Here is a 57,671-nt window from a genome sequence, read left to right as displayed (position 1 = left end):
TTATACAAACTGGAATTTGTCGACCGAACGTGCAGTGAACGTGGTAAAGACACTGATTGCGCAGGGATTCCCGCCGGACAGGCTCTTTGCGGCGGGCTTTGGTGAACACATGCCCAAGTACCCGAACGACAGCGAAGAACACCGTCGTCTAAACCGTCGCGTAGAAATCGGCGTAACCCCCCTGCAGAAGATGGAGAATAAGTAATTCGGAAGTCAGAATAATCTTGACGATGCTGCCTGATAAGAAACTCTGAAAGCTGAATTCCGAACTCAGTATTAAATTATGCAAGAACGCCTAGAAAACATTCGCCAAAGTATCGATGCTATCCGCAAGAGCGGCAAGCTGCCGCATTGGCGTATGGTCTATGCAGATAATCTTTTTAACCGCGCCGGAGAATATTTGGCTGTCGATAGATTGCCGGAAGCCTCGATGGTGGCCGATAAGCTAGAACGCTGGATCAAGTCGCATACTCCCCGCGTGGATGCGACGGACCGTTTTGCCGAAAATCCGATGGTCATCTGGAACAGCGACATGCTACTTGCCATGTCGGCGAAACTCAAGCAGACGCTTTCGCGAAAGATGTTGCTTGTTCCGGCGACCGAAAGGGAATCGACTCTTCGCAGGCTGAGTGTAGTCGAGGCGTGGATTCGCGAAGGTCAGCTCCTGCAGGCTCATGATGAACTTTTGTCGCTCCGTACCGCGCTGATTGCCCGATTGAGGCGTAGCCTGCGTGCCCGTCTCGTGGCTACGGATCTTTATCGTGGAACCGCCTCCGTTCCGGCTGGGAGCCTGGTGGGCCCCTACAATGCCCTGCACACCTTGGAAGAAACCTTCCACGTGGTTGGGGAACGCGATCCGATCTGGATAGAGGACTTCCTCGAAATCTATAACGACCTGTTCCGTATCGTGGAACGTCTCGTCCCTCAAGACAAGAAATGACACGTAGTGTCAGCGGCCCCTGGAGCGCAGCGATAGGGGACGTCGATGGATCTCTAGATAAATTTGATAGTCAAAAAAGAGCTCCCGGAGGAGCTCTTTAAACTTTGTGAAGGTGCAAGTTAGAATCCGATACTCAGCTGGCCCATGTAGATGCGTTCTTCGTCCTGGCCGGTGTAGTAACCGAGTTCTTCTGCCCAGGTGGCGAATTCGACTGAAACGAAACGCAAAACTTCGAGACTGAAACCGGCTGCGGGATAGCCGCCCTTGAAACCGCCGGAAAGGCGCAGGGCGAGGAATCGAATGGCGTTGTTGTATCCAGGCCACGCAAGCAGCGTCTGTTCCACTTCCATACCGAAGTTGATGTGCGAGAGGAATTTGTAGTTGTTCTGCCCGTTGATCGCGTCGGCATAGTCGAAGGCGATGTTGAACTTACGGCCAAAACCCGTATTCTTGTTGAAGAATCGCGGGCTATAGTTGATACCGGCGGTGATGTTCGGTGTAATCTTGTCTCCGGCGAGTTCCTTGAAATAGATGTCGCGGACGGAAAGACCGAGGCGGACTTCGCGGGCGACCTGGTAAAGCATGCCGAGATCGATTGCAAAGGACATTGAGCTGAATTCGAACAGTTCGTCGGCGACGTCGTGATAGCGGTCTTCCAGGGTGTCCTGGATGTTGTCGTAGTTGGCCATGGTCACCTGGACACTTTCGACCTTGTGGCGCTTGGCGAACTTGATGCCGATACCGGCAGAGAATTCATCGGTAAAACCGTAAGCGGTACCGACCTGAGCCACACCATCTACATAGAATGTGTCAACGACAATCTGGGGGACGATCAGGCCCGCATCCATGTAAGGGGCTACGTTTCCGTCGACCCAGATGGCGCCACCAAAATTATGGAAAGCCATTTCGGCATCCATCTTGATTTTCATGGACAGGTACTTGTGGTCGTATTCATTCATCTTCTGGATGAGTTCGGGGTGCGCTGAAAGGGAATCTAAAAGGACGTTAGATTCTTTCAATCCATTCTCCTTGGCAACCTCGCTGGCGCGGCTATAGATTTTCTGGACATCCTTTGCCACGTTGTAGGTGGAGAAATAAGTTTCGAAGGGACCTGCACCGCCGAGGTTCAAGCGCATGTCGCCGAGGTTGCGCGGGTAGTAGCCCTGTTCGGGGCGTTCCTCGTAATTGCCCAGGCGATTAATCTGGTTCAGGCCGGCGTAGTTGAAGTAGATGGCTTCCTTGTCGTCGACCAAGGCAACGTGGGCGTTACCCATGGCTTCCGCGCGTAGGGATCTATGCGTCGGGGCCTTGATTGCAAAGGAGGTTACCGTCAAAACAAGAATCAAAAATACAAGGAGCTTTTTCATTATTTAGTCCTCCCATCAAACCATTTCTTGAATGAGTCTTCATCGTAGTTGACCCAGCAACCGCCGACCATCGTCTTGCGGTCTTCGAGGCTGTAGGTGGGATTGTCTTTGTTGGTATCGTTTGCGATGAGCTGTTTTCTTGCTTTCAGGCCTTCGATGCCCCCTTCCATGTTCCAGGGAAGGTCCTTAGAGAAAACGAGGCGGTGGTCGTTGTGTGCGACGCGGTCCTTATAGTTCTCGTAGATAAATGCCCATTCGCGGTCCAGTTCGTCGGAGTCGTCCGCTACGGTTTTTCCGTTCATGTCGATGTCGACGTTCCTGTATTTTTCGTTGGGACCGGCGGACTTGATGACGCGTAGATCCTTGACAGACATCTTCTTTTGAGCGATATTCTTCATGATCGTTGCATCGTCATAACGGATTTCATTGGTCTTGTCGCTGATGTCTTCGTCGATTTCTCCGTCTCCGTCGTTGTCTTCACCGTCGTAGAGTTCCTCGTCAATGCAGCCGTCGCCGTCGTCATCGATGATATCGCTATAGCCAAGCTGGCCGATAATGATGTTCAGAGTCTTGGATTGTTGATGAACGTCGTCTTCGGCTGATTCCGTTTCCTGGGCAAGTGCGGAACACATCCCCTTAACAGCATCGTTCTTGGCTTCTTTGGTCAGGTAACCCGCTTCGTTGCCAAAACCCTGGAGGTAGTCTTCGAAGAGCGAGGTCATACTTTCGGGGTTAGCTTCGCAGGTGTTGAAAACTTCGTGGAATGTTTCCACGGTTTCGTTGGGATCGTTCTTGAAGTCGTTAAGAATGGTCTGCATGCTGCAGCTGCTATTGCTGAGTTCGGCTCTTGTGCTCTTGTTGGCGCATTCCAGGGGCATCTTGGTCTTTAGCACGAGCATGGTCTTTAACATCTGGATAACCATGTAACCATCGGCGATATACTTGTAAGTGACTTTGCCGTCGGTCTTGCCATTCTTGTCGCGTTCAATAAATTGAGTGGCGATAGAGTTGACCGTATCGATAGCGGTTCTAAGGGTGTTGGCGACGGAATCGGGAAGGTCGGCGAACGGTACGGTCTTGTCGCCGGCGTCTCGGTTCGTGTTGACATATTTGAGCAGGGAAAATACGTTCGTTTCGGCCGTCGTGTTCAGCTTGCGGTTCAGGATGGATTTCATGAGGCCGAGCCACGCCTCGGAGTGTGCGGAGTCTGCGGCGATGGCCTTGTTGAAGTACGTTTCGGCTTCGCTATATTCTTTGTTACGGAATTTGATATAACCTTCGTATGTGAGAGCTTTGGCGTCCTTGTTTTTGATGTTTACACTTTCGGTAGGGTTGAAAATGTTGCATCCTACGACGGTTAAACAGGCTGCAAGGGCTGCTGTCCATAAAAATTTGGATTTAAGTATGTTTTTCATTACATTATTCCCATTTATCTAAAAAGATAACTTTATTCTTACGAAAATGAAATTTCATTCTTTTTTTTTTGAGAGAAATTGTGATAATTCTCGTTTTTTGAGGCTTTTTTGCCGTTTATTTCGCTTGATATCAAAAATATCTATCTTTATAGCATGACTGCGTATCGCGAGTATTTTCCCACCAAGGCGTTTCGGATTGCTGAAATGCGCTTGTCTTCGCTTCTGGGGTGCGAACGTGACCGTTTGGATGCTCTAGCGGCAGACTTGGGTAGGGAATATGCGATAGGCCCAGACAACCTGGCGGAACAGCTTCCGCTTATTCGCGATTTTACAAGGGAATACCATCGTCTTTTTTCAGAGTATCTTGATGCCGTTTTGCCACAGCAGCCGCGACCGATCCAATGTAGGCCCGCTTGCGGAAATTGCTGCCATCATTACCCCATGTCGGTGGAGCCTTTTGAACTTCTGACTCTATATGGCGACCTCCGGGGGCGGAATGACCTGCTCGATATTATGGAGGCCTGCCAGGGGCGTTCGTCTCTCTTTAGCAGGATGTTTGAATCGCGTAGAACGGAAGCCGAGAATGGTAAAATCGAGGGTGGCGAAAGTCGGACGGCCCAAATGGATTTGGACGATTACGCCGAAGACAAGGCCTTGCACGATTATTTTGCGGCATGGAACCCGTGCCCGTTCTCGGACAAGAATGGCGATTGTACGGTGTATCCGTTGCGTCCGGTGTCTTGCCGCATGTATTTTAGCGAGACGGACCCAAAGTTCTGCACGCCGGAACATTTGCAGACTCCGGAAAACGATAGCTACATTGTTTACTTGCCCGACAGTATCGAGGATGCTGTTTATGGAATCTCGGAACATTATTCGTTGCTGGATTTGCCCGAAAGCTACTTTGGCGGACTCTTGGCCGTAAACCGTTTTGAAGGCCTGATGGGCGAAAAATGAATTTGTTTGGAATGCAACTTGATCTGTTCGGGGACAATAACGATGCTCCCAAGGAACCGGCGAAGCCGAAAGTGCCGGCTTCGGTTTCGCAGAATGGTTTGGTGCATTTCAAGTACAATACGCAACTCAAGAAGAGCATCCGCTGCAAGGGGGGAGTGCTGTTTGGCCACCCCGAGGTTATTTTGCCCGCCTACATGAAAGATCCTGAGTTTGCGCCAGCGCGAGAATTGGCCGCGGTGTGGGCAGAACACGCCGTCAAACGCAAGACGGCGAAGAACAAGGCGATAATCAAGGACTTGGTGAGCCGTTTTTGGACGCTGGTAGAACAGATTTTGGCTGACCGCGGCGATGAATCCTTGTCGAGTAAGGGCAGACTCCCGCCGATTAAGCCGCAAGGCAAGTACCATAACTTGAACGATGTGCTTGCCGCAATCAACAGCACTTATTTTGAGGACAAATTAACTTGTCGTATCACGTGGAGCAATCGCGTGGGCGGGCTCAGTTTCCATTCGGTTCGTCAGGACCCTGTAACCGGTGAAGAATTCCACCTGATTAGCATCAGCAAGGGCTACGATGCCGCCAACTGCCCGGAGTATGCCGTGGCCGGTGTGGTGTACCATGAATGCTTGCATATCGCGATTCCTGTTGAAATCAAGAATGGCCGCCGCATTGTTCATGGGCGTAACTTTAGACGTCGCGAACGCCAGTACATCTATTACGATGAATGGATTCACTGGCATAATCATGTGCTTCCGCTGAATATCCGCAAGATGCGCCGCCACGGGGATTTGTAGAACTTAGTTGGTAGAGCTTAGAACTTAGGAAAACAGGAGTTTCCTAAATTCTAAGTTCTAAGTTCTAAGTTCTTTTTTTTCTACATTTACCGCCGTAAAATTAACAAGGACCAAATTATGGCAATGCAAGATATGAATGACCAGGTTCAGGCACGCCTCGCGAAGCTTGAAAAGTTCAAGGAAATGGGTGTGGAGGCTTATCCGCACAAGTTCAACCGCACACATGATTCCAAGGTTTTGAAAGAAAATAAGGACGCTTTGATGGCTTCTGGCGAAAGTATTGCTTTCGCTGGCCGTGTGGTTCGCTTCAACCGTAAGGGCAAAATGTGTTTTATGCACCTCAAGGACCGTTATGGCCGCTTGCAGGTGGTGGTCGCTCGTGACGAAGTGGGCGAAGAAAACTATGAAATCGTGAAGATGATCGACCTCGGTGACTTTATCGGCGTGAACGGTACCATGTTCGAAACCCAGACGGGCGAATACTCCGTGCACGTGAAGAAGGTGACCATGCTTTCGAAGGCAGTGCGTCCGCTTCCGGTGGCTAAGGAAAAGGTGGACGAAAACGGCAACAAGATCGTGTTCAACGAATTTGCCGACGTGGATACCCGCTACCGCCAGCGTTATATCGATATGGCCTTGAACGACGACGTGAAGGATGTCTTCATCAAGCGTTCCAAGATTATGCAGGCTATCCGCGAATACCTGATTGAAAAGGGATTTATCGAAGTCGAAACTCCGACGCTCCAGCCGATTTACGGTGGCGCGAACGCCCGGCCGTTCACCACGCACCACAACGCCTGCGACATGACGCTCTACCTGCGCGTGGCTCCGGAACTTTACCTGAAGCGCTGCATCGTGGGTGGCATGGAAAAGGTTTTCGAATTCTCCAAGAATTTCCGTAACGAAGGCATGGACCGCACACATAGCCCGGAATTCACCGGCCTTGAATTTTACGAAGCCTACGCCGACTACAACGACATGATGGTGCACTTCGAGAACATCTACGAACGCGCCTGCATTGCTGCGAACGGCACCACCAAGATTGACTACCAGGGGAAGGTTATCGACTTCAAGGCTCCGTGGCCCCGCTACAGCATGATCGAAGCCATTGAGAAGTTCGGCGGCCTGAAGGTGGGCGAAATGAGCGACGACGAGATCAAGGCCAAGATGGAAGAACTCGGCGGACACCTGGACGGTGAATTCAGCCGCGGCCGCGGTATCCTCGAACTGTTCGAGCTCACCGTGGAAGACAAGCTCATCCAGCCGACGTTCATCAAGGACATGCCCACCGAAAGTACGCCGCTCTGCAAGAAGCACCGCACCATCGAAGGGCTCATCGAACAGTTCGAACCCTACGCTAACGGATGGGAGCTGGGCAACGCCTATACCGAACTTAACGACCCCATCCGTCAGCGTGAGCTCCTGGAAGACCAGGTGCGCCGCGGCCGCGGTGGCGAAGGCGAAACTCACCCCATGGACGAAAATTTTATGCACGCCATCGAAAGTGGCCTGCCTCCTACGGGCGGCGTTGGCTTCGGCATTGACCGCATGGTCATGCTCCTTACCAACCAGCAGACCATTAGAGATGTGCAGCTCTTCCCGCTGATGAAGCCGGAGGTTTAGACGAGAGGACGGACCTGCGGTCCTACAGACGAAAGACGAGAGAACTTAAAGTATAAATGACTTCTTTTGCATATAGAAAATTAAGTGTTTATCAAAAAGCCCTGCAATGGGTGATAGATGTTTATGGATTGTACAAAAAATTTCCTGATTATGAAAAGTTTTCTCTGGCAAGTCAGGTCCGTCGTGCAGCCGTTTCTGTAACGTCGAATATAGCTGAGGGAATGAGTCGTACATCAAATAAAGAAATTGCACATTTTCTTGAAATAAGTTATGGTTCGTTGATGGAAACTCAAAGTCAGTTAGAAATAGCTCAATTGTTAAACTACATTACAAAGGAAACTTTGGACGAAATAGACCCAAAGACAGAAGAAATTGCAAGGATGTTGTCTGGTTTAAAGTCATCGAAGATGCGATAATCTCTCGTCTCTCGTCTCTCGTCTCTCGTCTAAGAATGAACAAACTCGAACTTCTAATCGCCTGGCGTTACTTAGGGGCTCAGCGTAAGAGTCTCTTTGTCTCGCTGATTGGCATTTTCAGTATGCTCGGCGTTTCTATCGGCGTGTTTGCGCTGGTGGTGGCGCTTGCTGCGGTAAATGGCTTTGAAGAAGAAGTCACGGCGCAGATGATCGGTAAAGATGCTCACTTCGAAGTGATGGCGTACAATGGAGAAATGATTGCTCCGTATGACAGCCTCATGAAAGAAGTTCGCGACCGTGATTCTCGCGTGCTCGCTTCGTCTCCCTTCATTATTTACAAAGTGGGCGTGAGCTCCAAGAAGGTAAACGACGGCATTGTCATTTACGGTATCGATGCTGAAACCGCCAAAGGCGTGACCGACATCCATAAGTACATCAAGTGGGGCAACTACTCGGTCGATAGCCTCGAAGACTTGAGCGGCGCTCTCCGCCCGGGAATTATTCTCGGTTCGGGACTTGCCAATAGGCTTCGTGTGGTAGTTGGCGACAAGCTTGTGCTCCAGACATTCCAGAGCCCAGACGCGATGGTAACGAGTGGTGGCCCGAAGATGATGATGTGCGTGGTGAGCGGCATCTTTGAAACGGGTACCTACGAATACGACGGTAACCTTGCTTACGTGGGCATCCCGGAATTGCAGAAGTTGCTTGGCCTGGGTGATGTAGTGACGGGTATCCAGTTCCGCCTGAACAATCACTGGCTTGCCGGCGAGGCGGTGGACAGCCTTGCGTCATGGTTAGGTTATCCGTATTACGCCATGGACTGGAAGACGAAAAACATCACGCTTCTCAAGTGGATGAATTATGAAAAGTTCATCGTGGCGGCGGTGATTTGCCTTATCATCTTGGTGGCTGCATTCAATATCATCAGTAGCCTTATCATGGTTGTCATCGACAAGACAAAAGAAATAGGCATTCTCCGCAGCATGGGCTTCAGCAAGGCGGGCATTATGCGTGTGTTTATGCTCATGGGAAGCTTTATCGGTGTGGGCGGTACGATTGTCGGTGGAACGATTGGCCTGGTGCTTTGCAAGCTGCAAGAGGCCTACCACTTTATCAAGCTCCCCGGCGATGTCTATGTGATTCCGTATTTCCCGATTTCAGTGCACTTTATTGACGTAATCTTGATTTTTGTCATCGGCATTGCACTCTGCGTGGCTGCTACCTTGCTCCCTGCATGGAAGGCTAGCCGCTTGGATCCTGTAGGAGCGATTAGACATGAGTAGAAGTAAACCGTGGTTAGTGATTAGTAAACAGGATGGATTGTTTCAGATATTTCCTAACCACCAACCACTAACCACTAATGTATGCCAATGAGTTTATTACAAACCGTCGATCTCCGCAGGGTCTTCTCCGAGACGGGCGAGGACCTTGAAATTCTCAAGGGCGTGAATTTTGAGATGGAAACGGGTGAGCTGGTGGCTCTCACGGGTTCTTCGGGGTCGGGTAAGTCGACTTTTTTGAATTTGGTGGGGATGCTCGATACACCGACTTCTGGCGAAATCCTTTTTAAGGGGAAGGCGCTTTCCAAGTTCAACGACGCCGAGCGTGACCGCTACCATCGTGTGCAGGTGGGCTTCGTGTTCCAGTTCCATCACTTGTTGAGCGAATTTACGGCGATTGAAAACGTGTGCGTGCCGGGTCGCGTTCTCGGGACTTCTGAAAAGGAATGCAAGGAACGTGCCGCGATGCTTTTGGAAACGGTGGGCCTCAAGGATCGCCTCAAGCATTTGCCGCGTGAATTGAGTGGAGGCGAACGCCAGCGCGTGGCTATTGCCCGTGCGCTCATGAACCATCCGGACTTGGTGCTGGCCGACGAACCGAGCGGCAACCTGGATGAGGCGAATTCTGCGATGCTGAACGAATTGATTGGTGAACTCAACGAAAAGTTTAATCAGGCTTTCTTGATTGTGACGCACGACGAAAAATTGGCTAGTTTTGCAAAAAGGCGTGTCGTGATGCACGGCGGCGTCATTCAGTAGCTTAAGGAGAAATATGTCAGATATCAACGGTATTTTTTCGAAAAAGGCAAAAGCGGTGTTGCAGGCTGCCCGCATTGCGGCCCGCAACTTAGGTAGCGACAGTGTAACGACCGAACATTTGCTGCTCGGCCTAGTGCGAGAAGATTCCGGCTTTGCCGCCGAGACTTTGATGGCGCTTAAGGTCAACCTGAACGAACTCGGTGAAACGGTGCAACGTTCGCTTTCGAGCAACGGCGGCATTATGACCATCGGCGTGTCGCATGGGGCGATTCTCAATTTTACGGCGCGTTGCAAGGCGGCTCTTTTTAATGCGGCAAAGATTGCGAAGGAAGAAGGGGACCAGTACATCGGCCCGGAACATCTGATGCTCGCCATTTTGCAGCAGAGCGAATCTCCGGCGGCGGGGACACTTTCGACTTTTGGCATTACCTATGAGAATTTTGACGCGGCATTGCAGCAGGTGAAGAACGAGGCCATGAATGGTCAGGCTCCTGCAGATGGTGCCGACGACAGTGCTGACGGACGCATTATCAATCAGGGGCGTGGCGATACGCGTCAGCAGGTTCGTAGCCAGTCCCGCTCCAAGACTCCGATTTTGGATCATTTCGGTCGCGACTTGACGGCGCTTGCCAAGCTGGGTAAACTCGACCCGATTATCGGCCGTAGCCGCGAAATCGAACGCTTGATTCAGATTCTTTGCCGCCGCAAGAAGAACAACCCGGCGCTTATCGGTGAACCGGGTGTCGGCAAGACGGCGATTATCGAAGGGCTCGCCCAGAAGATTGCCCAGAAGAAAATTCCCGAACTCCTGATGAACAAGCGCGTGGTAACGCTCGATGTGGCGGCCATGGTGGCCGGTACCAAGTACCGCGGTCAGTTCGAGGAACGCGTGAAGGGCCTGATTACGGAGTTGCAGCGTGTTGACAGTTCGGTCATCCTGTTCATCGACGAACTCCATACGATTGTGGGAGCGGGCGGTTCCGAAGGCAGTCTCGATGCCAGCAACATTTTTAAGCCGGCCCTTGCTCGTGGCGAACTCCAGTGCATCGGTGCGACGACCATCGACGAATACCGCAAGTACATCGAGAAGGATGCTGCGTTGGAACGCCGTTTCCAGACGATTGTCGTGAATCCGCCCAATTCCGAAGATTCTATCCAGATTCTGGATGGGCTGCGCCCGAAGTACGAGCAGCACCACAAGGTGCATTACACGCCCGAAGCGATTCGTGCCGCGGTGGTGCTCGCCGAACGCTATATCAGCGACCGTTTCTTGCCGGACAAGGCGATTGACGTACTTGACGAGGCCGGTGCTCGTGTACGCTTGAATTCGATTCGTACGCCGCAGGACCTTAAGGAAATGGAAGACGAACTTGCAGCGACCATGCAAAAGAAGGAAGAGGCTATTGCAGACCAGCAGTACGAAACGGCTGCAACCCTCCGCGACAAGATTGAGGAACTGACGGGGCGTATCGCGGAACGCCGCGAAGCTTTGAACAAGGAAGATTCGGCGGACTTGCCCGTTGTGGACGAAAATGAAATCCGTGACTGCATCAGCAAGATGACGGGGATTCCTATCAGCCGCCTTGCGGGCGAAGAAACCCAGAAACTTTTGAAGCTGGGTGACGAAATCAAGGAACGCATTATTGGCCAGGATGCTGCGGTCGATGCCGTGGTCAAGGCGATTCGCCGTACCCGCGCCGGTATCCGCAACACGAAACGCCCCATGGGCAGTTTCCTGTTCCTGGGCCCCACGGGTGTGGGTAAGACGGAGCTGGCGAAGGTGCTTAGCCAGAGCTTATTCGGCAGCGAAGATTCCATGATCCGCATCGATATGAGCGAGTACATGGAAAAGCATAGTATCAGCCGCCTGATTGGTGCGCCTCCGGGATACGTAGGCTTCGAGGACGGTGGTGGACAGCTGAGCGAAAAGGTGCGCAAGCGCCCGTACTGCGTGGTGCTTCTTGACGAAATCGAGAAGGCTCACCCCGACATCTACAATCTACTTTTGCAGATTTTGGATGATGGTATCCTTACGGATAGTTATGGCCGCAAGATCAACTTCAAGAACACGATCATCATCATGACGAGTAACGCAGGTGCACGCGAGGTGCGCCACAGTTCCGGCATGGGTTTCACCAAGATGGGCGAGACCGACGACTACGAACGTATGGAAACCGCCATTCGCGAAGAAGTCAAGCGGGTGTTCTCGCCGGAATTCCTGAACCGAATCGACGAACAGATTGTGTTCCGTCCGCTTTCGAAGAAGGACCTTGTTTCTGTCGTGGATATCCAGTTGACGTTCCTTCAGAAGAATTTGTCCGAAAGGGGAATTCTCCTTGAAGTTTCTGAGGCTGCGAAGGAACATATCGTATCTCACAATTACGATTCTGCCTTGGGCGCGCGTCCGATTCGCCGCTCGATCCAGAATCTGGTGGAAGACGAAATTGCGGAAGGCTTGCTGCTTGGCATCTACAAGGATTTCTCGACGATTTCTATTGATGTCGAAAATGGCAAGCTCAAGTTCACCTCGGAAGCTCTGCCGAGCTAGAAATTTTTAGATAAACCGATTTGTATTTTTATGTTTAAAATTGGCGTGATGGCTTCCGGTGGCGGGAGCAACTTTAAGGCGATTATTGACCGCATTGGCGAGGGTGACCTCGAAGCTCAATGCAAGTTCCTGATTACCAATAACGGGGGTTGCGGGGCAGTATCTCACGCAGAATCTTACGGGATTCCTGTTTACCATATTTCGGGAAAAACGCACCCCGATACGGCCGCTTACGAAGCTGCGCTACTCGATGTCATAGACCGTTACGATATTGATTTGTTGATTCTGGCGGGCTACATGAAGGCCTTGCCGGTGAGCATCATCAAGCGCCTTCCGGATCGCATTCTGAATATCCATCCGTCGCTGTTGCCTAAGTATGGCGGCAAGGGCTTCTGGGGAATTCATGTGCACGAGGCCGTGATTGCCGCACACGATACGGAATCGGGCCCTACCGTTCACCTGGTGAGCGAAGAAATCGACAAGGGCCGAATTCTTGCGCAGACCCGCGTTCCTGTAGAAGATGGCGATACGTCGGAAACGCTCGCTGCCCGCGTGCTGGTGCAGGAACACGCTTTGTACTGGAAGACAATCCGCGACTACGCAAAGAGCATCCTGTGAAGCATAAGTTGCCCGCATTTCTCGAAGGAATTGAAGCCCCTGTCGATGGCGAAATAGCCACGCGCAAGTTTGCAGTCTCCCGGATGGGGGAAAATGCGGTTGTTGTCGGTATTGACGAAGTGGGCCGCGGCCCCTTGGCTGGCCCTGTGGTGGCGTGTGCGGCTGTGCTCAAGTCGCCCGATGCGCTCCTGACGCTGAATGATTCCAAGAAACTTACTCGCCCCAAACGCGAAGCTATGTACCAGGCGGTGCAGGACGCCTGCGAATGCTTTGCCGTTGCAAGCGCCTCGGTCGAAGAAATTGACCGCATGAACATCCTGGAAGCGGACTTTTTGGCCATGCGTCGTGCCCTGCAGGCTCTCGGTATGCCAGGCATAAAGGAATCTGCCCCTCAAATTCCGATATTCCAGAAAGGCTCTTTTGCCAAGGTTCTCGGCTCGCCGCTCAAGGCTCAAGGCTCGCTCCTCATTGCAGTCGATGGCAACCTCAAGATTCATGGAATTCCCGAAGAAATTCAGATTCCCGTGGTCAAGGGTGATGGCCGTATCGCAAGTATCTCGGCGGCCTCCATTTTGGCAAAAGTTTTCCGTGATCGCTACATGGATGAACTTGAAAAGAAATTCCCCGGCTACGGTTTTGACAAGCACGCCGGTTACGGTACCAAGGCGCATCTGGAGGCCATCCGTCGTCAGGGCATGACTCCGGAACACCGCAAGAGTTTTCATCCCAAGAGCTTACAGACCGAGCTGGATTTGTAAACGTAAGTATATCGGCTTACGAATATATTACATTTTTTCTTTTGATTTTTGTCTTTCGCCTCGCGTGATTTTCTATATTGTTGCCAAACAACAAGATACGAGTCTTTTTCCGGCTTACGGGAGGTGATTTTGAACAATTCGGTTCCTTTACTCCAGATGCTTACGCAGTCCGATGTCGCGACGCTTGTGATTTTGGGCATTTTGGCGGTTATGTCGCTCGGTTCCTGGGGAATCATCATTGTCAAGTATATCGTGAACACGAAAAATCAGCGTGCGAATGTCATTTTCTTCCGCAAGTTTGTGGACGTGCGCCAGTTCGTGGAATTGCAGGGGCTTTGCGAGACTGCCGACGACAGCGCGCTTAAGAGCCTTACGGCGGAAGTGCTCAAGGAAGCTTCCAAGTTCAGTAACTTCGTGAGCTACGACTCCATCCAGCACCGCGCTTCGCTCCTGGAAGATACTATCCAACGTTCGATTGAAGGCTTGCGCCTGACCGAAGACCGCTACCTCGGCTTCTTGGCCACGTGCTCTAACCTTGCCCCGTTTTTCGGACTTCTGGGTACGGTGTGGGGGATCATGGTCGCGTTCTTCCAGATCGGTCAGCACGGCTCGGCGGACCTTACCGTGGTCGCTCCGGGTATCGCCATGGCGCTTATCACGACAGTTGCTGGCCTCGTGGTCGCTATTCCTGCTTCTGCCGGTTACAACTACTTTACCTCCCGCAACGGTCAGAACGAAATCTCGTACTTCAACTTCGGCTCCCAGGTGCTCAGTCTCTTTAAGCGCGGTGACTTGCTCGCCCTCGAAGAAGTGGCTGGCTAGGAGGCATAGTGAAGCGCAGTCGCGGAAAAGAACTTAAGCAGGAGATGAACCTCACGAACATGATCGACATCGTGTTCGCGATTCTGATTGTGTTCATTATTTCTGCGCCTCTCATGAGCCAGGGCGTCAAGGTGGACTTGCCCAAGGCGGAAGCTCCGACCATGGAGCAGGAAAAACTTTTGAAGGTTTCCATCACGAAAAACGAGGAACTCTATATCGCCGATATGATGGTCGATTTCGGAAGTTTCAACAATGTGTTCAAGTCGCTCTGGAATGGCGAGATGGCGGTGGTCATCAATGCCGACGAGTCGGTGAACTACGGTCTTGTGATGAAGGTGGTGACCCAGGTGCAGAAGCTCGGTGTCACGAAACTCGGATTCCTGACGATGAATCCCAAGGAAAAACCGGGAAAGAACTAGGTGAGCGCAGATAGAAACATCCAGTATTTTTCGTCTGACGATGACGGAATGATGGTGAAGATCATCGCTTGTGCGGTGGTGTTCCACTTGCTGATTGCGGGTATTTGCGTTGCGTTCCATTTTGTGAATTTCAAGCACGAGCCGGAACCGATTCCCGTGTTTGAGATGGTGCAGGTGAACCAGGTAAAGCCGCGTCCGCAGCCGCCGAGGCCTAAGCCGGTTGAACCGAAGCCCGAACAGCCCAAGCCGATAGAGCCTAAGCCCAAGGTGGAACCGAAACCCAAGGTAGACAAGCAGCTGCCGCCCGAACCGAAGGTTGAAGAAAAACCGCCTGAACCGGAACCGGTAGAGGAGCCGCAGCCGGAACCAGAACCGGAGCCGGAACCTCAGGATGACTTTGAAGTGGACGATCTGGACTTGCCGACGGCTGTCGAGGCCCCGAGCCTGAATCCGGTGGGTTCCGTGGATATGGATCCGCTGATGCAAGTTTATTTGGAACGCTTAAAACAAATTATTATGAGCAATTTCAATCCGCCGTCAAATTTGAATGTGCGCCGTGACGTGAAGACGACTGTGCAGTTCACGGTGGACCGTTTCGGCGGCATTACGGCGATTACGCTTAAGCGCAGTTCCGGAAACAAGACCTGGGACCACTTGTCGGTGCGCGCCGTGCAGATTTCCAAGGTTCCTGAACTTCCGCCGAACTTTAGGGCCCCTTCGCTCGTTTTGCACTTTAATTTTACACCAAATTAACATAAAAAAGTGGGTTATAAGAAGGAAATATTGTATTATTGAAGAAAGGGCCGTTGCGAAAATCCGTAAGGTGATTGAGCAATCTTTTGTGAATGTTGAAGATGATTTTTTTGAAGAAAAAAATGAATTTGATGAACTCTATGATGGTGCGCATGGCAACGGTCGCTTTTGCCGTTGCCTTGTTGCCAGTGATATCGCATTCGTCGATTGATACGATTGCTGTCGATGTGGGTATATCGGTGTTCAAGACGATGCCTATCGGTGTTGTTCCCTTTGCCGAAAGTAAGCCAATTGACTGGATCGAGGAAAAACCGCACCAGATCGTGACCCGCGATGCGAATCTTTCGGGACGTTTCGATGTGGTCGCTTCGGACAAGTTCAATCTGCCGCTATTCAGCAAGGCGCACGCCAAGCATTATGTGACGGGCAAGGTGACTCCGGTGGGTGGCAAGCTCAAATTGGAATGTTACCTGTATGTGGCTCAGACCAAGGACTTGCTTCTCGGTGAAACCTATACTGTGGAGCAGAAGGACCTTCGCCGCGCCATGCATCTCTTCTTTGACGAGGTTATCTACCGTCTGTGGGGTGAACGAGGTGTGGCTTCTACCAAGCTTGCTTACGTATCCAAGATTGATGGAATCAAGCAGGTGGTGGTGTCGGACTACGACGGTTTCCATCGCAGCCAGATTACGCGCGATACGACGATCAGTATGATGCCCGTGTGGATGAAGGACAACGCGGGGCTCTATTATGTGAATTTCAAGACGCACCGTCCGAAGCTTTATTCCAAGATGTTCGGTGGCTCCGAAAAGTCGGTGTTCCCGCAGCTGGACCAGACCTATAGCCCTGCAGTGAATCCGAAGACGGGGGATCTTCTTTTTTCGAGTACAGTAGACGGCAAGACGGATCTGTATATCGGAAATCCGGTGACGGGCAAGGCGAAAAAGTTTGCCTATCTCAAGTCGAACCAGACGAGCCCGGCTTGGAGTCCGTATGCATCTGAGGTGATGTTTACCAGTGACCGTGGCGGTGGACCGCAGATTTTCGTGATGGGCAAGGACGGCTCCGATTTGCGTCGCGTGACCTTTATGGGACGCTACAATGAACGTGCAGCCTGGTCGCCCGAAGGGGACCGTATTGCCTACACCTCGATGGATAACGGTCACATGAACATTTATACCTGCGCCCTCGACGGCTCCGATATCGTGCAGCTGACGAACAACGCGGGCAACAACGAACACCCCACTTGGTCGCCCGACGGCAAGCTGATTGCTTTCTCGAGCAACCGTAGCGGGTCATACCAGATTTACATTATGAGAAAGGACGGGTCGAACGTAACGCGTATTACCAATTCCGGAGAGAATACTTCGCCGACGTGGTCTTTTTTCTATGATGATATTAAACAACAAAAAAAGGAAGGTGAAAAATGAAAAACCTCGTGAAACTTGCCGTGGTGGCCTCTGCCGCTGCTATCTGCCTTGTCGCTTGCGCGAAGAAGGATCCGCCGAAAACCGAACCGACGGTTGAAAATGCTCCCGCCGAAGCGGCTCCTGCCGTAGAACAGGCTGCCCCGAATGCGGATTCTCTTGCTGCAGAACAGGCACGCCTCGAAGCAGAACGCCTGGCTGCTGAACGCGCCCGTCTGGAAGCGGAACGCGCTCGCCTTGAAGCACTCATCAATCAGATCATGAGCGAAGATGTGTACTTTGACTTTGACCGCTCCGAACTCACCGAAAAGGCCAAGGAACTGTTGGCTCAGGTGGGCGAGCTCCTGATCAAGGAAGAACGCTTCACGATTACCATCGAAGGTCATACGGATGCTCGTGGTACCGAAGATTACAACTTCACTCTCGGTGCAAAGCGTGCCATGAAGGTGAAGGAATTCCTCGCTGCCTACGGTATCGACGGCAAGCGTATGGAATCGGTGAGCTACGGTAAGGAAGCTCCGAAGGTCGAAGGTACAAACGAAGAAGCCTATTCCCAGAACCGTCGCGCCAACTTCCGCGTGAACATCAAGGAATAATTAGAACTTAGAGATTTGGTTCGGCAAGCTCACTAAACTTATTAAGGTCCCTGAGCTTGTCGAAGGGCCAACTTGTTTCAACAATCTAATCTCTACTAACTGCGGCGTAGCTGCAAAATCATGAATATGAAACGAATTCTATTGACAGCGGGTTTGGCTTCACTCTTGTTTACGGGTTGCGCCCAAATGACGGTGCTCCGTACCAAGGAAATGAAGGCGGTCGGTGCGGAAGTCCAGACGAGCCTGGATTCCGCGGTGCAGAGTCTGTCTGCACAGAACGATTCGCTGCGTGCCGAACTTGATTCGACCAAGGCTTTGCTCGATGCGTCGGCGCTTGCACAGAAACGTATGCAGGCTGAAATCACGATGCTTTCGCGCCGTGTCTCCGACGAGTCCGAACGCAACGATTCTAGGCAGGAAGAGATCATCTACCGTCTCGATATGCTTCTTGGCAAGTCTGACAAGATTCTGGCGAAGAAGGTCGTGGTGAGTGGTGCTCCGGCTCCGGTTTCGATGGATAGTCTGGAACGTGAGGCTGAAAAGCTCGTGGAAGCCGAGGCCATGTTCAATACGGCGCGTTCCGATTATCATCGTGGCGAATTCAAGCTTGCCTATAACGGTTTCAAGCAGGTCTATGAACAGATGAAAGAGGGCGAACTCGCCGAGAATTCGCTTTATTGGATGGCTCTCTGCCTGATCGATGTGAACCAGGTGGACAAGGCGAAAAAGGTCTTTGCTCGCATGTCGGATGCCTTCCCCGACGGCCAGAAGACTTGCCCTGCCTTGTTCAAGCTTTCGAGCCTTTATGGTGAAGAATGCGACATTGACATGCAGAAGCAGTACCTGCAGAAGATTCTTTCGACCAAGTCCTGCGAAAAGTCGGCTGAGTTCGAACAGGCTGCCGAAATGTTGCAAGAAATCTTGGAAAAAGAAGACAAGAAGTCTGCCGGTGAACCGGTGGATGCCTGCGTGCCCGTGGTTCGCGAACCGGTCAAGCCGACCTCCCGCAAGTCGACGACCGATGGCACTTCTGAACCGACAGCAAGCGCAACGACCGAATTTACGGAAGCTGCTCTGTAATAGTACGAACGATTATTTTAAAATTGAAAACTCCGACGATTGCTTCGCCGGAGTTTATTCTTTAGTCTCTCGTCTGTAGCCGCGTAGCGGTGATCTCTCGTCTAGTCTACGGTTCGTCGGCGTCGATGACGACTCGCTCGACTTTGGCGCCGAGCTTTGCCATTTTCGCTTCGAAATCTTCGTAGCCGCGGTCGAGGTGGTAGATGCGGCTAATCTTGGTTTCTCCTTCGGCGATTAAGGCGGCGAGGACGAGCGCGGCGGAGGCGCGCAGGTCGGAGCCCATGACGTCGGCACCTTCGAGCGGGAGGCCACCCTTGATGGTGGCGGTGTTTCCGCTGAGCGTAATGCTTGCACCGAGGCGTTCCATTTCGGCTACATGCTTGAAACGGTCGTTATAGACGGTGTCCTGGATGACACTGTTGCCCGGCACCGAGAGGAGCGTTGCCATGAGCGGTGCCTGCATATCGGTGGGGTAGCCCGGGAAGGGGAGCGTCTGGATGGTAATCGGCTTGAGTTCCATGTCACGGGCGTCGACTTCGGCCCAGTCGGGGCCGAAATTCACCTTGCAGTTCATGTCGCGGAAGGCATCGAGGGTCGAGGCGATGTGTTCGGGAATGATCTTGTTCACTCGAACGCGGCCGCGGGTAATGGCGGCACCGCAGAGGAAGGTGCCCGCCTCGATGCGGTCGGGGATGGTGACGCCATTGCCGGGGCGTAGGGATTCTACGCCCGTTACCGTCAGGGTACGCGTGCCGCGGCCCTGAATTTTCGCACCCATGCCGATGAGGTAATCGACGAGGTTATCAATTTCAGGTTCAAGTGCGGCGTTTTGGAGCACGCTGGTGCCCTTGGCGAGCGTCGCCGCCATCAGCACGTTCACCGTGGCGCCAACGCTCGAAATCGGGAAGTGGAAGGTCCCGCCGGGGAGGCGACCGTCGCAGGTGGCTTCGACATAGCCATGCGTTACTGTAATTTTTGCACCGAGCGCCTCGAGCCCTTTTAGGTGCAAATCGACGGGACGCGGGCCCCAGGCGCAACCGCCGGGGAGCGAAACGCGGCAACGTCCGAACCTTGCGACGAGCGGGCCCAACACATAGAAGCTCGCACGCATCGTCTTCACGAGTTCGTAAGGCGCTTCCAAGTGATCGGCTCCGCGAGTATCGATTTTAAGGCAGTGAGCTTCGCCGCTGATATGGCAACCGATAACGCGCAACACGTCGGACATCGTCTTCATGTCCTTGAGGTGCGGCACGTTCGTGATTTCGGATACGCCGTCGGCAAGAAGTGCTGCGGCCATCACGGCGAGCACTGCATTCTTAGCCCCGGAAATTTCAATTTCGCCGTCGAGCGGTTTCTTGACTTGGGGAACAATAAACTGGTACATAGTTAATTCAGATTTCTGTATTCAGAATCCAGAAAATGTTTAGTTTGTTTTAAATCCTTAGCGTTCCAGGCGGAAATAGACCGCCGCAAGCGGCGGAAGCTTGATGTTCAGGCTGCATTCGCGGTTCTGCCACGGAATGTCCTGCGTCCAGACTTCGCCAAAGTTACCCACGTTAGAACCTCCGAACATAGCGGCATCGGTGTTGAAGATTTCCTTCCACTTGCCGCGGGTCGGAGCGCCCAGGCGGTAGTCGTTGCGGACCACCGGCGTGAAGTTGAACACGCACAGAATCTGGTTCCCGTGGTCGTCCTTTCGCACGAAACTCACGATGGAATTGTCTGCATCGTCGCACCAGATCCATTCGAAACCGGTGTAGTAGTGGTCGATTTCCCAGAACGGGGCGTTTTCCTTGTACAGGTGGTTCAGCACCTTCATCATTTTGAGGAGCTTGCCGTGGCTATCCCAGCTGATCAGGTGCCAGTCGAGCGAGCGCTTTTCGTTCCATTCGCGGAATTGGCCGAAATCGTTGCCCATGAAGTTGAGCTTCTTGCCCGGGTGTGCGTACTGGAAGGCGTAGGTGAGGCGGAGGTTTGCAAACTTCTGCCAGTTGTCACCCGGCATCTTGCCTAGCATAGAACCCTTGCCATGTACCACTTCGTCGTGGCTGAACACCTGGATGAAGTTTTCGCTGTAGGCGTACACCATGCTGAAGGTCAGCTGGTTGTGGTGGTACTTGCGGTGAATCGGTTCGTGCTGAATGTAGCTGAGGAAATCGTTCATCCAGCCCATGTTCCACTTGTAGTGGAAGCCGAGGCCGCCCTGTTCAGGCGGGCGCGTAATGCTCGGGAAGCTGGTAGATTCTTCGGCAATCAAAATCGCATGCGGCGTGAGGCGGCCCATGATGCTGTTCAGGTGCTTCAGGAATTCGAGCGTGTCGTAGTTGATGTTGCCGCCATCCTTGTTCGGCACCCACTGGCCGGGGCCCTTACCATAGTCGAGGTAAAGCATCGAGGCCACGGCGTCAACGCGCAGGCCGTCGCAGTGGAATTCCTTGAGCCAGTACATGGCGTTTGCGATAAGGAAGTTCTTGACTTCGTTACGTCCCAGGTTAAAGATATAGGTGCCCCAGTGCGGATGTTCACCCTGGCGCGGGTCGGCATGTTCGTAACAGGCGGTGCCGTCAAAACGTCCGAGTGCGTGGGCATCTTTGGGGAAGTGGGCCGGAACCCAGTCCACAATCACGCCGATTTCGTTCTGGTGGCAAAGGTCCACGAAGTGTCTAAACTGGTCCGGTGTGCCGTAACGGCTTGTGGGGGAGTAGTAACCGGTCACCTGGTAGCCCCAGGATTCGTCGAGCGGGTGTTCGGCGAGCGGCAAGAATTCCACATGGGTGTAGCCCATTTCCTTGAGGTACGGAATCAATGTTTCTGCAAGTTCGTCCCAGTTCAAGAAACGGTCCGGATTCGCGGGGTCGCGGCGCCAGGAACCGGCGTGGACTTCGTAAATGTTCATGGGCGAACCGAAGACCTTGGTTGCCCAATGTGTGGACATGTAAAGGTCGTCGGCCCATTCGTAGCCGTCGAGGTGCGTGGTGATAGAGGCGGTTGCCGGGCGGACTTCGCTGAGTTTTGCAAGCGGGTCCACTTTAACGTGCAGGTTGCCGTCGGCACCGTGAATTTCGAAACGGTAGAGTTCGTTCTCGCCGATGTTCGGAATGAAGATTTCCCAGATGCCGGAACTGCCCAGCATGCGCATCTGGTTGCGGCGGCCGTCCCAGCTGTTAAAGCTACCGACGACAGAGACTGCGTGGGCGTTCGGAGCCCAGACGGCAAAGTGCACGCCCTTAAAGCCCTGGTGTTCAACAAGGTTTGCACCGAGTTTGCGGTACAGTTCGTAATGTGTACCGCTCGAAATCAGGTGGCGGTCAAAGTCGCTAAGTACGGGGAGGAATGCGTAGGGGTCGGTGAGCGTGTATTCGTTGCCGTCGTCCTGCTTGATAATCAGGTTGTAAAAGAACGGTTCGTATTCTTTGTCGAGAATCGCTTCGAAGAATCCCGTGTTACCGATTTTCATGAAATCAAATTCGTATTCACCGTCGCAAGATTCTCCGCGAAGGAAACTGGCCTGCGGTTGATAGGCGCGAATCACCGTCTTGACACCACGATCTGTATTCAGCGGGTGAATTCCCAAAATGGAAAACGGATCTTTCGTACTAAAATCCCAAATGGCGCGCATATCTTCCGATGTGAGGCTCGTAAAATCGTTCCATTCCATACAATACTCCTTTAAACACCTAGTTTAACGATGTAAATATAACTTAAACGTATTCGTTTCGGACAAAGAATAAATAAAAAACGACCCACATCATTAGTGGGTCGCTTCATTGAGTGCGAGAAACCTCTTTCTACTAGAAATGGATTACGCGGACCTTGATGACCTTCTCGAGCTTGGAGAGCTTTTCGATGATGGAGTCGTCCACCTTGCATTCCACGTCAACGAGGTTGTAGCCAATCTTGCCGTTGCTCTTGTTAGAGAAGCTGGCAATGTTGATGCCGACCGCGCCGAACACCTTCGTGATTTCGGAAATCATGTTCGGAACATCCTGGTTGATGACCACGACGCGGCTCTTGACGCCGGCATGCGGGTGATCGACGAGGGCCGGGAAGTTCACGGAATTGCGAACGCAACCGAATTCGATGTAGTCCTTCAGTTCCTCGACGGCCATCACGGCGCAGTTTTCTTCGGCTTCTTCGGTAGAAGCGCCGAGGTGCGGGAAGCAGGTCACCTTGTCGTTCTTGATAAGGTCTGCATCCGGGAAGTCGCAGAGGTAGCCCTGGAGGGAACCGGATGCGAGCATTTCGTTGACCGGGGCCATCTCGACGATGCCACCGCGAGCGAAGTTCATGATGTAGCTGCCCTTGAAGCCGGCGAGGTTCTTGCGGTTGAGCAAGTTCTCGGTAACGCCCTTGATGAACGGAACGTGCACGGTGAGGAAGTCGGACTTCGCAATCACGGTGTCGAGGTCGGCGATTTCCACCTTGTTGGAAAGTTCGTGCATGTTGGCGGCGTTGGGATAGGGTTCGTAAGCGATGACGCGCATGTTCTTCCAACGGGCATAGTTGGCGACGAGCACGCCGATCTTGCCGAGGCCAATCACGCCGAGTGTCTTGCCTGCGAGTTCCATGCCGGCGAACTTCTTCTTGCCACTTTCGACGGTTTTCGCGAGGTCCGGATCGGTAGTGTCGAGGTTCTTGACCCATGCGGCGGCCTTGTCCACGTTACGGACGGCCATGCCGAGCACGGTCATCACTAGCTCGGCAACGGCGTTGGCGTTTGCACCCGGCGTGTTGAACACGCAGATGCCCTTCGCGGAAGCCTTGTCGATAGTGATGTTGTTCACGCCAGCGCCGGCGCGGGCGACAGCCAGCAGGCCGTCAAAGTTGTCGGTATCAACCTGGGCGGAACGCACCAAGATGGCATCCGGATTTTCGACGGAGTCGGAAACCTGGTAGAACGAGCCAAACAGGCTCAAGCCTTTCTTGGAAATGTTGTTCATCGTCTTAATAGTTGCCATGATTTAGTCCTTTGTTTAAGTTAAAACTTAGTGGTTGGTGGTTAGTGATTAGTGGTTAGGATTGTAATAAGAACTTTCCTTTTTCATTCCAGTTTACGGATCACTGTATACTAGCCACTTAAATATTCCTGCTTACTAACCACTTTTAGGGTTCTTGCCATCTGCCTCTTTCCTTGATCAAATTCACGAGTTCCTCGATGGCGTCCTCTTCGGGGATGTTCTTCTTGACTGCCGTCTTGCCCTCGAACAAGGTAATGCGGCCGGGGCCACCGCCCACGTAGCCGAAGTCGGCGTCGGCCATTTCGCCCGGGCCGTTCACGATGCAGCCCATGATGCCGATGGAAATGTCGGAGAGGTGTCCGAAGCGGGCCTTGATCTTGCCCATGACTTGCTGAATGTCGTAGAGGGTGCGGCCGCAGCTCGGGCAGCTGATGAAGTTCGTCTTGCTGCGGCGGCAGTAGGCGGCCTGCAAAATATCGAATGCAAGGAGCACGCTTTCCTTGGCGCCCTTGTAGCCGTCAATCACGACGGCATCGCCAAGACCGTCGGTCACGAGGCTTCCGATATCGGCGGACACGCGGAGCGTATCGCGTTCGGAATCATTAATTTTAGCGTAAAGCAGAATGGGGTCTTGGCGACCCGCTGCTTCGAGAGCAGCGGCAAGGGCGCGCACGCCGGAGACCATCTCGGCTCCGGTGTAGCAGAACACGGAACCTGCGGGCACGCTCGCCGGATTCGCGGCGAACCCCGCGATATCCATCGCATCCTTGAACTGCACCACGGGGGCGGCGTCCAGGCTCGGCAGCGCGAATTCAGCGTTGCGGCGTTCGCCGGTAAGTGCAATCGCATCGGCCTTTACGCCGACCTTCACCGGATGAGAACCACCGATTTCTACGCCGGAAACATTCACGACAGAAGTCGCGCGGCGTTCGTAGTGGTACGGGTCTTTTTCAAGCACCGGCACGTTGTATGCCGTCGGCGCAGCAGGCAAAGCGCAGGCCTTGATGAGTTCCTGCGCCACAGGGACTTCGGCCACCGGATCTTCGGTGAGCGATACGCGGATGGTGTCTGCAAGGCCATCGAGCAACAAGGCGCCGATGCCAGCTGCAGACTTCAAGCGTCCGTCGGCACCCGCGCCCGCTTCCGTGACACCTATGTGGAACGGGTACGGCTTAAAGCCTTCCTGCTTGATTCGCGCGGCGAGCATACGGTAGGCGGCAATCGCCACGCGCGGGTTGCTGCTCTTGAGGCTGAGGACCACCTGGTCAAAATGTTCAGCTTCGCACACGGCCAGGTATTCCATGGCGCTTTCCACCATGCCTTCCACCGTGTCGCCGTAGCGGTAAATCATGCGGGCAGAGAGCGAACCGTGGTTTACGCCGATGCGGATGGCGCGTCCCAGGCGCTTTGCCTCTTGCACGAACGGCGTAAAGGCTTCTGCCACCTTTTCCTTGCCTTCGTCAAAAGATTTGTCCGTCTGCTGGTCGAGCGTCAAAATGCCTGTATCGACAAAGTTACCCGGATTGATGCGGACTTTCTCCACCCACTTGAGCGCCTCGAACGCGGCCTTCGGCTGGAAGTGGATGTCTGCAGAAACCGGCACCGTGCAACCGGCGGCACGCACCTGCTTCATCACTTCTTCAAGTGCGGCAGCATCTGCAAATGTCGGAGCGGTAATGCGAACAAGTCCGCACCCCACCTTGGCAAGCGCCAATGTTTCGGCCACCGTCTTCTCGACGTCTTTCGGCTTGGTGGTGGTCATGGACTGAACTAAAATGGGGGCGTTGCCCCCTATCAAAGCCTCGCCAACGCGGACTTGTACAGTTTCCCTGCGGACGGCGTTGAAGCGGTCGGCAACATACGGGAATTCGCTAAACTTTGTCATGCCCACAAATGTAGAAAAAATGAAGGATGAAAGTTTTTCATTCTTCATTTTTCATTCCAAATTCTCTATGCTTCGTCTTCTTTCAGGCTGCCGTAGTATTCTTCTAACTTAGAACGGCAGGCGATAAAGCAATCCTTGAGCGATGGATCGAATTGGGTGCCCATACCTTCGATGATAATCGTATAGGCGTCATCAAAGGACATCTCGGCCTTGTAGCAGCGCTTGCTGACCAGCGCGTCGTAGACGTCGGCGACAGCCATGACGCGGGCTTCGAATGGAATATCGTTTCCCTTGAGTTTCTGCGGGTACCCAAATCCATCGAAGCGTTCGTGGTGGTAACGAGCTACATTGCTTGCAATCTTGACAAAGTCGGGAGATTCTATAGAGGTAAGCAGGTTCTCTACGATCATGGCGCCCTTTTCGGGGTGGCTCTTCATTTCTTCGTATTCCTGCGGGGTAAATCGACCGGGCTTTCTCAGGATGCGGTCTTCGATAGCGATTTTACCGATGTCATGCATCGGGGCTGCAGAAACCAGACTGTCGAAGAAAAACTCAGAGAAGCCGAGACTCTTGTCTTTGCGCAGGTAGTCCATCAAGATAGAAACGACCTTGCTTGTACGCTTGATATGGCTACCGGTATTGCTATCACGGTTTTCGACCATGTAGGCCATGCCGATAAGCATTTGTTCCTGGATTGAGCGGATTTGAGAGTCGTTCTCCTTCAGCATCATTTCCAGACGGACATTGTTTGAATCCAGCATATTGATGTACTTGTGGATGCTGGTTTCGTCTTCAATCTTGAACAGGTTGATTTTCTTGGCGCGGGTAAGCGGAATCTGTCTCAACTTGATTTTGTAGTATCTTCCGTCGCTTTCGAATTTTTTCTCGATGATAATCTTGTCTTGAGAAATTTCCTTGATCCATGAAACGAGAAGGTGGTTGAGTTTCGTATTGTCGGGCATCGAGTGGTCTATCCGGCATTTTTTAAGGTCGGGGAAGGTCTTGTAAGCCACTGAGTTGCAACCGAGAAATTTGTTGTTTGTCGTAATCAGGACATAGCTTTCGGCGTTCTGGGTTTCCAAAACATGGGAAATAATTTGTTCAACATCGTAGCGTTTGACCCAGAAACAGATGTACAGGAGGGCGAACTGGTCAAATACGTAGACGGCGGGCATGATCAGTGTATCGCTGTCGATAAAACGGGAAACGAAGAACGAAAGGATCGACACAACTTCAATCGAAGAAAGCGCAATCAAGCTGTTGAAGGAAACGTTCCTTCTTGTGATGAAAGCATAGACGATAAGGCTCACGTTGATTAAGACGAAACCGACCATCATGCAGTTGAATATGTCGTGGCCTATGCCATAGACCGCGGTAAAGTTTCCTACGCCGTTGGTATAGATGAACTTGATAGACTTGTAATAGATGTCGCTAAAACCGACTGTCTGCGATAGTACGAATACCGCAAAAACCACGATGGCTAGCAAGTCATAGCACCAATGGGGGAGGCGGATTTTGCAGATGGATATACCTGCGTCGAACGTAAATAGCGGGAGGCATATCGATCCCACATAGATCATTTTATTCGAAAGAATTGCCTGGTCCAGGTTTGTAGATAAAGCTAGTAAAAGGTGCCCTAGACAAGCGATGAATACAGAATAGAATAACAGCGTGTAAGGACCGTTCAATTTCGGGTTGATTCGGTGGTGCACCAATATATTAAAGGCCGATATAACGGTCAGAAATGTCAAATACAAAATAACCATGTAAATCCCATCGATTAACAACACCAATCAACCGTATCAAATATAAATAAAAATTTACGGGTTAAGGTGTTTCCCTGGTTTATTTTGCTTAAAATGTCTAAAATATGTGTAAAAATCACGGTCGCCAATCTTTTTACGATTGACGACCGTGACTTAAATCAGCTGATAATCGAAATTAGGCTTCAGCCGGTGCTTCAGGTGCAGCCGGAGCTTCAGCAGCAGCGGTTGCTGAGCCTGTCGAAGCATCAGCGGCCGGAGCTTCAGCAGCGGGCTTCGGAGGGAGCAAAGCCTTCATGGAAAGCTTCACCTTGCCCTTCGGGTCGACACCGAGGCAGAGCACTTCGACTTCGTCACCGACGTGAACGACGTCTTCGACCTTATCGACGCGGTGGTCGGCAAGTTCGGAGATGTGCACGAGGCCGTCGCGACCCGGGAGGATTTCGACGAAAGCGCCAAAGGGCTGGATCGTCTTGACCTTGCCCTTGTACTTGCGGCCCGGTTCGGGTTCGGCAGTGAGCTCTTCGATCATGCGGCGGCAGACTGCTGCGGCCTTGCCACTGGGAGCGGCAATGTCGATGTTGCCATCGTCGTCGATGTTGATCGTGCAACCCGTCTGAGACTGCATGCCCTTGATCACGGAGCCTCCGGAACCGATGACGTCGCGGATCTTGTTGGTCGGGATGCGCATCTTGATCATGGTCGGAGCCTTTTCGGAAACCTTCGGACGCGGAGCGGCGAGGCCGAGTTCAGCCATCTTGCCGAGAATGTGCAGACGGCCTTGGCGAGCCTGTTCCAGAGCTTCGCGCATGAGTTCCGGCGTAATGCCGCGGATCTTGATATCCATCTGGAAGGCAGTGATACCTTCGGCAGTACCCGTCACCTTGAAGTCCATATCGCCGAGGTGGTCTTCCGTACCGGTGATGTCGGTCAAGATCTTGATCTTGCCGCCTTCCTTGACGGAACCCTTTTCGGAGATGAGGCCCATGGCGACACCTGCGACCGGAGCCTTGATAGGAACGCCAGCGTCCATAAGGCTCAAGCAACCACCGCAAACGGAGGCCATGGAAGAAGAACCGTTGGATTCCTGAATTTCGGAAACCACGCGGATGGTGTACGGGAAGTCTTCCGGCAGCGGGAGCACTGCTGCGAGAGAACGTTCGGCGAGGTGGCCGTGACCGATTTCGCGGCGGCTCATGCCGAGGCGCTTGCATTCACCCACGCAGTACGGCGGGAAGTTGTAATGCAGCATGTAGCTCTTGGAGCCTTCGCCCTGCAGGCTTTCGTAGCGCTGTTCGTCGGCCTTGGAGCCCAGCGTGCAGACAACGAGACCCTGGGTTTCACCACGCTGGAAGATCGCAGAACCGTGAGCGCTCGGGAGAACGCCGAGTTCGATTTCGATGGGGCGGACTTCGGTCGTCGTACGGCCGTCGAGACGCACGTCTTCGTTCAGGATCATTTCGCGCATGGCAGTGCGTTCGTAGTCGCTAAAGATTGCCTTAGCGTCTGCAACGAGAGCAGGATCCTGTTCTTCGTCCTTGCCAATGATAGCGAGAATGCGTTCGTCTTCCAGCATCTTCGCGCAGAGGTCTGCCATAGCCGGATAGAAGTCGGTCTTCACCATGTTGGAGTGGACGTCCTTGTTCAGTTCGTCCCACACGACTTCCTTCACCGTGGCGAGAAGCTTTTCGTGGGCTTCGCCAACGTGCTGGGGCTTGAGTTCCATCTTGGGCTTAGCGCAGCGGTCCACCAGTTCCTGTTGGGCCTTGCACATGAGCTTGATGGCTTCGTGACCGGCGAGAATTGCGTTGATCATCGTGTCTTCGGACACTTCGTAGGCACCGCCTTCCACCATGCAGACGGAATCTTCGGTACCGGCGACCACCAGGTCCAGATCGGCGCAGGCCATCTGTTCATAGGTGGGCATCACGATGTTCTGACCATCGACCACGGCCACGCGTACGGCGGCAACCTGCTGTTCGAAGGGCAGTTCAGAAAGACCGATAGAAAGGGAGGCTGCAGACACGCCGAGCACGTCCGGTGCAAACTTGCGGTCAGCAGACAGAACCTGCACGATCACCTGGACTTCGCGCGTGAAGTTCTCGGGGAACATCGGGCGAATCGGGCGGTCAATAATACGTGCAGAAAGCGTTTCTTCGTCAGAGGGACGACCGGCTTCGCGCTTGCTGTAGCCGCCCGGGAGGCGACCAGCGGCGTAAGCCTTTTCGCGGTATTCCACAGTGAGGGGGAAGAAGTCACCTTCTTTTTCTTCGCCGTAGCAGACAGTAGAGAGCACGAATGCATCGCCCATCTTGGCGACTGCAGCTCCGCGAGCCTGCTTGGCGATACGGCCTGTTTCAAACGTGATAACGCGGCCATCGGGAAGCGTTACGGACACTTCCTTCGGGTCGAGCATCTTGCCGTATTTTTGATGGTATGCGTCAATAGACATAAATTTCTCCAGTCTGAAGAATTAGCCGCGCAGACCGAGTTCCTTGATCAAGGCACGCTGGGCGACAATGTCCTTTTCGCCGTAGTACTTGAGGAGGTTCTTGCGCTTAGAAACCATCATGGACAGACCGCGCAGGGAGTGGAAGTCCTTCTTGTGGGTCTTTGCATGTTCGGTGAGGTTCTTGATCTTCTCGGTGAGGAGAGCGATCTGAACGCGGACGTTACCGGTGTCCTTTTCGTTTGCTCCGAACTTAGCGGTGATTTCTGCAGCCTTTTCTTTAGTGATAGTAGCCATTATAGCCATTCCTTTTCTTGTTGTTTTTGGGGTCACCACCATGGCGACCTGTTTCATTACATGTTTTTGTCCGAGTTTCCCTGCTTTAGCACCAGTGGAATTGGCGAATCTGGTCACAGGACCCAGGCAAAAATGCAATTTGGGAGTATATATAGAAAAGTGGTTAGTGGTTGGTGGTTAGTGGTTAGGAAAAAAGGGGCAAAATGAGGTGAAAAAGGTGAAAATTGACTTCTAGCAAGATTTGGGCTTCTTTTCTATATTTGGGGGGCGTGGAAAGAAAAGACAATAATTACCTGTTTGATTCCGGGAATCTCTCGGAAGGGGCGCTTGCCAAGAAGCACCGCCTTGAAAACGATCCGAGTTCCCGTACTAATATAATGGATTATCTGCCCGGCATGGAAGTCATCCAGTCGGACATTGCCGACAAGGTGCTCTCTGAGTCCGAAAATTTCGATTATTCCAAATATACCGGCAAGGACGTAAAGCGCGCTCTGGAACACGAACGCTGCACGCTCGAAGATTTTAAGGCGCTTCTTTCTCCGGCGGCCGCTCCGTATCTGGAACAGATGGCCGCGAAGGCGAAAATCGAGACGAGCAAGCACTTCGGCAACAATGTCTATTTTTTCACGCCGCTCTACATCGCGAACTACTGCGAAAACTACTGCGTCTATTGCGGGTTCAACTGCTACAACCACATCAAGCGTATGCAGCTCACGATGGAGCAGATCGAGCACGAGATGAAGGTGATTGCCGACAGCGGTATGGAAGAAATCCTGATTCTCACGGGCGAGAGCCGCGCCAAAAGCAGCGTAGAATACATCGGCGAAGCCTGCAAGCTGGCCCGCAAGTATTTCCGCATGGTGGGCGTGGAAGTCTATCCGGTCAACGTGGACGAATATCGCTACCTGCACGAATGCGGCGTGGACTATGTGACCGTATTCCAGGAAACCTACGACAAGGTGCGTTTTGAACAACTTCACCTGCTGGGCCACAAGCGCGTGTTCCCGTACCGTTTCGATTCCCAGGAACGCGCCCTGATGGCAGGCATGCGCGGTGTTGCTTTCTCCGCGCTCCTCGGCCTTTCGGACTTCCGCCGCGATGCGCTGGCTTCGGCGCTCCATGTGTATTACTTACAAAAGAAGTATCCGCATGCCGAGATGAGCCTCAGCTGCCCGCGGCTTCGACCCATCATCAACAACGACAAGATTGACCCGCTGGATGTTCACGAGAAGGAACTCTGCCAGGTGCTTTGCGCTTACCGCATCTTCTTGCCGTACGTGGGCATTACGGTCTCGAGCCGCGAAAGCAAGGAATTCCGCAACGGCATCGTGAAGATTGCGGCGACTAAAGTCTCCGCCGGCGTTTCTACGGGCATTGGCGACCACGAGAGCAAGTACAGCGGTCACGATGACGGAGAAGGTGGCGATGAGCAGTTCGAAATCAACGACGGTCGCAGCTTCAACGCCATGTACTCTGACATTTCGGGCGAAGGTCTTCAGCCGGTGCTGAACGATTATCTATATGTGTAAAAGCCTTATGCTTGCTTAAGCATTGCTTTAAAAAATCTTTGGATCTTGGCGCGGAAACCCTTGTCGCCTTTCTGGTGATAGGGTGGATAGAGGTAGTTTACTGCATCGAATGCGCCCTGCTCCATAATGTTTCTTTCGTGACTGAAGGTCTTGAATCCGTAGAATCCGTGATAATTTCCGGTGCCGCTCATGCCGACTCCGCCGAATGGGACCGTTAGATTTTCAATTTGCAGAATGCAGTGGTTTACGCAGGTCGAGCCCGAGGTCGTGCGGGCGATGACTTCGTTGATTTTTGCTTCGGATTTTCCGAAAATATAGATGGCGAGCGGCTTCGGACGATTCTGTACAAATGTAATAGCTTCGTCAAGTGAATCGTAGGCGACAATCGGGAGAATCGGTCCGAAAATTTCCGATTCCATAATCTTCATATCGGGCGTGACACCGGTGAGTACGGTGGCGGGCGTGTAGCGGTTTTCGATGTCTTCGGGGGTGAATTGGGCGCCGATAACTGCGGTTGCGCCTTTGGTGCAGGCGTCTTTGATGAGAACTTGGTGACGCTCAACTGTTCGGCTTTCTACGATGTGGACAAAGTTCTTTGAAAGACGGCGAGAGTCTTCGGTATCGCCGTACATTTTCTTTATGTTGTCTGCAATAGCATCGGCGAGCGGTTGTACTAATTTTGACGGACAAAGTACAAAATCGGGAGCGATGCAGGTTTGTCCTGCGTTTAAACATTTGCCCCAGGCGATTTTCTTGGCTGCATCCTTGATTTTCACCTCATCCAGAATGATTACCGGTGATTTCCCGCCGAGCTCAAGCGTTACACCAGCATGCATTCTGGCCGCACATTCTGCAACGTGGGCTCCGACTTTGGGACTGCCTGTGAAGAATACATGGTCGAAGGGGTGGGCGAGAAGTTTGTCGCCGAGTTCCGTTCCCGCGCCCAGCACGACGGCAACTTCGTTCTGCGGGAAAACTTCCGCGAAGAGTGATTCGAGAAATGCTGCCACATACGGGGTCTTGTGACTCGGCTTGGCAATCACCACATTTCCGGCGGCGATGGCGGCGACGATGGGCGAGACAAACAGCAAGAAGGGATAGTTCCACGGAGCCATGATCAGGACGCGTCCCTTGGGTTCGAAGTGGCTACGGCTACGATTTAACGGAAATAAAAAACTCCAGCTGCCGTCCTTGTCTTCCATCCAGTCTGGCAGGTGGTTCACGGTGTGGTCGATTTCTTGAAGAACCGGAAAAACTTCAGTAAGCCAGGCTTCGGTTTGCGGTTTGTGAAAATCTTTCCACACGGCATCGTAAAATTCCTGCTGTCGTTTGACGATGGCCTTGCGGAGTCTTTGGAGCTTTTCGATGCGTTTTCGGACGGATGTTCGTGCTATTGCCCAACGGTTTTTACCTTGCAATTCAAAAAGATTGTTCAAAAAATCGCTCATAACGAAAATATAAGTTTTTTGTTGTAACAAACTCAACTTTATTTGAATGACTGGGGGCAGACCTATGACTTTGTCTGTCTTTTTTTATAGATTGTAGATATGGCCTCTTTAATCGAATACAATGGTAAGCGCCCGGTCCTGGGTGAACGCGTATTTATCGCCGATGGCGCGAAGGTGATTGGCGATGTGGAAATCGGAGACGATTCCTCGGTGTTTTACAACGCGGTTATTCGAGCGGACCTGGCTGAAATTCGGATTGGCAAGCGAACCAACATTCAGGACAATGTGACGATACATCTATCGACAGATGTGGGCGTGCATGTGGGCGATAACGTGACAGTCGGTCACAACGCCATTTTGCATGCCTGCGATGTCGATGACAATGTGCTGGTGGGCATGGGCGCTATTCTTATGGATGGGGTGCATATCAAGTCCAATAGCGTGGTGGCCGCCGGTGCCATAGTAACGCAGGATAAGGAATTTCCCGAAGGAAGCTTGATTGTGGGCGCTCCGGCTCGCGTGGTGCGAGAACTTACCGAAGATGAAATCCGCAAGTTCCACGAAAACGCGGAACACTATATAGTTGTAAAAGATATCCTAATGGATTCCGCAGAACATCATTGCGAGTAACCCGTTAAAGTCATTCTGGGACGAATGCCGTGAGAAACGGAATTTATTTTTAGTATTTTAGTACTTGAGGTCTTTGTGTATAAGTTTGTTTTTCTCATAAACCCGGTTAGTGGCGGTGGCCAGGGCAAGATGATTCACCAGTTCTTGCCCGAAATCATGGCGTCCATGAATTATACGGACGACCAGTGGAAGGCTGAGTTCACGAATATCGACGGGCTGGAAAAACAGATTAGCGATGCTCTTGCCAATACGGAAAAGCTTGTGGCTGTCGGTGGTGACGGTACTGTGTCGTCGGTACTTTCGGTGATGGTCTCTTCGGAATACGCAAAGTCCGTCAAGATAGGGCTGATTCCGCTGGGTACAGGAAACGACCTTGCCCGCGTGCTGAACCTTTACAAACCCTATGTGGACAAAGGGCTCCTGTTCCTGGTGCGCAGGCTTTTGCAGGCAAAGGCTCGTCCCTTCGATATTTGGAAGGTGAATGGCAAGATTGCCTTTGCGAACTATTTTTCGGGTGGAATCGATGCCCGAATCGCTCATGACTTTAATCATGCCCGTGCGGTGGGTGAATTCAATTCGAATTCCGTTATCGTGAACAAGCTGCATTATGTCAAGAGTTTCTTTGCGGACCGTTCGTATCATTTAAAAAAGGGAAAGCTTTCCTTTGTTGATGCCGAAGGTAAAAGTTGGCAGAAACTTTTGGATGGCCACCGCACGGTGATTGTCGGGAATATCCCGAGCTTTGCCAGCGGCGCGAATCCTTTCTACAAATCCGACATGGCGGACCGCTTGCTTGAAATCGTTTGTGTTCCGAATATGTTCATGTTCCTTTTGGCGATTGCCGTGGGAACGGTGCCTGTGGTGGGTAACTTTGTCAAGAAGCATTTCTTGAAAACGCACAAGGCGCGATCAATTGAACTTGAGTTTGCCGATGACGAGTTTCTGCAACTTGACGGTGAAGATCTGAGTGGAAAATTGGGCGGACACGTGAAGATTGATTTCGCCTGTCAGGTGCAGATTATGGCGCTGGGGGAATGATGTTCTCGGTCTGCGCTTCGGAAATAGTCGATTACCTGCAAAACGAATGTCATATTGAATGTGAATTTTTGCGCAAGTCAAAGGACCGCGCGCCATTGAGCGGCTTTGCGGCACTGACGCAGGCCCGTGAAAGTGATGTGAGTTTCTGGGTCGGTCGTATCGAGAGCGTGACGCATGCGAATGGACCTTCGAACGATGACTTGAAAAAGACGGCTGCCGGCCTCTTGTTTGTGCCTGCGGGTGTGCAATCGGGCGAGGTTTCGTTCGCCGAGATTTTTCCGAACGCAAAGAACATTGTCGCTGTTGCAGAACCATACCATGCCATGGTCAAGTTCCTGGAGCATTTCGAAGGCAACGGATTCATCGATAACATGGAATCGGGCATACATTTTGATCGCGACTATATGGGCGAGGGCTATGGCGAAAATGGCCCCTGGATTCACCCGTCGGCGGTTGTCGAAGGCTTTGTGGACGAAGGCTGCTTTGTCGGCCCCGGCTGCGTCGTGATGCGCGGTGCAAGTGTCGGGCGAGGCTGTCGCCTGGAATCGAATGTGTCCATTTACCCGAATGTCATCGTGGGCGAAGGTTGCATTTTCCAGGCAGGCGTCGTAGTCGGTAGCCGTGGCTTCGGCTTTTACGAGCACGAGGGCGAGCGTCGCATGGTGCCGCACTTTGCGGGCGTCCGCATCGGAAACCGCTGTAGCTTTGGCGCAAATACGGTCGTCGCGGCGGGCTTCATTTCTCCGACGACCATCGGCGACAATTGCCACTTGGATTCCATGGTGCAGGTTGCTCACAACTGCGTTTTAGGCAACAACATTTACATGGCCTCGCAGACGGCGCTCGGCGGCACGACGATTCTCGAAGACGGCGTACAGTTCGCGGGCGGCGCAAAGGCGGCAGGGCACTTGACAGTCGGTAAGAATGCGATTGTGACGGCGAAAGCGGGTGTCACCAAGAACGTTCCCGCAGGCAAGACCGTTGCTGGGTTCCCAGCGATTGACATCGACATCTGGCGCCGTCAAATGGTCGAACTCCGCGTCATGGCGAAAAAGAAGCTAGAGAAGTAGGCCGTAGGAAGTGTCACGAACGTGTCATCCTGAGCGCAGAGCTGTAAGGCTCGAAGTCGAAGGATCTAGTTGATAAAGGTATGAAAATATCTTTCTGCAGAAACTTACTTTTATTTGCTATTTTGTAGCACGTAATGAGTAATGTGTGTGAATTTTCATCTCGCAGTTTGAGTTTTGGGCAGGCTTCTGTGTCGGTGGAACCACTGGAGCGTGACCCGCAGAAGGTTCCTTTTGTGGCGTGGTATGTGGGCGAGAAGCTTTTTTACCGCAGCGATGCGTGTCATTGTTTTGAAGAACTTGAATTTTTTGCGCAGCGTACCGCCGGTTACAGGTTGAAGGACTCGGCGGGTTCTGCGGCGGGGGAGTCTTCGATGCAGTTGCTTTCGCCGGAGCATTTGGCACCCGTGTTCCTGATGTGGCCGCACCGGCGCTTTAACGTGCGACTCACTGATGCGACCAAGCCCGAAGTCCCGATGATGGACGGTTCTGCGATTCCGTTCTTCTGCGAAATGCGAAAATTTTGCGGAGCGCCCGAAGAACTCGTCTTTTACGATGCCCCCGTGCATGCTGAATGGGACTTGCGTAGCGACGCTTCCATCTACGGTCATGTTCGCATCGCGCCTGCCGAAACATTTGAAGTCGAATACGTACTCGACCGCAATTCCGCCCGCGACGGTTACGACCTCAAGTCAGCGACATCCGTTTCCATTTATTCGCCTGAAAATTTGTACCAAATTTTCATGGCGCGCACCTTCATTCACCAGGTGGAACTGGAGCGCGCCCGTGCGGCAGGACTCCTCGCAGGCGTCGATGAATCTTGCGGGCTATTACTTGATGGCTTTACGCCCGAAGCCGAATGTTGCTCCAAATTCCGCATTGCGAACGAACCTGCGATGCATAAAATACTAGATTTAATTGGAGACCTGAGTTTTATCTGTCCGGCCCTTCCGAGGGTCAGAATCGAAATCACCAACGGTGGGCACGTGTCCCACCGGCAAATAATGGAGAAAATCATTCCTTATGTCCATGCTGGAATCTTTACCCAAGTCTAACGTCGATGGAATCCTCTACGATGCCGAAGTCGTCCACAGCGTTCTTCCGCAGAAGGCCCCGTTTGCCTTTGTCGATGAAATCCTCTCCCTCGATGCTGAAAACATGGAAATCGTTGCCAAGTGGCACTTGACCGGTGAAGAAGGTTTTCTCAAGGGACATTTCCCGGGCAATCCGGTGCTCCCCGGCGTGATTCAGATTGAATCCATGGCCCAGGCTGCCACGCTTCTGACCATGATCGGTCGCGAAGCCGAAACCACGGGCAAGCGCCCGGCATTCATGGGGGTCGAAAACTGCCGTTTCCGCGCTCCGGTGATTCCGAAGGCCGAAATCGTCTTGAAGGCCAAGCTCATCATGGCCCGCCACGGCATTTACAAGTACAGCGGCGAACTTCTGACCGTTGACGCCGAAGGCAAGGAAACGCTCTGCACCAAGGCCGACTTCAGTGCCGCCATGGTGTAAGTTACGGGTCTAGCAATTCGCCACGAATCACTTCGACTTGATCCCCGACCAAACTGATAATGTTGGTCGGGTTTATTTCTATGGGACCGCAGTCGACCATCATATCGACGGAATGTTCGAAGGTCTTCCAGATGTCATCGGGTTCGTACATGTCTTCGTCGGTGAGCTTGGCGGCCGTGCTCAGAATCGGCTTGTCGAAATGCTGGAAAAGTTCCTTGAAGAACGGGTGCGTCGGCATTCTCACGCCGATTTCGGGGCGCTTGACGTCCAGGCGGCGGGCGATATGCGGGTCGGCGGGCAAAATAAACGTGTAGGGTCCGGGCACGCGCGGCTTCATGATATTGAACGCGAAGTTATCGACTCGGGCGTAATCGGTCGCCTTGCGGATATCCGGAATGATGAGTGCCATGAAGAACTTCTTCATCGGCTTCTTGAGGGCGTAAAGCTTGTGGATTGCCTTGGGCGATTCGGCGTTGCAGCCAATCGCGTAACCGGATTCAGTGGGGTAGAGAACAAGACCGTCGTCTTCGAGGGCGGCAGCGGCAAGCTTCACGATTCTCGCTTGCGGATTTACAGGGTGAACTTCAAAACGCATGGCGATAATATAGATTATCCGCTAACACTGCGGAATGACTTGGGTGCCTTCAAAGGCGTTCTTGATATGCAAAAAATGGAGCGGCTTCTGGTAGACTCGTGCCGACAGAACGTCAAATCGGCAGGGCTGGTCGAACCCCTTGGGAGCAACCTCCTTCTGCGTGTGCAAGAAATGACAGGCGGTCTTCCAGATTTTCCTCTGCTTGGTGGCGTTCACGCGGGCCGCCGGGTTCCCTTGCTGGTTGTTCCAGACGGACTTGACCTCCACGAATACGACCGTTTCTCCGTCCTTGGCGACAATGTCGAGTTCTCCACCCTGGTAGGCGTAGTTTCGGGCGACAATCTCGTAGCCTTCGCGGCTGAGGTATGCCGCGGCTTGGGTCTCGATGAAGTTCCCCTTCGGCTTGTTACTGGATTTAGGGGCGGTCACTACGGTAATTCCATTCCGAGCAGGCGGATTTCCGATATGGCGAAGTCCTCGTTCTCGCCGTCGTAGATGTCGTCGAGGTAGACTTTAAGTTCGCTGGTTTCCATGGCCTGGATATTCGGGTACTGCATGCCGCGGATATTTTCGAGCTTGATTTTCTGCTTGAAACCGTCCTTGGTTTCTAGCGTGATTGTCTTGGGCTTTTTGAAAATGCGGAAACGGTCGCCGAATGCGTCATCTACGGATTTCTGGTATCCGACAGCGATTCCGAAATGGGTGACAATCGCGTTGTTGTCAAAATACAGCGTAAGGACCGGATTCTGCGGCTTTTGCGGCATCGTGTAGAGCCAGGCTGTTTTAAGGTCGTTGTCATTCAGGTTGTCGAGTGGGTAGCCGCTGCTTTCTTCGACTTCGAGCGCCTTGGTCTCGTAGTTGCCAAGAGCGTCGCTCCATTCCAGTTCCCGCAGGGTGCTCTCGGGCTTGTGCGTGAGCATCAGGAGAATCAGCAGCATGATGATGAGCGGGAAAATGAAAATGGCGAGCGCTGTGAGCTTTTTCTGGAGCATACGGGCACGCGGCGTAATGATGTTCGCCATTTCGGTGATGGAGGCCGTGTGGCGGCGCAGTAGGGATCCTCCCATGGTGGGGCGGGGTGTCTGGCGAGTTCCCTTGTCCGGAGGGAAAACCTGGTCGCAGGCATCCAAAAATTCTTGCATGTCGTGGAAGCGCTCGTTCAGCTTTTTCTTGAGGCACTTGAGAATTAACTGCGAAAGTCCTGGCGGCATGTCCTTGCGGAAAAGCTCCGGTGCAGGCGGCTGTTCCTGAACATGCTTGAGGGCAATTTCGACGGGGCGATTGCCTTCGAAGGGGAGTCGTCCGCAGGTCATTTCGAACAGGATGACGCCCATGCTGTAAATGTCGGACTGGATGGTGACATTGTCGCCGTGGCACTGTTCCGGTGACATGTATTCGGGGGTGCCCATGGTCATGCCTGTTCGCGTAAGGCGGTCCTTTTCCATTTCCTGGATGTAGGAAATGCCGAAGTCCATGATGAAGACGCGGTTGTCGCGCGTCAGCATGATGTTGGACGGTTTTACGTCGCGGTGGACGATGCCCTTGTTGTGGGCGGAAAGCAGGCCGCGTGCGATTTGGCGGATGATGACTTCGATGGCCTCAAAGGATAGCTGTTCCTTTTTATGCAGGATGTCGGCGAGGTTGGTTCCTTCGACATAGGTCATCGCGATAAAAAGCTGGCTGTTTTGCTGACCGAAGTCAAAAACATGGACGATGTTCTGGTGGTCCAGCTCTTTCATCGCCTGGGCTTCCAGGTAGAAACGCTTGATTGCTTCTTCATCGGAGGAGGCATCCAGAATCTTGAATGCGACGATTCGATTCAGTCTTTTGTCCATCGCCTTGTAAACATTGCCCATTCCACCTTTGCCGAGGGCTCCGATGAGGTCATAGTTTTCGTTGAAGGGGCGAGGAAAAATTTCTTGTTTCTGAGGTGCAATCATTTTGCTTTCTTGGAATAGTTAAGTTTTATAACAACCACAATATAAAAACATACGGCGATTACGAGTGCCGAAATAACGTTTTCGATGGGGTCGTTTCTCTCTAAAAAAAGATTCAGCAGGTTTGTCTGGTTGTAGCGGGACCAGATGACATAAGATAGGGTGCGGCCAAGTGGCAACATCTGGTCAAGCGGAACGAGCGCTCCGGCAAGGGCGACCTGCGGAATGATGAGGAGCGGCAACATGGCATTCGCCTGTCCCTGGTTCTTGGCGAAGGTACTGACGGTGAGCCCGACGGCGACGGGCGGGATTACCGTGACGGCAATCGACAGGAACAACAACGATACGGGAAAGTGGGCTGAAATCCGGAAATGGATAAAAGCGTAGACGACGATGGTTTGCAGGAAGGCGACCAGCGTGGGAATGGCGGCTTTGGCGATCAGGGTGGGAAAAATCGGGATACCCTTACGGAATTCGGCCTGGAGAATTTCCTTTTCCTGTACGATTTCGCGGATGGACAGTGAAAGGGCGAGCCAGTTGGCGCAGAGGATAAGGGCGAAGGCGACTATCCAGAGCGACGAAAGTTCCGAGAAAATCTGCGAGAATAGGAATCCGATGACGAGGGGCTGCAAAAGGAGCGTGAGAAACTTGCCCTTGTCGCGGAACCATTGCTTGGCGGTAAGTCCCATTTTGTAGAACAGGACCGGTGGATGCTTGACTTTGGGAAAGTAACAAGGGACGGCTGTTTCCGGGGCGAGGGCATTGGTCGTGTCGTCGGCCGTTTCAGAAGAATTGCCGGTGGGAATGGCGCAGCTGTTGAACAGCGTTTTCCACTGGGTGGCCGTTTCGTCATTCAGGTTCGCGAGAATCTTTTCGGGATCGTCGCTTTCAAAGAATCGGTAAGCTTCTTCGGGGCTTCCGTAGAAAGCCTGTTCGCCCTGGTGCAGCACGAGGACTTTGTTCGCAATTTCGAGCGCTTCGTAGCTGTGGGTGGTAAGGATGACGGTGTGGCCGAGGAAGGCGAGCTGCTTCAGGTGCGTGCAGAGAATTTTGGAATTGTACGGATCCAGTCCCGAAAGCGGTTCGTCGAGGATAATCAGCCCCGGATTTCCCATAAGTTCGTGGGCGAGGGCGGCTCGGCGGCATTCGCCGCCGCTGAGCGTCTTCACGGGGTTCTGCATCCGTTCGCTCAGCCCGAAAAGTTCGCCGAACTTTTCGAGCCGCCCCGTGGCGTTCTTCTTAAAGTCTTCGACACTCATACCGGTGCGACCGCCATCCATCAGTGTTTCTCTGACGGTGAGGTCGCGCCTAAGTTCAGGATCCTGTTCCAGGAAGGCGATATGCTTCCGGATTTCCTCGTTGCGGTAGTCGAGCCCGCCGATGCAGACGGAGGATTTCTCACCTTTCTTAAGCTTCCCTTGCAGCAACCTCAAGAGTGTCGATTTTCCTTGTCCCGAACGCCCGATAATGGCGAGGATTTCTCCGGCTGGGAGCTTGAAATTGATCCCTGACAAAATCTGCTTTTTCCCTGCGAAGACATCCAGGTTGGAAACTTCGACATCGAATCCCAGGGGAAGGTTCTTGCAGGTCAACTGTTGCATGGAATACTGGAATGTACAACTGGGCAACCGAACGGTCTGGCCTTCCTTCAGTTGAAGCAACTTGGTCGCCTTCCCGTGCATATCGAGTAATTTTTCGTTGAAGCGGATTTCTGCGGTTCCCGCCTGCATTCTTGCAGAAACACCTTCGGGAATGTCCATGTGCAGATTGTCGAGTGATTCCCATTTCTCTTGGAGCAGCTTCGATTGGACGAGGTCATGCTCGGCAGATTCCATAAGCAAAAGCTGCAGACGTCCGCTTTTCAGTGTCGCTCGTAGCTGCAGCGGTCCAATCAGAATGACATCGCCATCTTCAAGGGGGCGTTCCGCGGCGTCGCTTCCGTTTACCTGCGTGACACTGTTTTGCGAAAGGTTCTTTAGAATCCATTGTCCATCCGCATTTTCGATCACCGCATGATATCTAGAAACCATCGGGTTGTCAAGCACCAGAGTGTTGTCTGGCTTACGACCGATGGTAAACGGCTCGCCGATTTGCGGAGTGATGATTCTAAACGACTGCATGAATCAGTAGACAGTTAGAAGAGGTTAGCGAAGGTCTTTAAGGCCCTTGATAAATCGGTCGCAAGCCTTCTGCAGCGTTTCGTCGCTTGCTGCATAAGAGAATCGCACGCAGCTGTCGTCGCCGAAAGCGGCTCCCGGCACAATCGCAAGTCCCTGAGACTGCAGCAGGTATTCGCAAAGTTCGATAGAGCCACCGATCACCTTGCCTTCGGGCGTTTTTTTGCCGTAGAAACTCTTGACGGGTGCGAACAGGTAAAAAGCGCCTTCGGGAGCTCGGCACGGTTCCGGCAGAATTTCGGCGGTGCGCTTGAGCATGTAGTCGCGGCGCTTGCGGAAGGCAGCCTGCATAGCGTGAACATTGCTCTTGTCCATCTGCAATGCTCCAAGGGCGGCGTATTGTGCCACGTTGCTTGGGTGGTGAGTGGCCTGCCCCTGGATTTTTCCGATAATCTTTGCGATTTCTGCCGGAGCGGCATTGTAACCGATTCTCCAGCCGGTCATGCAATGCGACTTCGAAAACCCGTTAATCACGATGGTGCGTTCCGCCATTCCGGGGAGGGCTGCGGCGGAGCAGAATTCCGTGTCGTAGGTGAAGTATTCGTACACTTCGTCCGAAATGCAGTAAATGTCGCTTTCGACGATGACCTTCGAGAGCGCTTCGATTTCTGCCTTGCTGTAAACGGCACCCGTCGGGTTGCAGGGGTTGTTCAAGAGGATTGCCTTGGTCTTTGCGGTAATCGCTGCCTTCAAGGCTTCGGGCTTGATCTTGAAACCGTCTTCTATTTTGGTGCTTACAATCACCGGCTTTCCGCCGAGCCACTTGACGAGTTCGGGGTAAGTCACCCAGTACGGTGCCGGAATAATGACTTCGTCGCCTTCGTTTATAAGGGCTGCGAGCGAATTGAAGACGGCGTGTTTGGCTCCGCTCGTCATGATAATCTGTTCCGGCTTGTAGTCCAGACCGTTTTCTTTTTTCAGCTTTTCGGCAACGGCCTTGCGGACTTCGAGAATGCCTACGGGAGCGGTGTAGCGGGTCTTGCCTTCGCGAATGGCCTTGCAGGCGGCATCTTGAATCGGCGTCGGTGTCGGAAAATCGGGCTCGCCGGCCCCCAGGCTTACGACATCCTTGCCGTCGGCAATCATCTGCTTGGCCAAGGTGTCAATGGCGACTGTTAAAGAAGCTGCAATGTTAAGGGTTCTTGCGGATAAGTCTTTCATGTCTTTTCTTTGCCTTTTTCAAAATGCGGTAAGCGTCTAGCGTACTTGCGGTCAAGGGGTAAATGGTAAACAGTGAAACGAAAATGCACAGGAGGCCGATAAAGGCTATCAGGCCAACGCTCTTGATGCCCGGATGCGGAGAAAGCAGCATGGCGATTGCGCCGACAAAGGAGGCTCCCTGCGCTCCTATAATAGGAAGGAGTTTCGTCTGCATGATGGTCCATGCATTTCCGCCTTGCTTTTCGTAGTAGGCGGACCACAGTTGAAGAGCCCCGTCAACGCTTACTGCGATTAAGAGAACAAATGCAATCGAACTGTATGCCGAAATGTGGATGTCAAGAAGGTGAACGCTGATGGTGACCCAGCTCATGGCAAAAAGGGCGGGAAGTAGCGTAAAGAAAGCTCGGCTCAACTTGTTGTAGAACAGGAGTAAAATAAACCACATCAACAGGGTGCCGAATAAGATAGACTTGTCTATATTTCCGAGAATGGTGTCGAGCAAAGTGGCTCTTAGGATGGGGGTTCCGTAAACCTTGTAGGTTCTGTCGTGAATTCCGTCAATTTGTTGCAGCTGCTCGGCAATATGGCGGCAGGTGATACCGTTGTTCGGATCGGAGCTGGGGATGATGAATGCGAAAACGCCGGAATTTCCGCTCTTGTCGCTAAACTTGCGACGGATGCTTTCGGAAAGTTCGAATTCCTTGATGTCGTTTTCATAGTTGTCTAGCATCTCGATAATGGCGGCACTGTCATTGGAATTTAGTCGTGCAAGGATGTCGTCTGAAACGAGCTTCTTGAGTGTCTCGATTTTATGTTTTTTTTCGACGCTCGTCTTGGGGAGGAATTGGTACTGGGTGTAGATTTTCCCGAGATCCTTGAGGCGCCCTTTCTTTTGTAGGTGCTCGAAGTTTTCGACAAGGTCATCGTTGAAAGAGGAATCGGGAAGCATCACGATGATGGGGTCGTATGTGGAAAAACCGGTTTCTGCAATCAGGGCTTTTGCCTCGCGTTCTTCCAGCTGCATTTCGGTCTGTTTGAAATCGTAGAGGAATTGCAGGTTGATTCCGCTATACAGCCACGCCGCTGCACTGACAATGCTGATGGTCGTGATGATAATCCAGTTGACCTTGAACGAGAACAGGCGCTTGCGGTGCCTGTAGGTACTCGCGTCAAAGTGAATGTCGAAAGGCTTTTTTCTCTGCAAAATCAGAAGGAGCGATGTCGTTAGCAAGGTGCAGGTCAGCAGGTTGAGCATGCTGCCGATCGCGCCGAGGATTCCGAACTCACGGAGTCCCGGAAGGGGAACTAGGATAAAGGTGCTGAAAAGAGCCGCCATGATAAACGACGATGCGGTAACGACGGGGCCGATTCCGAGCAGGGCGCTTTCGATACAAAGGACGGGACTGAGTTTCTTTTCGCGCTCGTGAAAATACCGCGAGAAGACATGCGTCACAATCTGGCAGGCATGCCCTGGCAGCAAGAGTCCGAGTGAAAGCGTGAAGAGGTTTATTCGTCCGAAAAGAACGTAGGCAAGTCCGAGGGTGAAAACCGTCGGGAGGGCAAGCGGAATTGCCGATACAAAAATGAGCTGGGGTTGCCTATAGAAATTGATGATTAATAGTACGAGGATAATGAGGGCTGCGATTCCTCCTGCAAATTTCGCTTCGGGGAGTAGGGCTTTTCCGGCCTTAATGGAGTCGTAGACTTTCCCGGTGTAGTAGACGTTGATGCCATTCTGGTTCTTTTTGACAAAGCGCTGAACCTTCCCTAGAAGTTGTCGGTTGGCTTGCAGGTCCGAGATGGAGGTCGTTGGGTAGATGTCTATGATTCGGATGGAACCCTGTTGGTTTGCGAAATCTTGTTGAAGGCTTTTAAAATACTTGGCTTCTATCTGCGAAATGATTTCGACGGTATCGTGGGTGGGGGGCAGGGAGGACGGTTCAGCCAAGTCCACCAGGAGCGGATTGTGTTTCCGGATTTGTTCGTCCTTGATTTTGTCCAGTTTTTCGATTACTTGGTCCAAGTCTTTTTCGCTGGCATACAGGAGCCTGTTTCTCTTGAAAAAGTCAAGGTCCGTCATGTATTCGGTGTAATGGACGGCCGGATCATTCTCAAGATGGCGGGCGAGATTCTGGGCGAACTGGAAGTTGGCGCTGCTGTCTTTGGATTGGATGACGACGGTAAGGCTGCCGAATCCGCCAAAGGCTTTTTCAATAGCTTGATAATCGGCTTCGACTTCTTTTCCGTTGAGCGTGTCCTGCAGCTGAATTTCCCAGCGAAGGTTTTCGATGGGGTAGATTGAGAGGAGTGCCAACACCGAAAAAAGCGCAATCATCGTTTTGGGATAATGCGCAATTTGTTGGATGATTTTGGCAACAAACGAAAACATGTCTCTAATATAATTAATAAATTGTGGGTGTATGTTAAAAAGAGGTTTCGGATCTCTAGCTGTTTGGGTGATAATGCACCTGCTCCTTTGGGGGACAGGCGTGTCTCGTGCTGAAATTTCCGAAAATCAAGAGAAAAACGATGCTCCTGAAAAACAGGATGATTTGGCCTCTCAAGAGGTTGCGGTTGAAGATGACGGCTCCTTCAAGTGGTCTTGCCTTTGGATGTGGCCGTTCAACAACGTAATCCAACCTGTTTTGAACGGCCTGATTTATCCGATTGCCAAACCTGTGGACTACGCTTTTGAAAATGACATTATTCAAAAGTCGGTAGATTTGATTACCTTCGGAGAAAAGCGCAATATCCTGATTTATCCCGGATTCAACTTGAAGCCGGGTTCCCAGACGATGCTCGGACTGACTTACCGTCATCGCGGAATTTTGCTGGACCAGGATTACCTCGTGATGCAGGGGGGCTATTATGCCAATGGCGATGTCGAACTCTCTGCCCGTTATACGAAACACTCTCTTTTTGGCACTAAATTCTTTGGCGGTTTTCGTTATAATATGGTGTATGACCGCAATCACGTCTTCAGGATTCCCGAAACCCAGAAAGCTTATCTTGAACCGGATTCGACTTACTCGTTTACATGGCGCTTGGGAACCCCGCTTCCCCGTTTGACCAATTGGAATACGGAAGCCTGGGTTACGCTGAAATGTTACCGTTACAGCCATCCCGATGTAGAGGACTCGCTACTGATTAGTGACGATTTCCCCATCGATGACCGCGGTATTTACCAGAACCGAAACCAGCTCCCGATAGGTTTTTCCATAGTCTACGACAATATTGATAACGCCTACGCTCCGTCTCGTGGAACCCGTGCGATGTTCAGTACCTCGTATTCTTTTGTGGGGGATTACAGCGGAGTCAATGTTCGTGACTTGGGGCTTGATCCCGAGGAGTTCGGAAAAGAACGGATTGAAAGCAGCGATATGAATCACGATTATTTTTCAACGGAATTCGTGTTCCAGCACTATTTCTACTTGGGAAAAAGTAAGGAATATATGTTGTCTGTGAAAGAGGCGCGTGTCAATCGCAAGTTCTATACCGATTTTTCGTGGGATGAAGCTCTTCGAATCTGGAGACCGGAACAGGTGCGGGAAACTCTGTTCGAGCGAAGGGTGATTGCCTTGCAGTATAGGCTTGTGGACCTTTGGGAAATGGAAAAGGGAGGCGCTCCGCACGATGTCTTTGTCAAGTTGAACGCGAATACGCCCCTGCGAGGTTACCCCGATTCCTGGACGACGCACCACATGATGTCCTTGAGTGCGGAATACCGCTGGCCGGTGGACCGTTTTGTCGATGGCGTACTTTTTGACGAATACGCGATGATTGCCCCGGAAGTCGATGAGTGGAGTTTTTCTCATTTTTATAATTCCTGGGGGTTTGGTATTCGCGTCCGCATGCCCAATATGTACCTGTTCCGTGTCCAATTCGGTTTCCACGGTCTGCATGGCGTGAACCTGATTTTGACTCTCGCTCCCGAGTTCAAGTAATTTTCTATCTTTACCTTTGTAAAAATTCAAACAAGGATAAAATCATGCGTGATCAATTCGAAAGCCCGCTTATCAAGCGTTACGCCAGCAAGGAAATGAGTTTCATCTTCAGTCCGCAGTACAAGTTCCAGACTTGGCGGAGGCTCTGGATTTATCTCGCCGAATCCGAAATGGAGCTAGGCCTCCCGATTACGCAGGAGCAGGTGGACGAACTGAAGGCCCACGAAAAGGACATCAACTTCGAAGTCGCCGAAGAAGAAGAAAAGCGCCGCCGCCACGACGTGATGAGCCACGTCTATGCTTACGGCGTGCAGTGCCCGAAGGCCAAGGGCATCATCCACCTGGGTGCAACATCTGCATTCGTGGGTGACAACACCGACCTTATCCAGATGCAGCAGGCCATGATTCTCGTGCGCAAGCGTCTTTGCCGCGTGATGGACAAGCTTTCCAAGTTTGCCATGGAATATAAGGATATGGCCCAGCTCGGCGCCACCCACTTCCAGGCCGCCCAGCTCACGACTGTGGGTAAGCGCGCTTGCCTCTGGCTCCAGGACATGCTCATCGACCTCGAAGAATTGAACTTCCTCATCGAAGTGCTTCCGTTCCGTGGCGTGAAGGGCACCACCGGTACCCAGGCTTCCTTCATGGACCTGTTCAACGGCGACGAAGAAAAGATCATGGAACTGGACCGCCGCGTGACCGCCAAGGCAGGCTTCAAGCGCGTGCTCACCATCACCGGCCAGACCTACACCCGTAAGTGGGACAACCGCGTGAACCAGGTGCTCAGCTCCATCGCTCAGAGTTTGCACAAGTTCGCCACCGACATGCGCCTCATGCAGGGCGTCAAGGAAGTGGAAGAACCCTTTGAAAAGACTCAGATTGGCTCCAGCGCCATGGCTTACAAGCGTAACCCTATGCGCTCCGAACGTATCTGCTCCCTCGCTCGTTTCGTGATGGCCCAGGTGAACAGCACCGCCTTCACGCAGGCGACGCAGTGGTTCGAACGCACCCTCGACGATAGCGCCAACAAGCGCCTCGCCATTCCGGAAGCGTTCCTCGCCATGGATGCCATGCTCATCATTGCCGAGAACGTCACCAACGGCCTCGTGGTTTATCCGAAGGTGATTGAAAAGCGTATCATGGCCGAACTCCCGTTCATGGCCACCGAAAACATCATCATGGAAGGCGTCAAGAACGGCGGCGACCGTCAGGAACTCCACGAAGAAATCCGCGTGATGTCCATGGAAGCGGGCAAGGTCGTCAAGGAACAGGGCAAGGACAACGACTTGCTCGAACGCGTGCTGAAGAACGAAAAGTTCCAGAAGCTCGGCATCACCGAAGCGAAACTCAAGGAGATCCTCGACCTCCGCAAGTTCGTGGGTCGCGCTCCGGGACAGGTCATGAAGTTCGTGACCGAAGAAGTTCGCCCGGCGATTGATGCCGTGAAGGACTGGGCGAGCATTGACGCCGGTGAACTGAAGGTGTAATTTTTTGCAGAATAATAAACGGAGTTTTTATGTCCAACTATTGTCCTGTTATCGGTCTTGAAATCCATTGCCAGCTCGCGACTAAAACCAAGATGTTCTGCGGCTGCGAAATCGAAGTGAATACGACCCCGAACAAGCACGTTTGCCCCGTTTGTCTCGGTATGCCGGGTGCCATGCCCGTGCCGAACAAGAAGGCGGTGGAGTATGCCATTCGTCTGGGCCTTGCGCTCAACTGTGAAATCGACCTGAACGCCATGTGGACCCGCAAGAACTATTTCTATCCGGACCTGCCGAAGGGCTACCAGATTACCCAGACGGGCGGACTTCCGGTGTACGACCACCCGATCTGCAAGAATGGCTGGCTCGAAATCGTCAAGGAAGACGGCACCAAGAAGCGCGTGGGCATTACCCGTATCCACATGGAAGAAGACGCCGGCAAGCTCATCCACGACATGAGCCCCACCGATTCCCACTTCGACGCGAACCGCTGCGGCACTCCGCTCTGCGAAATCGTGACCGAGCCGGATATCCGTAGCCCCGAAGAAGCGGTGCTCGTGCTCAAGAAAATCAAGCAGACGCTGGAATATACCCGTGTTTCCAACGCCAACATGGAAAACGGCAACATGCGCTGCGACGGCAACATCTCGCTCCGTGCAAGCGAAGACGCCCCGTTCGGTATCCGCGCCGAAATCAAGAACCTGAACAGCTTTACGAACCTCGAGAAGGCCCTGTACTGCGAAATGAACCTGCAGGCCTCGACCCTCGATGCCGGCAAGGAAGTGGAACAGTGCACCAAGCGCTATGACCCCAACGCCGACAAGACGATTGTGATTCGCTCCAAGGAAGATGCCCATGACTACAAGTACTTCCCGGAACCGGACATGGTCCGCCTCGTGACCGACCCGGCCTTCGTGGAAGAAATCCGCCGCACGCTTCCAGAACTGCCGGATGCCCGCCGCAAGCGCTTCATGGACGACTTCGGTGTTTCCGAATACGACGCCATGGTGCTGACCGAAGACCGCGACGTGAGCGAATGGTACGACACCGCCGCGAAGAACTGCAAGAACGGCAAGGTCTTGGCCAACTGGGTGATTACTGAACTCCTCGCCAAGGTGAAGGAACTTGAAGGTGGCCTCTCCGCCCTCAAGATCAAGCCCGAAGACCTCTGCAAGCTTGTGAACCTCATCGCCGACAACACCATCAACGGTAAGATTGCAAAGACGGTCTTCGCCGAGATGTTCGAGACCGGCAAGGACCCCGAAGCCATCGTGAAGGAAAAGGGCCTCGTGCAGGTGACCGACACCGGTGCCATCGAAGAAGTAATCCGCGCCGTCTGCGCCGAAAACGCTGCCCAGTTCGCCGAATTCAAGGCCGGCAAGGTGGCGCTCAAGGGCTTTCTCGTGGGTATGACCATGCGCAAGTCCGGTGGCAAGGCCAACCCGGGCCTCGTGAACCAGATCCTCGACAAGCTCGCGAAGGAAGGTTAAGACGAGAGACGAAAGACGAAAGCGGACAGCACTTAGCGATTTATCGCTTAGTGCGCATGGCCACCAAGGTGGGACGAAAGAAGCAAGGTCGCTGAGCTCGCCGAAGCGCCTTGTTTATGCTGTTCTCCTTGCCCTATTTCTTGCGATCCCCGCGGCTGCCGCAGACAAACTCGACAAGTACGACAGCGCTTATGTCAGTACGCTGAACATGACCGACGAAGAAGCGGCGGAACTCTATGGCATCGATTCGACCAAGCTGAATCAGGGTCCGACGCTCCAGGAACTCAACGAAGAAAATCCTAGCTACGTCAAGCGCGAATACAACCACCGCCAGCAAGTCATTGTTGGCAGCGTGGTGATGCTCTGCGTCGCCGTTGCCATGGTTCTGATGAACAATTACAATCCGAAGCGCTAGTGGGGGCATGAACCTCGCTTTTTTTGTATTATACTGTTTGTATAATATAGATTGAAAAATTCTGTATTTGTCTTTTAAAATTGTGATTTTTGGCTAAAAAATTAAATTTTGTATAGTAACTTTTGTTGCCTTTCAAAGAACATGAATGTATATTGTATACATGAAATAAGACTTCATTTAATCAAAAAATTTTTTTGAAAAATGAAAAAGAGTTAACCAAAAGGGGGTTGATTATGAATAAGGTTATCACAACTGCAGCTTTGGCTCTTGCGCTTGTTGCTTGCTCGGACAATTCTTCTGTGAATGGTCCTGAGAATCATCAACTTGGCGGAGGCGGTACGGCTGTGCTGGATTCCACGCGGAATGTGTCGCTCGAAATGGGAGCGTGCAAGGCTAATCCTTATGATAATGTTTTGCTGAAAGATGCATCGAAAAATCCCAAAGCGTATTTGATTACTGACGAAAATGGCGCGTATCAGGTTGTCATCCCGAATTTGTCTGATGCATGCGGCGTTGGTGAAGTTGTTTTCAATAACAAACGTTCCTTGGATACGCTGATAATTTCTTACACGGTTGGGGATGTTACTGAATGCATGTGCGTTACGGACCATTTTTTTAACATCGACCCTCTTGATGCCGATATCAAGTTTTTGTATCATTGGGGAACTGTTTACGAAGTGGTGCCGGGGCCTGTTCCCGGAAATCAGTCCTCCGATTCTTCGGCAACCCAAGCGGCATCGTTAATCAATGCGGAATGCAAAGATGTTCTCGCTAAGTCCGCTGCTTCAAACGAAAACTTGCTTTCGGACGCTTTGGATCCCGTCACGGAAAATTCCGTCACGGAAAATCGAAGGGTGGCAATACGCTCTGCCGAAGATGAAAAATTTGACAGAATTTCTATAGACGACGTTTATGTTATTTGTGGATCTGTTATTGAAGAGATTAATGTCACCGCGTCGAATGACACGCTTTATGTCGATCCGAAAATTATTTCGAAACTAGATAGTTCGGGTCCTGTTCCTGATTGCCTGTGCCCGACACTTGTTTCCTTTAATATAGAGAGGACTTCCAAATTCTCAAATGCAAATTATCTTGTATATCAGAATGATTTGGTAATGCCTTTGGAAAATAGATAGAATGGGAAGGCGTAGAGGGAAAAAGCATTTATACTATAATCGAACTAAATTTTTCAAAAACAAAAGGAGGCTCGGCCTCTTTTTTTTATATTTGTGGGTATGAAGTACACAGACGAAGCAAAACAGAATTTCAAGGCCCTCTCCAATAACCCTTATCCCGGTCGTGGCATTGTCCTCGGCGAAAGTGCCGACGGCAAGTCCTATGTGCAGGTGTACTGGATCATGGGCCGTAGCGTGAACAGCCGCAATCGCGTGTTCGAAATCGAACGGTCGACCGGCTTCATGAAGACCAAGGCCTTCGACGAATCGAAGCTCACGGACCCGCACCTGATTATCTACTACCCGGCACGCCACACTGCCGACGTCCAGATTATCACGAACGGCGACCAGACCGACACGATTTACGATGCTATCAAGCTCGGCGGCACCTTCGAGAGCGCCCTCCGCACGCGCCAGTACGAAGACGATGCCCCGAACTTCACGCCGCGTATTTCCGGCATCCACTACAAGAACGCAAGCCCCGCCGTGTACAAGCTCTCTATCCTCAAGAGCCGTAACAACAGCGAAGAAGCTGGTTGCGAACGCATGACGTTTGAATACGAGAAGGCTTTGCCCGGTCTCGGCCACTTCATCAGCACCTACGAAACTGATGGCAGCCCGATTCCGTCTTTCAACGGTTTCCCGAAACTGATGCCGATTTTTGACAACGCCGAAGACACGCTCAAAAAGTACTGGGCCGCCCTCGACAAGGACAACAAGGTGTCGCTCATGGTCAAGTGGATTGACAAGAAGACCTTCAAGGCCAAGACCCTGATCGTGAACAAGAACAAGTAATTGCTATATTTGCCAACGAATTTCAACAATCAACACAAGAAGGTCTAACAATGGCTAAAATTCCTGCAGTCCTTATCTTTGGCGCACCGGGTTCCGGCAAGGGCACCGTCGGCGCAAAGCTCGCTGCTACTACCTCTCTCAAGCACATTTCTACGGGCGACATCTTCCGCGGTATTGCTCCGTCCAGCGAATCCGGCAAGCTCCTCGCTTCTTACTCCAGCAAGGGTCTCCTGGTTCCGGATGAAGCCACTGTCGAAATCTTTGGCCGCTTCATCGAAGGCCTCATCAATACGAACAAGGTAAATCCGGACAAGGACACACTCCTCCTCGACGGTATTCCTCGTACGGTTGCCCAGGTCAAGCTCATCGAATCCGTGGTCGACGTGAAGCACATCTTCGTGCTCGACATCAAGGACGAAAAGACCATCGTGGCCCGCCTCCTGAACCGCGCCAAGATCGAAGGCCGTAAGGACGATGCTGACGAAGCCGTGATCAAGAACCGCCTCAAGGTGTATAAGGAATCCACCGCCAAGGTTCTCGGCAAGTACAGCAAGTCCATCATCAGCCGCATCAACGGCGACAACACTCCGGACGAAGTGTTCTGCGACACGCTCGCTGCCTACGTGAAGTTCTGCAAGAGCGCTTGCAAGGCTTCTGCAAAGAAGCCCGCTGCCAAGAAGACCGCAAAGGCTAAAAAGAAGTAGTAAATTACGCTTTGCCTTTGCTCTCGCCTCGACGACTCATTGTGATGAGTCGCCAGCGGCTCACAGAAAGACCGCAAAGGCTAAAAAGAAGTAGTAAATTACGCTTTGCCTTTGCTCTCGCCTCGACGACTCATTGTGATGAGTTGCCAGCGGCTCACAGAAAGCCCGCAAAGGCTAAAAAGAAGTAATCTTACTTAAGCCCCAAAGCTTGAAGAGACCGTGGAGAAAGTCCGCGGTTTCTTTTGTTTTTGGGGAGCCAAAATTTTTGCTGAATAAATGAGAAAAACTAAAAAAAACTTCCAAAAAAAGTCTGTGTTTTTCTATTTTACGAAAAAGTGATATTAAGGAAAAAAAATGGAACCGAATTCGCAATATTCTTCTTCCACATCTAGTTCTGCTTCTCACAATAAGGATGATGACGAAATCGATTTGCTCGAAGTCTTGGGAATCCTTTTAAAGCATAAGCTTTTTCTTTCTGTTTGTATTGTCTTCGGCTGTATTGTCGGTTTTTTGGTCTCGAATTGGAGGACTCCGCAATATACGAGCGACGCTCTTTTGCAGATTGACGTTAAGGGGAACAAGGCGGGCAAGGCCATGGGCGAAATGGGAGCCCTTCTGGATGTAGCGAGCCCCGCCGAAGCAGAAATTGAACTCTTGAAAAGCCGCATGGTGTTGAGCTTTGTGGTGGAACAGGAACACCTTTGCTTCAACGCTTACCCGGTTGGTGCTCTGGATCGCTTGCTGCATAAGCAGGGCCGCATGGATCTTGAAAATCTTTATATTCCGGAAATAGCCCGTATTGAAAAATGGACTGCCGAAGTGGTTAGTGAAAACGAAATTGCCGTTTACACGCCGGAGGGGGTGAAACTGTTGCAGGGTCCGGTAGGGGAGCGCCTGACTGCGGCCTATGGTGGCGATACTTTGGTCATTCAGGTAAAGCGCCTGTTGGCGACTCCGGGGCAGAAATTTGTAATCGCGCAGTCCGAACCTCTAGACGCGGTTCGTGGGTTGGTAAAATCGCTGGATGTCGCGGAAAAAGGCAAACAGACGGGAATTATCGGAGTCTCTTATACCAACCGCTATGCAGACAAGGCCGCGTCTGTGTTGAATTCCATTGCCAATATCTATCTGCGTCAGAATGTCGAAATGCGCAGTGCCGAAGCCGAAAAGACTTTGGAGTTCTTGGAAGCGCAGCTCCCCGGTGTCAAGGCCAAATTGGATACCGCAGAAAAGGCACTGGCCGATTACCGCTTGAAAATCGGTTCTGTGGATATGTCGGGTGAAACGAGGGCTCACCTTGAAAAGGTTGCCGAACTTGAAAAGCAAATTCTTGAACTGGACCAACAGCGTCAAGAAGCAACACGTTTGTTCAAGGAAGAACACCCGGCGGTGCAGACCATTATGCAACAGCAGAGCCGCTTGCGCTCTGAACTTTCTAGGTTGAAAAAGTCTGCTGAAAATATGCCGCGTACACAGCAGGACGTGTTGAGCTTGCAAGAAGAGGTGGCTGTGAACAATGCTCAGTACACTGCGATGCTTAACAACATTCAACAGCTCCGCGTGGTGCGTGCTGGCGAAGTCGGCAATGTGCGCATCGTGGACTATGCCCAGATTGAACGTAAGCCGAGCAAGCCGAACAAGAAGGTTATCTTTGCGGGCTGTGTCGGCGGCTGTTTCCTCTTTGGGGCCCTGCTGATTTACTTGCTGCAGATGACCAAGCGCGGAGTTCGTAGTTCTCTCGAAATTGAACGCGAAACAGGTATCAGTGTTTATGCCAAGATTCCGAAGGCCGAAAATGCATTTCTTTCTAAGCGCAATAAGGGCAAGAATACGAAACCCCTTGTAGAAGACGATCCCGAGTCTCCTTCGAGCGAGGCCCTACGTTCCCTTTATACCGCTATTGAATTTGCGACGACGGATCTGCGTGTCATGATGGTGGCAGGTATGATTCCGGGTGTGGGAAAATCATTTGTTTCTAAGAATGTCGCAGCCTTGTTTGCCGGTTCTGGCAAGAAAACTCTGTTGATCGATGCTGACATGCGTCGCGGTGTAGTTTATAGTCATCGTAAGCAGGGCCTTGGCGATGTTCTTTCGGGACATTGTTCTTTGGATTCTGCCATTGCTGATTCCATTACGAAAAATTTGTTTGTACTGGGTGCCGGTAAGACCGATGTTTCTCCGAGTGAACTTTTGCGTGGAGATACCTTCAAGAATCTTCTTGAAGAAGTCAAGTCCAAATATGATATCGTGATTGTCGATACTCCGCCTCTGGAATTGGTGACGGACTCCGAATTGATTTACCCAATAGTCGACTTTGTCCTGTTCGTGCTGCATTACGGCAAACATTCTATGGACCAGATCAAGGAATCCATGATGAAACTCGACCGTTGCTGCGAAGGCAAGTCGCGTGCGTTCGTGATGAACTTCTGCGAACACGAGGGCCATGGGTATGGCTACGGTGGTTACGGCTACTACGGCAAGTACGGGTATTACAACAAGGACAAGAAGAAAAAATCGTAGTCCTTAATGATAGAATGCGGCTGAACCGCACGTTGTCATGCCCGGCTTCGACCGGGCATCTCCGTTTTTAGAAAGTTTCTTTTTCTATATTTGCGCCTATGAAAATCTCTCTATACGATACGACTCTCCGTGACGGTAATCAAGACCGTAAGATAAGCCTTTCTCTTGCCGACAAGTTGCAGATTGCGCGAATTCTTGACCATTTCGGTTTTGACTACATCGAAGGTGGCTGGCCGAACCCCAGCAATCCCACCGACGAGGAATTCTTCCAGAAGATTAAAGAAGTTAAACTGAAACATGCGAAGATTGCCGCCTTCGGTTCGACTCGTCGCCCGAAGGTTTTGCCCGAGAACGACCCGCTGCTGCAGGCGCTCGTGAAGTCCGGTGCACCCGTCAAGACGATTTTCGGAAAGAGCTGGGACCTGCATGTGACCGATGTCATCCGCACGACGCTCGAAGAGAACCTCGACATGATCGAGTCCTCGGTGGCATACCTCAAGGAACGTTCCGAAGAGGTGATTTACGATGCGGAACATTTCTTTGATGGTTACAAGGCGAATCCCGAGTACGCCATCGAGACACTGAAGGCCGCGGAACTCGGCCACGCCGACTGCATCGTGCTGTGCGATACCAATGGCGGAACGATGCCGTGGGAACTCGAAGAAATCGTGAAGGAAGTGAAGAAGAAAATTTCGACACCGATTGGAATCCATGTGCATAACGATGCGGGACTTGCCGTGTGCAATAGCATCTATGCCGTCAAGAACGGTGCGACCATGGTGCAAGGCGTGGTAAACGGTTACGGCGAACGTTGCGGTAACGCGAACCTCACGACCATTGCTGCAGACCTCCATTTCAAGATGGGCGCGAAGTTCTTTGCCGCAAAGAAGATGGCTAGGCTTCGTCAGTTGAGCAGCAACGTGGACCAGATCGTTAACTTGCCGAGCGATGTGCATGCTCCGTATGTGGGCGATGCGGCCTTTGCGCATAAGGGCGGAGCACACATCGATGGCGTGATGAAGGTTTCTCGCAGCTTCGAACACATTGATCCGCACGCCGTCGGTAACGACCGCGTGTTTGTCACCAGTGACCAGGCGGGTGGTTCCCTGGTTGTGGAAAAACTCAAGGCCATCAAGCCGGGTATCGACAAGAAGGATCCGGTGGTGGGTAAGCTCCTTACGCTCATCAAGGAACGCGAAAACGCCGGTTGGCATTTCGATAGCGCTGAGGCTAGCTTCAAGATGCTTGTGTACCGCCAGCTGGGAATGGTGGAAGAACCGTTCAAGGTGCTGAACTACCGCGTTATCGAAGACAAGACTCCGCAGGGGGTTTCTGTGTCGCAGGCGACGGTCAAGCTTCAGGTTGGCGACAAAATCAGTCACCAGGTGAGCGAAGGCGACGGCCCGGTAAATGCTCTGGATGCGGCGCTCCGCAAGGCATTGCTCCCGTTCTTCCCGAATATGGCGAAGGTCAAGCTTGACGACTATAAGGTGCGCGTGCTTGGAAGCAACGTGGCATCCGACGCTACCGTGCGTGTGTGGACGACCTTTGGCGACGAGAAGGGCTACTGGAATGTGGTAGGTGTTTCCAGCAACATCATCGAGGCGTCCTGGATGGCGTTTGTCGATGGCCTTACCTACAAGATTCTGGTGGACAACAAGGCAATCGAGAGCGCGTACAAGCATATCGACGTGAAGCCTGTTGAACCGGCCAAGGCGAAAGAAGCTACTGCACCTGAGAAAGCGAAAAAGTTGACAGCCCGTAAGGTCCGTGACCTCGCTGGAGTTTCAAGGAAAAAATAAGTCATGCAAATTGTAAAAGTTACTCCGAAATCTGCTGAAATTGAACGCATCTGCGGGCGCGAAGTCGGCGGATTTGTTTTTTGAAAGTTTTCTTAGGAGAAAGCGGAATGAAAATGAACTTTAAACAAATGATTTTTTTCCTTTTCTTCGATTCGCTATTTGCATGGGCTCAATCCGACATTCTTGTAGAAGCCTTTGATGAACAATGGAACAATCCTAGTCAGATTACGTTACGGTTGCGGTTGACGAACTTGTCGCAGGACACATTGACGAATGTACGGCTGCGTTATTTTTTAGGTCATGATGAAAATCGGACTTTAG

At 52.2% G+C, this 57,671-nt stretch carries 49 protein-coding genes (1 of these 49 running past the window's edge); 33 read left to right on the top strand and 16 right to left on the bottom strand.

Annotated features, from left to right (window positions below; all coding sequences use genetic code 11):
• Both Q0P86_RS06110 and Q0P86_RS06105 read left to right on the top strand, forming a co-directional pair.
• Nucleotides 1–205: the final stretch of an OmpA family protein gene (locus tag Q0P86_RS06110; RefSeq protein ID WP_072978631.1), read on the top strand. It extends 431 nt beyond the left edge of the window; 205 of the gene's 636 nt are visible here — the last part of the coding sequence; its start codon lies off the left edge, out of view; its stop codon occupies nucleotides 203–205.
• A gap of 78 nt (nucleotides 206–283) precedes the next feature.
• Nucleotides 284–940 (top strand): hypothetical protein, encoded by a 657-nt coding sequence (locus Q0P86_RS06105; RefSeq protein WP_290994396.1) that lies wholly within the window; start codon nucleotides 284–286, stop codon nucleotides 938–940.
• 119 nt (nucleotides 941–1,059) lie between these two features.
• On the opposite strand, the gene Q0P86_RS06100 is transcribed toward Q0P86_RS06105, so the two are convergent.
• Entirely contained in the window at nucleotides 1,060–2,307 is a 1,248-nt protein-coding gene (locus Q0P86_RS06100) for a hypothetical protein (RefSeq protein WP_295038087.1), read from the bottom strand.
• On the bottom strand, nucleotides 2,307–3,722 hold the full coding sequence (locus Q0P86_RS06095; protein WP_295038085.1) for a hypothetical protein: 1,416 nt from the start codon (nucleotides 3,720–3,722) through the stop codon (nucleotides 2,307–2,309). The genes Q0P86_RS06100 and Q0P86_RS06095 overlap by 1 nt, the downstream gene beginning before the upstream one ends.
• Before the next feature lie 153 nt (nucleotides 3,723–3,875).
• Between Q0P86_RS06095 and Q0P86_RS06090 the strand changes: the two genes are divergently transcribed.
• The 15 genes from Q0P86_RS06090 (at nucleotide 3,876) to Q0P86_RS06020 (ending at nucleotide 18,572) form a co-directional block, all read left to right on the top strand.
• The gene (locus Q0P86_RS06090; protein WP_295038083.1) at nucleotides 3,876–4,679 is read left to right on the top strand and encodes a YkgJ family cysteine cluster protein; all 804 of its coding nucleotides are present in this window, start codon (nucleotides 3,876–3,878) and stop codon (nucleotides 4,677–4,679) included.
• Between the two features lie 11 nt (nucleotides 4,680–4,690).
• On the top strand, nucleotides 4,691–5,473 hold the full coding sequence (locus Q0P86_RS06085) for a hypothetical protein (protein ID WP_295038082.1): 783 nt from the start codon (nucleotides 4,691–4,693) through the stop codon (nucleotides 5,471–5,473).
• A 117-nt stretch (nucleotides 5,474–5,590) separates the two neighbouring features.
• Nucleotides 5,591–7,096: a lysine--tRNA ligase gene (lysS, locus tag Q0P86_RS06080; RefSeq protein WP_295038080.1), complete on the top strand. Its 1,506-nt coding sequence runs from the start codon at nucleotides 5,591–5,593 to the stop codon at nucleotides 7,094–7,096.
• A 56-nt stretch (nucleotides 7,097–7,152) separates the two neighbouring features.
• A complete protein-coding gene (locus Q0P86_RS06075; RefSeq protein ID WP_295038079.1) occupies nucleotides 7,153–7,512 on the top strand; it encodes a four helix bundle protein in 360 nt (119 codons plus the stop codon).
• A 35-nt stretch (nucleotides 7,513–7,547) separates the two neighbouring features.
• Nucleotides 7,548–8,795 (top strand): FtsX-like permease family protein, encoded by a 1,248-nt coding sequence (locus tag Q0P86_RS06070; RefSeq protein WP_290993419.1) that lies wholly within the window; start codon nucleotides 7,548–7,550, stop codon nucleotides 8,793–8,795.
• Between the two features lie 87 nt (nucleotides 8,796–8,882).
• Nucleotides 8,883–9,551 (top strand): ABC transporter ATP-binding protein, encoded by a 669-nt coding sequence (locus Q0P86_RS06065; RefSeq protein ID WP_290993421.1) that lies wholly within the window; start codon nucleotides 8,883–8,885, stop codon nucleotides 9,549–9,551.
• Between the two features lie 13 nt (nucleotides 9,552–9,564).
• On the top strand, nucleotides 9,565–12,099 hold the full coding sequence (locus Q0P86_RS06060; RefSeq protein WP_295038077.1) for an ATP-dependent Clp protease ATP-binding subunit: 2,535 nt from the start codon (nucleotides 9,565–9,567) through the stop codon (nucleotides 12,097–12,099).
• 30 nt (nucleotides 12,100–12,129) lie between these two features.
• Nucleotides 12,130–12,717, top strand: a complete 588-nt coding sequence (gene purN, locus Q0P86_RS06055; RefSeq protein WP_295038074.1) for a phosphoribosylglycinamide formyltransferase — start codon at nucleotides 12,130–12,132, stop codon at nucleotides 12,715–12,717.
• Entirely contained in the window at nucleotides 12,714–13,475 is a 762-nt protein-coding gene (locus Q0P86_RS06050) for a ribonuclease HII (RefSeq protein WP_290993429.1), read from the top strand. Before purN ends, Q0P86_RS06050 begins: the two co-directional genes overlap by 4 nt.
• Before the next feature lie 129 nt (nucleotides 13,476–13,604).
• Nucleotides 13,605–14,297 (top strand): MotA/TolQ/ExbB proton channel family protein, encoded by a 693-nt coding sequence (locus Q0P86_RS06045; RefSeq protein WP_139257870.1) that lies wholly within the window; start codon nucleotides 13,605–13,607, stop codon nucleotides 14,295–14,297.
• 8 nt (nucleotides 14,298–14,305) lie between these two features.
• Nucleotides 14,306–14,716: a biopolymer transporter ExbD gene (locus tag Q0P86_RS06040; RefSeq protein ID WP_290993437.1), complete on the top strand. Its 411-nt coding sequence runs from the start codon at nucleotides 14,306–14,308 to the stop codon at nucleotides 14,714–14,716.
• A complete protein-coding gene (locus Q0P86_RS06035) occupies nucleotides 14,717–15,469 on the top strand; it encodes an energy transducer TonB (protein WP_294986743.1) in 753 nt (250 codons plus the stop codon).
• Nucleotides 15,470–15,591: 122 nt separating this feature from the next.
• Nucleotides 15,592–16,899 carry a translocation protein TolB gene (locus Q0P86_RS06030; RefSeq protein WP_295038071.1) on the top strand — a complete coding sequence of 436 codons (1,308 nt, stop codon included), beginning with the start codon at nucleotides 15,592–15,594 and terminating at the stop codon, nucleotides 16,897–16,899.
• Nucleotides 16,896–17,492, top strand: coding sequence for an OmpA family protein (locus tag Q0P86_RS06025; protein ID WP_290993445.1), 597 nt, complete (start codon nucleotides 16,896–16,898; stop codon nucleotides 17,490–17,492). The genes Q0P86_RS06030 and Q0P86_RS06025 overlap by 4 nt, the downstream gene beginning before the upstream one ends.
• Before the next feature lie 126 nt (nucleotides 17,493–17,618).
• On the top strand, nucleotides 17,619–18,572 hold the full coding sequence (locus tag Q0P86_RS06020; RefSeq protein ID WP_295038069.1) for a tetratricopeptide repeat protein: 954 nt from the start codon (nucleotides 17,619–17,621) through the stop codon (nucleotides 18,570–18,572).
• A gap of 106 nt (nucleotides 18,573–18,678) precedes the next feature.
• Here Q0P86_RS06020 and murA read toward each other — a convergent pair whose 3' ends face one another.
• From murA to rpsO, 7 genes are all read right to left on the bottom strand, one after another.
• On the bottom strand, nucleotides 18,679–19,956 hold the full coding sequence (murA, locus tag Q0P86_RS06015; protein ID WP_295038068.1) for a UDP-N-acetylglucosamine 1-carboxyvinyltransferase: 1,278 nt from the start codon (nucleotides 19,954–19,956) through the stop codon (nucleotides 18,679–18,681).
• A gap of 57 nt (nucleotides 19,957–20,013) precedes the next feature.
• A complete protein-coding gene (gene glgB / locus Q0P86_RS06010) occupies nucleotides 20,014–22,230 on the bottom strand; it encodes a 1,4-alpha-glucan branching protein GlgB (protein WP_290993452.1) in 2,217 nt (738 codons plus the stop codon).
• A 133-nt stretch (nucleotides 22,231–22,363) separates the two neighbouring features.
• Entirely contained in the window at nucleotides 22,364–23,530 is a 1,167-nt protein-coding gene (locus tag Q0P86_RS06005) for a phosphoglycerate dehydrogenase (protein ID WP_290993455.1), read from the bottom strand.
• A 145-nt stretch (nucleotides 23,531–23,675) separates the two neighbouring features.
• A complete protein-coding gene (gene ispG / locus Q0P86_RS06000; RefSeq protein WP_295038064.1) occupies nucleotides 23,676–25,415 on the bottom strand; it encodes a (E)-4-hydroxy-3-methylbut-2-enyl-diphosphate synthase in 1,740 nt (579 codons plus the stop codon).
• 65 nt (nucleotides 25,416–25,480) lie between these two features.
• Nucleotides 25,481–26,986 carry an HD domain-containing phosphohydrolase gene (locus Q0P86_RS05995; RefSeq protein ID WP_295038061.1) on the bottom strand — a complete coding sequence of 502 codons (1,506 nt, stop codon included), beginning with the start codon at nucleotides 26,984–26,986 and terminating at the stop codon, nucleotides 25,481–25,483.
• A gap of 370 nt (nucleotides 26,987–27,356) precedes the next feature.
• Nucleotides 27,357–29,630 (bottom strand): polyribonucleotide nucleotidyltransferase, encoded by a 2,274-nt coding sequence (gene pnp / locus Q0P86_RS05990; RefSeq protein WP_294114164.1) that lies wholly within the window; start codon nucleotides 29,628–29,630, stop codon nucleotides 27,357–27,359.
• A 21-nt stretch (nucleotides 29,631–29,651) separates the two neighbouring features.
• Complete coding sequence (gene rpsO, locus Q0P86_RS05985) at nucleotides 29,652–29,924, bottom strand: 30S ribosomal protein S15 (RefSeq protein ID WP_072798943.1); 273 nt, start codon at nucleotides 29,922–29,924, stop codon at nucleotides 29,652–29,654.
• 269 nt (nucleotides 29,925–30,193) lie between these two features.
• On the opposite strand from rpsO, the gene thiH reads away from it, so the two are divergent.
• Complete coding sequence (gene thiH, locus Q0P86_RS05980; protein WP_290993468.1) at nucleotides 30,194–31,453, top strand: 2-iminoacetate synthase ThiH; 1,260 nt, start codon at nucleotides 30,194–30,196, stop codon at nucleotides 31,451–31,453.
• A gap of 5 nt (nucleotides 31,454–31,458) precedes the next feature.
• On the opposite strand, the gene Q0P86_RS05975 is transcribed toward thiH, so the two are convergent.
• On the bottom strand, nucleotides 31,459–32,901 hold the full coding sequence (locus Q0P86_RS05975; protein WP_295038057.1) for an aldehyde dehydrogenase family protein: 1,443 nt from the start codon (nucleotides 32,899–32,901) through the stop codon (nucleotides 31,459–31,461).
• Nucleotides 32,902–33,000: 99 nt separating this feature from the next.
• Between Q0P86_RS05975 and Q0P86_RS05970 the strand changes: the two genes are divergently transcribed.
• From Q0P86_RS05970 to Q0P86_RS05950, 5 genes are all read left to right on the top strand, one after another.
• Nucleotides 33,001–33,531, top strand: a complete 531-nt coding sequence (locus tag Q0P86_RS05970; RefSeq protein ID WP_295038053.1) for a gamma carbonic anhydrase family protein — start codon at nucleotides 33,001–33,003, stop codon at nucleotides 33,529–33,531.
• A gap of 75 nt (nucleotides 33,532–33,606) precedes the next feature.
• Entirely contained in the window at nucleotides 33,607–34,569 is a 963-nt protein-coding gene (locus tag Q0P86_RS05965; protein ID WP_290993475.1) for a diacylglycerol kinase family protein, read from the top strand.
• On the top strand, nucleotides 34,566–35,639 hold the full coding sequence (locus tag Q0P86_RS05960; RefSeq protein WP_295038050.1) for a UDP-3-O-(3-hydroxymyristoyl)glucosamine N-acyltransferase: 1,074 nt from the start codon (nucleotides 34,566–34,568) through the stop codon (nucleotides 35,637–35,639). The genes Q0P86_RS05965 and Q0P86_RS05960 overlap by 4 nt, the downstream gene beginning before the upstream one ends.
• Nucleotides 35,640–35,773: 134 nt before the next feature.
• Nucleotides 35,774–36,691, top strand: a complete 918-nt coding sequence (locus tag Q0P86_RS05955; RefSeq protein WP_295038049.1) for a UDP-3-O-acyl-N-acetylglucosamine deacetylase — start codon at nucleotides 35,774–35,776, stop codon at nucleotides 36,689–36,691.
• A complete protein-coding gene (locus Q0P86_RS05950) occupies nucleotides 36,660–37,151 on the top strand; it encodes a 3-hydroxyacyl-ACP dehydratase FabZ family protein (protein WP_233144358.1) in 492 nt (163 codons plus the stop codon). The genes Q0P86_RS05955 and Q0P86_RS05950 overlap by 32 nt, the downstream gene beginning before the upstream one ends.
• Before the next feature lies 1 nt (nucleotide 37,152).
• Here the strand turns inward: Q0P86_RS05950 and Q0P86_RS05945 are convergent, their stop codons facing one another.
• From Q0P86_RS05945 to Q0P86_RS05920, 6 genes are read right to left on the bottom strand one after another with little or no spacing between them, the layout of a single operon-like run.
• A complete protein-coding gene (locus Q0P86_RS05945; RefSeq protein WP_291023793.1) occupies nucleotides 37,153–37,746 on the bottom strand; it encodes an L-threonylcarbamoyladenylate synthase in 594 nt (197 codons plus the stop codon).
• Nucleotides 37,747–37,767: 21 nt separating this feature from the next.
• Complete coding sequence (locus tag Q0P86_RS05940) at nucleotides 37,768–38,175, bottom strand: YraN family protein (protein WP_290993487.1); 408 nt, start codon at nucleotides 38,173–38,175, stop codon at nucleotides 37,768–37,770.
• Nucleotides 38,175–39,686, bottom strand: coding sequence for a serine/threonine-protein kinase (locus Q0P86_RS05935; RefSeq protein ID WP_290993489.1), 1,512 nt, complete (start codon nucleotides 39,684–39,686; stop codon nucleotides 38,175–38,177). Before Q0P86_RS05935 ends, Q0P86_RS05940 begins: the two co-directional genes overlap by 1 nt.
• Nucleotides 39,683–41,803, bottom strand: a complete 2,121-nt coding sequence (locus Q0P86_RS05930) for an ATP-binding cassette domain-containing protein (protein ID WP_295038046.1) — start codon at nucleotides 41,801–41,803, stop codon at nucleotides 39,683–39,685. The genes Q0P86_RS05935 and Q0P86_RS05930 overlap by 4 nt, the downstream gene beginning before the upstream one ends.
• A 24-nt stretch (nucleotides 41,804–41,827) precedes the next feature.
• Complete coding sequence (locus Q0P86_RS05925) at nucleotides 41,828–43,021, bottom strand: pyridoxal phosphate-dependent aminotransferase (protein ID WP_295038043.1); 1,194 nt, start codon at nucleotides 43,019–43,021, stop codon at nucleotides 41,828–41,830.
• Nucleotides 42,993–45,410, bottom strand: a complete 2,418-nt coding sequence (locus Q0P86_RS05920) for an MMPL family transporter (RefSeq protein ID WP_290993496.1) — start codon at nucleotides 45,408–45,410, stop codon at nucleotides 42,993–42,995. Before Q0P86_RS05920 ends, Q0P86_RS05925 begins: the two co-directional genes overlap by 29 nt.
• 100 nt (nucleotides 45,411–45,510) lie before the next feature.
• Between Q0P86_RS05920 and Q0P86_RS05915 the strand changes: the two genes are divergently transcribed.
• The 10 genes from Q0P86_RS05915 to Q0P86_RS05870 all read left to right on the top strand — a co-directional run.
• Nucleotides 45,511–46,965 (top strand): BamA/TamA family outer membrane protein, encoded by a 1,455-nt coding sequence (locus Q0P86_RS05915; RefSeq protein ID WP_295038041.1) that lies wholly within the window; start codon nucleotides 45,511–45,513, stop codon nucleotides 46,963–46,965.
• A gap of 44 nt (nucleotides 46,966–47,009) precedes the next feature.
• On the top strand, nucleotides 47,010–48,452 hold the full coding sequence (gene purB, locus Q0P86_RS05910; RefSeq protein ID WP_295038039.1) for an adenylosuccinate lyase: 1,443 nt from the start codon (nucleotides 47,010–47,012) through the stop codon (nucleotides 48,450–48,452).
• Nucleotides 48,453–48,481: 29 nt separating this feature from the next.
• On the top strand, nucleotides 48,482–49,939 hold the full coding sequence (gatB, locus tag Q0P86_RS05905) for an Asp-tRNA(Asn)/Glu-tRNA(Gln) amidotransferase subunit GatB (RefSeq protein ID WP_294114127.1): 1,458 nt from the start codon (nucleotides 48,482–48,484) through the stop codon (nucleotides 49,937–49,939).
• A gap of 208 nt (nucleotides 49,940–50,147) precedes the next feature.
• Complete coding sequence (locus Q0P86_RS05900; protein ID WP_294114126.1) at nucleotides 50,148–50,354, top strand: hypothetical protein; 207 nt, start codon at nucleotides 50,148–50,150, stop codon at nucleotides 50,352–50,354.
• Between the two features lie 233 nt (nucleotides 50,355–50,587).
• A complete protein-coding gene (locus Q0P86_RS05895) occupies nucleotides 50,588–51,490 on the top strand; it encodes a hypothetical protein (RefSeq protein ID WP_295038037.1) in 903 nt (300 codons plus the stop codon).
• A gap of 99 nt (nucleotides 51,491–51,589) precedes the next feature.
• Nucleotides 51,590–52,324: an IMP cyclohydrolase gene (locus tag Q0P86_RS05890; RefSeq protein WP_072978615.1), complete on the top strand. Its 735-nt coding sequence runs from the start codon at nucleotides 51,590–51,592 to the stop codon at nucleotides 52,322–52,324.
• A 50-nt stretch (nucleotides 52,325–52,374) separates the two neighbouring features.
• Entirely contained in the window at nucleotides 52,375–53,028 is a 654-nt protein-coding gene (locus tag Q0P86_RS05885) for a nucleoside monophosphate kinase (RefSeq protein WP_294114124.1), read from the top strand.
• A 354-nt stretch (nucleotides 53,029–53,382) separates the two neighbouring features.
• Nucleotides 53,383–55,548 (top strand): polysaccharide biosynthesis tyrosine autokinase, encoded by a 2,166-nt coding sequence (locus tag Q0P86_RS05880; protein ID WP_295038032.1) that lies wholly within the window; start codon nucleotides 53,383–53,385, stop codon nucleotides 55,546–55,548.
• 98 nt (nucleotides 55,549–55,646) lie between these two features.
• Nucleotides 55,647–57,350: a citramalate synthase gene (cimA, locus tag Q0P86_RS05875; protein WP_295038030.1), complete on the top strand. Its 1,704-nt coding sequence runs from the start codon at nucleotides 55,647–55,649 to the stop codon at nucleotides 57,348–57,350.
• A 107-nt stretch (nucleotides 57,351–57,457) separates the two neighbouring features.
• Nucleotides 57,458–57,671, top strand: a 214-nt coding sequence (locus tag Q0P86_RS05870) for a hypothetical protein (RefSeq protein ID WP_295038028.1), incomplete at its 3' end; no start/stop codon positions are given.

This window comes from uncultured Fibrobacter sp., assembly GCF_946062555.1.
In the GTDB taxonomy this organism is placed as follows: Bacteria; Fibrobacterota; Fibrobacteria; order Fibrobacterales; family Fibrobacteraceae; genus Fibrobacter.
This window is presented reverse-complemented; position numbering and strand designations above follow the sequence as displayed.

Bases quoted from the DNA above. Each gene is read 5' to 3' on its own strand.
- Q0P86_RS06105 (WP_290994396.1), top strand. From the start codon at position 284: ATGCAAGAACGCCTAGAAAACATTCGCCAAAGTATCGATGCTATCCGC.
- Q0P86_RS06100 (WP_295038087.1), bottom strand. From the start codon at position 2,307: ATGAAAAAGCTCCTTGTATTTTTGATTCTTGTTTTGACGGTAACCTCC.
- Q0P86_RS06095 (WP_295038085.1), bottom strand. From the start codon at position 3,722: ATGAAAAACATACTTAAATCCAAATTTTTATGGACAGCAGCCCTTGCA.
- Q0P86_RS06090 (WP_295038083.1), top strand. From the start codon at position 3,876: ATGACTGCGTATCGCGAGTATTTTCCCACCAAGGCGTTTCGGATTGCT.
- Q0P86_RS06085 (WP_295038082.1), top strand. From the start codon at position 4,691: ATGCAACTTGATCTGTTCGGGGACAATAACGATGCTCCCAAGGAACCG.
- lysS (WP_295038080.1), top strand. From the start codon at position 5,591: ATGGCAATGCAAGATATGAATGACCAGGTTCAGGCACGCCTCGCGAAG.
- Q0P86_RS06075 (WP_295038079.1), top strand. From the start codon at position 7,153: ATGACTTCTTTTGCATATAGAAAATTAAGTGTTTATCAAAAAGCCCTG.
- Q0P86_RS06070 (WP_290993419.1), top strand. From the start codon at position 7,548: ATGAACAAACTCGAACTTCTAATCGCCTGGCGTTACTTAGGGGCTCAG.
- Q0P86_RS06065 (WP_290993421.1), top strand. From the start codon at position 8,883: ATGAGTTTATTACAAACCGTCGATCTCCGCAGGGTCTTCTCCGAGACG.
- Q0P86_RS06060 (WP_295038077.1), top strand. From the start codon at position 9,565: ATGTCAGATATCAACGGTATTTTTTCGAAAAAGGCAAAAGCGGTGTTG.
- purN (WP_295038074.1), top strand. From the start codon at position 12,130: ATGTTTAAAATTGGCGTGATGGCTTCCGGTGGCGGGAGCAACTTTAAG.
- Q0P86_RS06030 (WP_295038071.1), top strand. From the start codon at position 15,592: ATGAATTTGATGAACTCTATGATGGTGCGCATGGCAACGGTCGCTTTT.
- Q0P86_RS06025 (WP_290993445.1), top strand. From the start codon at position 16,896: ATGAAAAACCTCGTGAAACTTGCCGTGGTGGCCTCTGCCGCTGCTATC.
- Q0P86_RS06020 (WP_295038069.1), top strand. From the start codon at position 17,619: ATGAAACGAATTCTATTGACAGCGGGTTTGGCTTCACTCTTGTTTACG.
- murA (WP_295038068.1), bottom strand. From the start codon at position 19,956: ATGTACCAGTTTATTGTTCCCCAAGTCAAGAAACCGCTCGACGGCGAA.
- glgB (WP_290993452.1), bottom strand. From the start codon at position 22,230: ATGGAATGGAACGATTTTACGAGCCTCACATCGGAAGATATGCGCGCC.
- Q0P86_RS06005 (WP_290993455.1), bottom strand. From the start codon at position 23,530: ATGGCAACTATTAAGACGATGAACAACATTTCCAAGAAAGGCTTGAGC.
- ispG (WP_295038064.1), bottom strand. From the start codon at position 25,415: ATGACAAAGTTTAGCGAATTCCCGTATGTTGCCGACCGCTTCAACGCC.
- pnp (WP_294114164.1), bottom strand. From the start codon at position 29,630: ATGTCTATTGACGCATACCATCAAAAATACGGCAAGATGCTCGACCCG.
- rpsO (WP_072798943.1), bottom strand. From the start codon at position 29,924: ATGGCTACTATCACTAAAGAAAAGGCTGCAGAAATCACCGCTAAGTTC.
- Q0P86_RS05975 (WP_295038057.1), bottom strand. From the start codon at position 32,901: ATGAGCGATTTTTTGAACAATCTTTTTGAATTGCAAGGTAAAAACCGT.
- Q0P86_RS05970 (WP_295038053.1), top strand. From the start codon at position 33,001: ATGGCCTCTTTAATCGAATACAATGGTAAGCGCCCGGTCCTGGGTGAA.
- Q0P86_RS05960 (WP_295038050.1), top strand. From the start codon at position 34,566: ATGATGTTCTCGGTCTGCGCTTCGGAAATAGTCGATTACCTGCAAAAC.
- Q0P86_RS05955 (WP_295038049.1), top strand. From the start codon at position 35,774: ATGAGTAATGTGTGTGAATTTTCATCTCGCAGTTTGAGTTTTGGGCAG.
- Q0P86_RS05950 (WP_233144358.1), top strand. From the start codon at position 36,660: ATGTCCATGCTGGAATCTTTACCCAAGTCTAACGTCGATGGAATCCTC.
- Q0P86_RS05945 (WP_291023793.1), bottom strand. From the start codon at position 37,746: ATGCGTTTTGAAGTTCACCCTGTAAATCCGCAAGCGAGAATCGTGAAG.
- Q0P86_RS05935 (WP_290993489.1), bottom strand. From the start codon at position 39,686: ATGATTGCACCTCAGAAACAAGAAATTTTTCCTCGCCCCTTCAACGAA.
- Q0P86_RS05930 (WP_295038046.1), bottom strand. From the start codon at position 41,803: ATGCAGTCGTTTAGAATCATCACTCCGCAAATCGGCGAGCCGTTTACC.
- Q0P86_RS05925 (WP_295038043.1), bottom strand. From the start codon at position 43,021: ATGAAAGACTTATCCGCAAGAACCCTTAACATTGCAGCTTCTTTAACA.
- Q0P86_RS05920 (WP_290993496.1), bottom strand. From the start codon at position 45,410: ATGTTTTCGTTTGTTGCCAAAATCATCCAACAAATTGCGCATTATCCC.
- purB (WP_295038039.1), top strand. From the start codon at position 47,010: ATGCGTGATCAATTCGAAAGCCCGCTTATCAAGCGTTACGCCAGCAAG.
- gatB (WP_294114127.1), top strand. From the start codon at position 48,482: ATGTCCAACTATTGTCCTGTTATCGGTCTTGAAATCCATTGCCAGCTC.
- Q0P86_RS05900 (WP_294114126.1), top strand. From the start codon at position 50,148: ATGACCGACGAAGAAGCGGCGGAACTCTATGGCATCGATTCGACCAAG.
- Q0P86_RS05895 (WP_295038037.1), top strand. From the start codon at position 50,588: ATGAATAAGGTTATCACAACTGCAGCTTTGGCTCTTGCGCTTGTTGCT.
- Q0P86_RS05890 (WP_072978615.1), top strand. From the start codon at position 51,590: ATGAAGTACACAGACGAAGCAAAACAGAATTTCAAGGCCCTCTCCAAT.
- Q0P86_RS05885 (WP_294114124.1), top strand. From the start codon at position 52,375: ATGGCTAAAATTCCTGCAGTCCTTATCTTTGGCGCACCGGGTTCCGGC.
- Q0P86_RS05880 (WP_295038032.1), top strand. From the start codon at position 53,383: ATGGAACCGAATTCGCAATATTCTTCTTCCACATCTAGTTCTGCTTCT.
- cimA (WP_295038030.1), top strand. From the start codon at position 55,647: ATGAAAATCTCTCTATACGATACGACTCTCCGTGACGGTAATCAAGAC.